The 57,671-nt window shown below is 48.6% G+C and carries 51 protein-coding genes and 1 tRNA gene (2 of these 52 cut by a window edge); 30 read left to right on the top strand and 22 right to left on the bottom strand.

The features are described 5' to 3' along the window. Positions 1-690 carry the beginning of a transketolase gene (tkt, locus tag ABF86_RS06025; protein ID WP_011634627.1) on the bottom strand. 1,329 nt of this gene lie to the left of the window's left edge, so only the first 690 of its 2,019 coding nucleotides appear in the window; its start codon is at positions 688-690; its stop codon lies off the left edge, out of view. Between the two features lie 242 nt (positions 691-932). Here tkt and ABF86_RS06020 point away from each other — a divergent pair. The 10 genes from ABF86_RS06020 to ABF86_RS05975 all read left to right on the top strand — a co-directional run bounded on the left by ABF86_RS06020 (position 933) and on the right by ABF86_RS05975 (position 12,307). Further along, positions 933-1,020 (top strand) — tRNA-Ser (locus ABF86_RS06020). A gap of 216 nt (positions 1,021-1,236) precedes the next feature. Continuing rightward, complete coding sequence (gene hpnH / locus ABF86_RS06015) at positions 1,237-2,400, top strand: adenosyl-hopene transferase HpnH (protein ID WP_011634626.1); 1,164 nt, start codon at positions 1,237-1,239, stop codon at positions 2,398-2,400. 63 nt (positions 2,401-2,463) lie between these two features. Beyond that, entirely contained in the window at positions 2,464-3,579 is a 1,116-nt protein-coding gene (locus tag ABF86_RS06010; protein WP_240142246.1) for a glycosyltransferase, read from the top strand. Beyond that, positions 3,557-4,189: an ABC transporter substrate-binding protein gene (locus ABF86_RS06005; RefSeq protein ID WP_240142245.1), complete on the top strand. Its 633-nt coding sequence runs from the start codon at positions 3,557-3,559 to the stop codon at positions 4,187-4,189. The genes ABF86_RS06010 and ABF86_RS06005 overlap by 23 nt, the downstream gene beginning before the upstream one ends. Before the next feature lie 69 nt (positions 4,190-4,258). After that, the gene (gene gyrA, locus ABF86_RS06000; RefSeq protein WP_074684767.1) at positions 4,259-6,805 is read left to right on the top strand and encodes a DNA gyrase subunit A; all 2,547 of its coding nucleotides are present in this window, start codon (positions 4,259-4,261) and stop codon (positions 6,803-6,805) included. Between the two features lie 17 nt (positions 6,806-6,822). After that, positions 6,823-7,929, top strand: a complete 1,107-nt coding sequence (gene serC / locus ABF86_RS05995; RefSeq protein ID WP_074684768.1) for a 3-phosphoserine/phosphohydroxythreonine transaminase — start codon at positions 6,823-6,825, stop codon at positions 7,927-7,929. Further along, entirely contained in the window at positions 7,922-9,139 is a 1,218-nt protein-coding gene (locus ABF86_RS05990) for a 3-phosphoglycerate dehydrogenase family protein (protein ID WP_177162454.1), read from the top strand. The genes serC and ABF86_RS05990 overlap by 8 nt, the downstream gene beginning before the upstream one ends. A 39-nt stretch (positions 9,140-9,178) precedes the next feature. Beyond that, positions 9,179-10,237 (top strand): prephenate dehydratase, encoded by a 1,059-nt coding sequence (gene pheA / locus ABF86_RS05985; protein WP_011634620.1) that lies wholly within the window; start codon positions 9,179-9,181, stop codon positions 10,235-10,237. Positions 10,238-10,258: 21 nt separating this feature from the next. Continuing rightward, positions 10,259-11,377, top strand: a complete 1,119-nt coding sequence (gene hisC / locus ABF86_RS05980) for a histidinol-phosphate transaminase (RefSeq protein ID WP_011634619.1) — start codon at positions 10,259-10,261, stop codon at positions 11,375-11,377. A 27-nt stretch (positions 11,378-11,404) separates the two neighbouring features. Further along, the gene (locus ABF86_RS05975) at positions 11,405-12,307 is read left to right on the top strand and encodes a prephenate dehydrogenase/arogenate dehydrogenase family protein (RefSeq protein WP_083341420.1); all 903 of its coding nucleotides are present in this window, start codon (positions 11,405-11,407) and stop codon (positions 12,305-12,307) included. Between the two features lie 46 nt (positions 12,308-12,353). Here the strand turns inward: ABF86_RS05975 and xerC are convergent, their stop codons facing one another. The 8 genes from xerC to greB form a co-directional block, all read right to left on the bottom strand. After that, positions 12,354-13,319: a tyrosine recombinase XerC gene (xerC, locus tag ABF86_RS05970; RefSeq protein WP_074684769.1), complete on the bottom strand. Its 966-nt coding sequence runs from the start codon at positions 13,317-13,319 to the stop codon at positions 12,354-12,356. Next, positions 13,303-14,004 carry a DUF484 family protein gene (locus ABF86_RS05965; protein WP_074684770.1) on the bottom strand — a complete coding sequence of 234 codons (702 nt, stop codon included), beginning with the start codon at positions 14,002-14,004 and terminating at the stop codon, positions 13,303-13,305. Before ABF86_RS05965 ends, xerC begins: the two co-directional genes overlap by 17 nt. Positions 14,005-14,499: 495 nt before the next feature. After that, positions 14,500-15,885, bottom strand: coding sequence for a sensor histidine kinase (locus tag ABF86_RS05960; RefSeq protein WP_011634615.1), 1,386 nt, complete (start codon positions 15,883-15,885; stop codon positions 14,500-14,502). Then, complete coding sequence (locus tag ABF86_RS05955; protein ID WP_074684771.1) at positions 15,882-16,553, bottom strand: response regulator; 672 nt, start codon at positions 16,551-16,553, stop codon at positions 15,882-15,884. Before ABF86_RS05955 ends, ABF86_RS05960 begins: the two co-directional genes overlap by 4 nt. A 42-nt stretch (positions 16,554-16,595) precedes the next feature. Continuing rightward, complete coding sequence (locus ABF86_RS05950) at positions 16,596-19,721, bottom strand: CusA/CzcA family heavy metal efflux RND transporter (protein ID WP_011634613.1); 3,126 nt, start codon at positions 19,719-19,721, stop codon at positions 16,596-16,598. 1 nt (position 19,722) lies between these two features. Beyond that, positions 19,723-20,892, bottom strand: a complete 1,170-nt coding sequence (locus ABF86_RS05945; RefSeq protein ID WP_074684773.1) for an efflux RND transporter periplasmic adaptor subunit — start codon at positions 20,890-20,892, stop codon at positions 19,723-19,725. Further along, positions 20,889-22,175, bottom strand: coding sequence for a TolC family protein (locus ABF86_RS05940; protein ID WP_074684807.1), 1,287 nt, complete (start codon positions 22,173-22,175; stop codon positions 20,889-20,891). The genes ABF86_RS05945 and ABF86_RS05940 overlap by 4 nt, the downstream gene beginning before the upstream one ends. 211 nt (positions 22,176-22,386) lie before the next feature. Then, positions 22,387-22,935: a transcription elongation factor GreB gene (greB, locus tag ABF86_RS05935; protein ID WP_011634610.1), complete on the bottom strand. Its 549-nt coding sequence runs from the start codon at positions 22,933-22,935 to the stop codon at positions 22,387-22,389. 84 nt (positions 22,936-23,019) lie between these two features. Here greB and rapZ point away from each other — a divergent pair, with 84 nt between their 5' ends. Beyond that, on the top strand, positions 23,020-23,886 hold the full coding sequence (gene rapZ / locus ABF86_RS05930; protein WP_011634609.1) for an RNase adapter RapZ: 867 nt from the start codon (positions 23,020-23,022) through the stop codon (positions 23,884-23,886). On the opposite strand, the gene recG is transcribed toward rapZ, so the two are convergent. Both recG and ABF86_RS05920 read right to left on the bottom strand, forming a co-directional pair. Further along, positions 23,871-25,928 (bottom strand): ATP-dependent DNA helicase RecG, encoded by a 2,058-nt coding sequence (gene recG, locus ABF86_RS05925; RefSeq protein WP_074684774.1) that lies wholly within the window; start codon positions 25,926-25,928, stop codon positions 23,871-23,873. The two genes, rapZ and recG, sit on opposite strands and share 16 nt — an antisense overlap. A 30-nt stretch (positions 25,929-25,958) precedes the next feature. Beyond that, a complete protein-coding gene (locus ABF86_RS05920; RefSeq protein ID WP_011634607.1) occupies positions 25,959-26,348 on the bottom strand; it encodes a RidA family protein in 390 nt (129 codons plus the stop codon). An 87-nt stretch (positions 26,349-26,435) separates the two neighbouring features. Here ABF86_RS05920 and murA point away from each other — a divergent pair, with 87 nt between their 5' ends. Next, a complete protein-coding gene (murA, locus tag ABF86_RS05915) occupies positions 26,436-27,689 on the top strand; it encodes a UDP-N-acetylglucosamine 1-carboxyvinyltransferase (protein ID WP_074684775.1) in 1,254 nt (417 codons plus the stop codon). Between the two features lie 173 nt (positions 27,690-27,862). On the opposite strand, the gene metE is transcribed toward murA, so the two are convergent. Continuing rightward, on the bottom strand, positions 27,863-30,139 hold the full coding sequence (gene metE / locus ABF86_RS05910; protein WP_074684776.1) for a 5-methyltetrahydropteroyltriglutamate--homocysteine S-methyltransferase: 2,277 nt from the start codon (positions 30,137-30,139) through the stop codon (positions 27,863-27,865). Between the two features lie 99 nt (positions 30,140-30,238). Between metE and ABF86_RS05905 the strand changes: the two genes are divergently transcribed. Further along, a complete protein-coding gene (locus ABF86_RS05905; RefSeq protein WP_011634604.1) occupies positions 30,239-31,174 on the top strand; it encodes a LysR family transcriptional regulator in 936 nt (311 codons plus the stop codon). 101 nt (positions 31,175-31,275) lie between these two features. On the opposite strand, the gene ABF86_RS05900 is transcribed toward ABF86_RS05905, so the two are convergent. After that, complete coding sequence (locus ABF86_RS05900; RefSeq protein ID WP_074684777.1) at positions 31,276-32,016, bottom strand: CADD family putative folate metabolism protein; 741 nt, start codon at positions 32,014-32,016, stop codon at positions 31,276-31,278. Positions 32,017-32,209: 193 nt separating this feature from the next. Between ABF86_RS05900 and glyA the strand changes: the two genes are divergently transcribed. The 3 genes from glyA (at position 32,210) to ABF86_RS05885 (ending at position 34,191) form a co-directional block, all read left to right on the top strand. Continuing rightward, positions 32,210-33,460: a serine hydroxymethyltransferase gene (glyA, locus tag ABF86_RS05895; protein WP_074455302.1), complete on the top strand. Its 1,251-nt coding sequence runs from the start codon at positions 32,210-32,212 to the stop codon at positions 33,458-33,460. A gap of 76 nt (positions 33,461-33,536) precedes the next feature. Beyond that, positions 33,537-34,019 carry a transcriptional regulator NrdR gene (nrdR, locus tag ABF86_RS05890; protein WP_074684778.1) on the top strand — a complete coding sequence of 161 codons (483 nt, stop codon included), beginning with the start codon at positions 33,537-33,539 and terminating at the stop codon, positions 34,017-34,019. A gap of 22 nt (positions 34,020-34,041) precedes the next feature. Beyond that, positions 34,042-34,191 carry a YbdD/YjiX family protein gene (locus ABF86_RS05885; RefSeq protein ID WP_107818316.1) on the top strand — a complete coding sequence of 50 codons (150 nt, stop codon included), beginning with the start codon at positions 34,042-34,044 and terminating at the stop codon, positions 34,189-34,191. Between the two features lie 56 nt (positions 34,192-34,247). Here ABF86_RS05885 and ABF86_RS05880 read toward each other — a convergent pair whose 3' ends face one another. Both ABF86_RS05880 and ABF86_RS05875 read right to left on the bottom strand, forming a co-directional pair. Next, on the bottom strand, positions 34,248-35,651 hold the full coding sequence (locus ABF86_RS05880; RefSeq protein ID WP_011634600.1) for a surface carbohydrate biosynthesis protein: 1,404 nt from the start codon (positions 35,649-35,651) through the stop codon (positions 34,248-34,250). A gap of 141 nt (positions 35,652-35,792) precedes the next feature. After that, positions 35,793-38,042 carry an N-acetylneuraminate synthase family protein gene (locus tag ABF86_RS05875; RefSeq protein WP_011634599.1) on the bottom strand — a complete coding sequence of 750 codons (2,250 nt, stop codon included), beginning with the start codon at positions 38,040-38,042 and terminating at the stop codon, positions 35,793-35,795. A 317-nt stretch (positions 38,043-38,359) separates the two neighbouring features. Here ABF86_RS05875 and ABF86_RS05870 point away from each other — a divergent pair, with 317 nt between their 5' ends. From ABF86_RS05870 to ABF86_RS05860, 3 genes are read left to right on the top strand one after another with little or no spacing between them, the layout of a single operon-like run. Then, the gene (locus ABF86_RS05870) at positions 38,360-39,076 is read left to right on the top strand and encodes an acylneuraminate cytidylyltransferase family protein (RefSeq protein ID WP_074684780.1); all 717 of its coding nucleotides are present in this window, start codon (positions 38,360-38,362) and stop codon (positions 39,074-39,076) included. Then, positions 39,073-40,059: a Gfo/Idh/MocA family oxidoreductase gene (locus ABF86_RS05865; RefSeq protein ID WP_074684781.1), complete on the top strand. Its 987-nt coding sequence runs from the start codon at positions 39,073-39,075 to the stop codon at positions 40,057-40,059. Before ABF86_RS05870 ends, ABF86_RS05865 begins: the two co-directional genes overlap by 4 nt. After that, positions 40,056-40,892 carry an SDR family oxidoreductase gene (locus tag ABF86_RS05860; protein ID WP_011634596.1) on the top strand — a complete coding sequence of 279 codons (837 nt, stop codon included), beginning with the start codon at positions 40,056-40,058 and terminating at the stop codon, positions 40,890-40,892. Before ABF86_RS05865 ends, ABF86_RS05860 begins: the two co-directional genes overlap by 4 nt. A 266-nt stretch (positions 40,893-41,158) precedes the next feature. On the opposite strand, the gene tyrS is transcribed toward ABF86_RS05860, so the two are convergent. Beyond that, complete coding sequence (tyrS, locus tag ABF86_RS05855; RefSeq protein ID WP_074684782.1) at positions 41,159-42,379, bottom strand: tyrosine--tRNA ligase; 1,221 nt, start codon at positions 42,377-42,379, stop codon at positions 41,159-41,161. 185 nt (positions 42,380-42,564) lie between these two features. Between tyrS and ABF86_RS05850 the strand changes: the two genes are divergently transcribed. Both ABF86_RS05850 and ABF86_RS05845 read left to right on the top strand, forming a co-directional pair. After that, positions 42,565-43,803, top strand: coding sequence for a peptidoglycan DD-metalloendopeptidase family protein (locus tag ABF86_RS05850; RefSeq protein WP_345889563.1), 1,239 nt, complete (start codon positions 42,565-42,567; stop codon positions 43,801-43,803). Between the two features lie 35 nt (positions 43,804-43,838). Then, complete coding sequence (locus ABF86_RS05845; RefSeq protein ID WP_074455306.1) at positions 43,839-44,930, top strand: anhydro-N-acetylmuramic acid kinase; 1,092 nt, start codon at positions 43,839-43,841, stop codon at positions 44,928-44,930. A gap of 8 nt (positions 44,931-44,938) precedes the next feature. Here the strand turns inward: ABF86_RS05845 and erpA are convergent, their stop codons facing one another. The 3 genes from erpA to ABF86_RS05830 form a co-directional block, all read right to left on the bottom strand. After that, positions 44,939-45,304, bottom strand: a complete 366-nt coding sequence (gene erpA / locus ABF86_RS05840; RefSeq protein WP_074684783.1) for an iron-sulfur cluster insertion protein ErpA — start codon at positions 45,302-45,304, stop codon at positions 44,939-44,941. Between the two features lie 188 nt (positions 45,305-45,492). Then, on the bottom strand, positions 45,493-45,882 hold the full coding sequence (gloA, locus tag ABF86_RS05835; RefSeq protein WP_074455307.1) for a lactoylglutathione lyase: 390 nt from the start codon (positions 45,880-45,882) through the stop codon (positions 45,493-45,495). Next, positions 45,882-46,070 (bottom strand): rubredoxin, encoded by a 189-nt coding sequence (locus tag ABF86_RS05830; protein ID WP_074684784.1) that lies wholly within the window; start codon positions 46,068-46,070, stop codon positions 45,882-45,884. Before ABF86_RS05830 ends, gloA begins: the two co-directional genes overlap by 1 nt. A gap of 52 nt (positions 46,071-46,122) precedes the next feature. On the opposite strand from ABF86_RS05830, the gene ABF86_RS05825 reads away from it, so the two are divergent. The 4 genes from ABF86_RS05825 (at position 46,123) to ABF86_RS05810 (ending at position 49,844) form a co-directional block, all read left to right on the top strand. Further along, entirely contained in the window at positions 46,123-46,965 is an 843-nt protein-coding gene (locus ABF86_RS05825) for a hydroxymethylpyrimidine/phosphomethylpyrimidine kinase (RefSeq protein ID WP_011634589.1), read from the top strand. Further along, on the top strand, positions 46,958-47,596 hold the full coding sequence (gene thiE, locus ABF86_RS05820; RefSeq protein WP_011634588.1) for a thiamine phosphate synthase: 639 nt from the start codon (positions 46,958-46,960) through the stop codon (positions 47,594-47,596). Before ABF86_RS05825 ends, thiE begins: the two co-directional genes overlap by 8 nt. Positions 47,597-47,632: 36 nt before the next feature. Further along, a complete protein-coding gene (gene hemL / locus ABF86_RS05815; protein ID WP_011634587.1) occupies positions 47,633-48,916 on the top strand; it encodes a glutamate-1-semialdehyde 2,1-aminomutase in 1,284 nt (427 codons plus the stop codon). Between the two features lie 184 nt (positions 48,917-49,100). Next, positions 49,101-49,844 (top strand): VacJ family lipoprotein, encoded by a 744-nt coding sequence (locus ABF86_RS05810; RefSeq protein WP_041353785.1) that lies wholly within the window; start codon positions 49,101-49,103, stop codon positions 49,842-49,844. Between the two features lie 71 nt (positions 49,845-49,915). Here the strand turns inward: ABF86_RS05810 and htpX are convergent, their stop codons facing one another. Further along, positions 49,916-50,794 (bottom strand): protease HtpX, encoded by an 879-nt coding sequence (htpX, locus tag ABF86_RS05805; protein ID WP_011634585.1) that lies wholly within the window; start codon positions 50,792-50,794, stop codon positions 49,916-49,918. A 316-nt stretch (positions 50,795-51,110) separates the two neighbouring features. Here htpX and ABF86_RS05800 point away from each other — a divergent pair, with 316 nt between their 5' ends. The 3 genes from ABF86_RS05800 to ABF86_RS05790 all read left to right on the top strand — a co-directional run bounded on the left by ABF86_RS05800 (position 51,111) and on the right by ABF86_RS05790 (position 53,648). Continuing rightward, a complete protein-coding gene (locus ABF86_RS05800; RefSeq protein ID WP_074455310.1) occupies positions 51,111-52,265 on the top strand; it encodes an FAD-dependent oxidoreductase in 1,155 nt (384 codons plus the stop codon). Positions 52,266-52,377: 112 nt separating this feature from the next. Further along, positions 52,378-52,680 carry a YciI family protein gene (locus ABF86_RS05795; protein ID WP_011634583.1) on the top strand — a complete coding sequence of 101 codons (303 nt, stop codon included), beginning with the start codon at positions 52,378-52,380 and terminating at the stop codon, positions 52,678-52,680. A gap of 173 nt (positions 52,681-52,853) precedes the next feature. Further along, entirely contained in the window at positions 52,854-53,648 is a 795-nt protein-coding gene (locus tag ABF86_RS05790) for a peptidyl-prolyl cis-trans isomerase (protein WP_074455311.1), read from the top strand. 33 nt (positions 53,649-53,681) lie between these two features. Here the strand turns inward: ABF86_RS05790 and alr are convergent, their stop codons facing one another. Further along, positions 53,682-54,767 (bottom strand): alanine racemase, encoded by a 1,086-nt coding sequence (alr, locus tag ABF86_RS05785; RefSeq protein ID WP_074455312.1) that lies wholly within the window; start codon positions 54,765-54,767, stop codon positions 53,682-53,684. Between the two features lie 126 nt (positions 54,768-54,893). Next, the gene (locus ABF86_RS05780) at positions 54,894-56,285 is read right to left on the bottom strand and encodes a pitrilysin family protein (protein WP_074455313.1); all 1,392 of its coding nucleotides are present in this window, start codon (positions 56,283-56,285) and stop codon (positions 54,894-54,896) included. 105 nt (positions 56,286-56,390) lie between these two features. Here ABF86_RS05780 and ftsY point away from each other — a divergent pair, with 105 nt between their 5' ends. Both ftsY and ABF86_RS05770 read left to right on the top strand, forming a co-directional pair. After that, positions 56,391-57,389: a signal recognition particle-docking protein FtsY gene (gene ftsY, locus ABF86_RS05775; protein WP_041353784.1), complete on the top strand. Its 999-nt coding sequence runs from the start codon at positions 56,391-56,393 to the stop codon at positions 57,387-57,389. A 35-nt stretch (positions 57,390-57,424) separates the two neighbouring features. After that, positions 57,425-57,671 carry the start of an ATP-binding cassette domain-containing protein gene (locus ABF86_RS05770; RefSeq protein WP_041353514.1) on the top strand. The gene runs 407 nt beyond the window's last position, so 247 of the gene's 654 nt are visible here — the first part of the coding sequence; it begins with the start codon at positions 57,425-57,427; its stop codon lies beyond the right edge, outside the window.

The raw sequence follows: 57,671 nt of genomic DNA, 5'->3' as shown, positions 1-57,671 counted from the left end.
GGGGTCGTGCCCATTAACATTTGGAACAACATGCCAGCCATAAGATTCGAAACGTTTCGGAGTGTTGTCTGTAAACCATCCTTCGACATGCCCGTCAATTGAGATGCCGTTATCATCATAAAAGCAAATTAGCTTGCCTAATTGCAGTGTTCCTGCCAGCGAACAAGCCTCATGTGAAATGCCTTCCATCAGGCAACCGTCCCCCAGAAATACATAGGTGTGATGATCCATGATCGGGAAATAAGGCCGGTTGAATTCTTCCGCCAGAATTTTTTCGGCCAGTGCCATACCGACAGCATTGGTAAGGCCTTGCCCCAGCGGCCCTGTTGTAGTTTCAACGCCTGGGGTATAACCATACTCAGGATGTCCGGGAGTTTTTGAATGAAGCTGCCGGAAATTTTTTATATCTTCAATGGACAGATCATAACCAGTGAGGTGGAGCAGCGCATATATCAGCATGGAGCCATGCCCGTTTGATAATACAAAACGATCACGGTCTGCCCACTCGGGGTTTGCCGGATTGTGGCGCATGTGGTGAATCCATAACACTTCTGCAATTTCTGCCATACCCATTGGCATGCCCGGGTGACCGGAATTGGCTTTCTGGACTGCATCCATGGCCAATGCGCGAATTGCACTGGTCAAATTATTGAATACTGGTGCACCAAAGTCGTTGAATGCTTCCTTCATTTGCTCTCGTCCTCGATTATTCAAAAACTGAAACTGCCGCCCGCAATGTGATGCACCACATGATGACCAACAAAAACCGGCAAAAGAGGCCATTATCTCTTAAGACTGGTCAGTTCACAATACAGGATGCAATTTCTCTTGGGCTTCCTGGTTGTCAGCCGGATTTTAAGATGAAGGTCGTGGTAAAATAATTAATTGGAGGGTATTATCCCGCTTCTTAATTTCTGCAGTCTGTCATCCAGGGAAGAGTGGCCGAGTGGTTGAAGGCACTGGTCTTGAAAACCAGCAACAGGAAACTGTTCGTGGGTTCGAATCCCACCTCTTCCGCCATTCATGGTTTTATGAGGATATGCTTGGGGTTGCGTTTTTTGAATGGATAAAGATGGTGTCAACGTATCCTGATCCGGCAACTCTTGGATTTTTCTTGGCGTCAGCTTGATGGAGATAATATTCTTCTATCCGGAAAGACTGGATGGTTGCACAAGATTCTTAACGGGCAAAAAATCAAGACATTGGCTGGTATAAAAAAATGGAGAAAATTTAATAATGAGTGTTCCTCTTTTGCAGCAATACCGGGTAGGCAGTTATATACTGAAACAAAAACTCCGGGGTAATAAGCGGTATCCGCTGGTGCTGATGCTTGAGCCGTTATTTCAGTGTAACCTGGCTTGTGCGGGTTGTGGCAAGATTGATTACCCGGAAGAAACGTTACGTCGTCGTCTAAGTGTGGATGAGTGTTTGCATGCCGTAGATGAATGTGGAGCGCCAGTTGTTTCCATTGCAGGGGGTGAGCCGCTTATCCACAAGGAAATGCCGCAAATTGTGCAAGGCATCATTCAACGTAAAAAATTCGTATATCTTTGCACCAATGCACTGCTATTAGACGCTCGTATGGACGACTATCAGCCTTCTCCCTATCTGACATTCTCCATTCATCTTGATGGAAACCGGGAGCGGCATGATGCGTCGGTATGTAGAGAGGGAGTGTATGACAAGGTTATTCCGGTGATTGAGCAGGCGCTTCAGCGAGGTTTTAGGGTGACTGTCAACTGCACCTTGTTTCAGAGCGAAACAGCTGAGGAAGTGGCCGCGTTTTTTGATACCGCAACAGAACTTGGTGTTGAAGGAATTAATGTATCCCCTGGGTTCAGCTATGAGCACGCACCACGGCAGGATGTGTTTCTACAAAGGTCGGTAAGCAAACGGCTGTTCCGTTCGATTTTCCAGATTGGAAAAAAGCGCAAGACCCCCTGGAGATTCAATCATTCCAGCCTGTACTTGGATTTTCTCGCCGGCAATCAAAACTACCAATGTACTCCGTGGGGAAATCCCACACGCAACTTATTTGGTTGGCAAAGGCCTTGTTACCTGCTGGTGGATGAAGGCTATGCAGCAAACTTCCGGGAATTGATGGAAGAGACCGATTGGGATCGGTATGGTGTTGGGAATAACCCTAAGTGTGCAAATTGCATGGCGCATTGCGGGTTTGAGCCTACTGCCATTAACGATACTTTTGCTCATCCTTTTAAGGCATTACGAGTCAGCATGCGCGGCCCGCGTGTAGAGGGACCCATGGCGCTGGATCCGCTGCAAACAAACAATGGATCGCAGCATGATACAAATAAACGGAAACCCTTTCCCGTGTCAGTAACTGTTGAACATAAGACCATTGCGCCGGCACCAGATCATTCGTCCGGTCCGGATAATTAATATTTTTTCCTGGCCTGAGAAAAGTCGTATTCCCGCTTATCGGAAGTCATGATTACATTGATAATGTATATGACTTTGGCAGGCGTATTTTGCTGGTGGGCTATCCTGCTGGCTCCGTGGCGGGCCTGGAGTGTTCGGGAACAGCTCGAACCTTCAATTGGTGTAGAAGTAAATCGGTTCTTCAGCGATGTCACAGTTCTGATTCCTGCACGTAACGAAGCACAGTTTATCGATCAGACTCTGAGCAAGCTTCAAGCTCAAGGTGAGGATTTGCGGATTATTGTAATTGATGATCAATCGGAAGATCGTACTGCAACCCTGGCGAAGAGACCAGGGATAGAGATTATCTCTGGTACAACCCCGCCTAAAAACTGGAGTGGAAAGTTATGGGCGTTGGATCAGGGGCTGCAGCAGGTGCGTACGCAGTATACTTTGTTGCTGGATGCAGATATCAGCTTGTCACCTGGTATTTTGGAGGCTTTGTTAAATAAGGCGCATCAGGAAAATTTATCGCTAGTGTCGTTAATGGCTGAGCTGCCAGTCAAGCGTTTCTCCGAACACCTGCTGGTGCCAGCTTTTATATTTTTCTTCAAACTGTTATATCCATTTAGGCTATCTAATAAACCAGAGTCCCGTATGGCTGCTGCTGCGGGCGGGTGCATTCTGGTCAAAACCAGTGTGCTGAAATCTATTAATGCTTTTACCAGTATTCACAATGCGCTAATTGATGACTGTACGCTGGCCGCTTTGGTTAAACAGGCCGGTTTTAAAACCTGGATCGGACTTAGTCATGCTGTTCAAAGTCATCGAGGCTATGACAGTCTCGCTGCCATCTGGAACACCGTTGCCCGTACTGCATTTACGCAACTGCATTATTCATTGTTGCTGCTGTTTCTGTGTACGTTGATCATGACCAGTATGTTCTGGTGCGCGCCATTGTCTGCGATTATTTATGCGGATAAGATTTTTGTGGCCAGCAGTGTGCTTACCTGGCTGGCCATGCTGATTGTTTATACACCCGTACTCAGATTTTATCGAAGCTCGCTACTCTGGGGTGTCGCATTGCCTGTAACTGGCACGCTATACCTGCTGATGACCTGGACATCTGCGTTCAGATACTGGCGAGGAATACGGGCTCACTGGAAAAATCGACGCTATGAAGCTTCTGAACACAACTAACAGAGTATTTAAGCTATTGGTGGTTGCCATGCTGGTGATGACTGCTGCTGGATTGCAGGCAGAGTCATCTAAAAGCGATGGTACCGAGGTGGTGATTACTCTGCAGAATGGTTTGATCCAGGCTATGCAACAGGGCCAGAAAATTGGCTATAGCGGTCGCCTGAAGCTTCTTACCCCCATCATTCAACAGACACATGATCTTGCAGCAATTATCCGTTCTGTGCTGGGCGCGCACTGGGCAAAACTCAACTCTGATCAGCAGCAGGCTATTAGCCAGGCATTTCAGGAAAACAGCATTGCGACCTACGCAGACCGGTTTAGCCAGTATGATGGCGAGCAGTTCAAAATTGTTGAACGGACACAGCTTCCGCGAGGACGGATACTGGTTCGCAGCCAACTCATTCGTACCGATGGTAATCCTGTTAATTTTGATTATGTGATGGACAAGACCAGTGAAGGCTGGCGCATTATCAATATTGTAGTTGATGGAGTTAGCGATCTGGCCTTGAAACGGGCTGAATACAACGCCGTGTTGCAAAAAAATGGTATCGCCGCCCTGATTGATATGCTGGAACAAAAAACTGCTTATATTGAGCAGAGCCATCAGTAATTCTTGCGCAGCAATTGCTTTGCCCGTATGGGTATAACCTGAATATTTCACCACTAAAGTAGTTTATACATGGAACAATTCGCAAAGGAAACATTGCCCGTCAGTCTTGAGGATGAGATGAAGCGCTCTTACCTCGATTATGCGATGAGCGTTATCGTAGGACGAGCCTTGCCTGATGTGCGTGATGGGTTGAAACCGGTACACCGGCGTGTGCTTTACGCCATGCATGAACTATCCAATGATTGGAACCGGCCATATAAAAAATCCGCACGTATCGTTGGTGATGTGATTGGTAAGTATCACCCGCATGGTGATACAGCTGTCTATGACACGATCGTGCGTATGGCACAACCTTTTTCTCTGCGTTACATGCTGATAGACGGGCAGGGTAATTTTGGCTCGATTGATGGCGATAATGCAGCAGCTATGCGCTACACCGAAATCAGAATGTCGCGCATTGCCCATGAGTTGCTGGCCGACCTGGATAAAAGTACTGTTGATTTTGGCCCCAACTATGATGGCTCCGAACAGGAGCCATTGATTCTACCGGCAAAAATACCCAACTTGCTGATTAATGGTTCATCCGGTATTGCGGTGGGTATGGCAACCAACATCCCGCCTCATAATATCAGCGAAGTGATTGATGCTTGCTTGCTGTTGCTAAGTGATCCAGATATCGATATCACTGGGTTGATGGCTTGTATTCCGGCCCCCGATTTTCCAACTGCCGGCATCATTTACGGTATATCTGGTATCAAGGATGGATACCAGACTGGAAGAGGGCGCGTCATTATGCGTGCCCGAACGCATTTTGAAGAGCTCGATAAAGGAAATCGCCACAGTATCATTATCGATGAATTACCTTATCAGGTGAACAAGGCCAATCTATTGGTACGTATCGGAGAGCTGGTAAGAGATAAAAGGATAGAGGGTATTTCAGATTTGCGCGATGAATCGGATAAATCCGGTATGCGCGTGGTCATTGAACTCAAGCGTGGAGAGGTACCTGAGGTTATCCTGAACAATCTGTACAAAGAGACGCAGATGCAGGATACATTTGGCATAAATATGGTGGCGCTGGTCGATGGACAGCCGCGTTTGCTCAATCTGAAGCAGATGCTGGATTATTTCCTACGTCATCGTCGCGAAGTTATAACACGGCGCACCGTATTTGAACTCAGGAAAGCGCGGGAACGTGGCCATTTACTGGAAGGATTGGCAGTCGCGTTATCTAACGTCGATGAGATTATTGCCTTGATCAAGGCAGCCCCGACTCCGGCTGAAGCTAAAAGAGGATTGATGGCCAGAACATGGCGGTCATCCCTGGTTGAAGAAATGCTCCGCCGTGCAATGATTGATGCAGCCGCATTTCGTCCTGAAACACTGGCAACCGGGTTCGGGATGTCAAACCAGGAATATCGCTTATCCGATGCGCAAGCCCAGGCGATTCTTGATCTCAGGTTGCAACGTCTTACCGGACTGGAGCAGGAAAAAATTGTCTCCGAGTATAAAGAGATACTGGATAAAATTCGGGACCTCCTCAATATGTTGGCAAATTCAGAACGTATCACTGCTATTATTATTGAAGAATTGACGGCTATCAAAGGGCAGTTCGGCGATCCCAGGCGCAGTGAGGTAGTGATCGATGCACAAGATTTAAGTACGGAAGATCTGATTACACCCACTGATATGGTAGTGACTCTGTCACACGCAGGCTACATTAAATCTCAGTTGCTTGACGATTACCAGGCACAGAAACGTGGAGGACGTGGTAAGCAAGCGATTACTACTCGCGAGGATGATTTCATTGATAATCTGTTTATTGCCAATACCCATGATTTTATCCTGTGTTTCTCCAGCCTCGGGCGGGTTTACTGGATAAAGGTATACAACGTGCCGCAAGGCAGCCGTACTTCCCGCGGCAGGCCCATTAATAACCTTGTCCCATTGGAACAGCATGAAAAGATCAATGCTGTTCTGCCGGTCAAGTCATTTGATGATACCCGCTACGTATTTATGGCAACTGCTGGTGGTACAGTCAAGAAAACACCGTTATCAGAGTTTTCCCGGCCACGGACCAATGGGATCATTGCGGTCGCTCTGGATGAAGGGGATTATCTGATTGGTGTTGCGCTTACCGAAGGCAAGCATGACGTCATGCTTTTTTCTGATGCAGGCAAGGCAATGCGTTTCGATGAAAATGATGTGCGCCCGACCGGACGTAATGCGCGCGGGGTCAGGGGCATGAAGCTTGGGGCAGAACAAAAAGTTATCTCTCTGCTGGTTGCAGATAGTGAAAATATGACAGTATTGACCGCAACTGAGAATGGTTATGGAAAACGCACCTCCATTACTGAATATACCCGGCATAACCGAGGTACTCAGGGTATGATCGCGATCAATACCAATAAACGTAATGGTAAAGTTGTCGCTGCGCAACTCGTTGAACCCAATGATGAAATCATGTTAATTACCACTGGAGGTGTCATGATTCGTACTCGTGTCAGTGAAATTCGTGAAATGGGCCGGGCAACTCAGGGGGTTATACTGATTAATCTGGATGCCGGCGAGAAACTTGCTGGACTGGAAAGAATCGTTGAAACGGATGAGAACTAATTCAACCCGGTGACACAATGAGGAAAATATACAATTTCAGTGCAGGACCGGCTGTTTTGCCGGAGGAAGTATTGGAACAGGCTCGCGAGGAAATGCTGGACTGGCATGGTAGTGGCATGTCGGTCATGGAGATGAGTCATCGCGGGAAAGAATTCATGTCCATAGTAGATAAAGCCGAATCCGATTTGCGTGAGTTGGCGAATATTCCCGCTAACTACAAAGTACTCTTTCTTCAGGGAGGGGCGTCCAGTCAGTTTGCCGTGGTGCCGATGAATCTGCTTGAAGGAAATACTCAAGCAGATTATGTTCATACCGGCCAATGGTCAAAAAAAGCCGCCTCTGAGGCGGGTCAATACTGCTCTGTTCATATCACTGCATCATCGGAACAAGATGGCTTCAACTCCGTTCCCCCGCTGGAACAATGGCATATTTCATCTGATACAGCCTATGTGCACTATACGCCCAACGAAACGATCGGTGGAGTTGAATTCCAGTGGACGCCTGATTTATCTGTGGCCCCTGGTGGCAATGGCAATATTCCCTTGGTCGCTGATATGTCGTCCAATTTCCTGTCGCGGCCATTTGATGTCAGTAAATTCGGGTTGATTTACGCCGGAGCACAGAAAAATGTGGGCCCGGCCGGGCTGGTGATCGTGATTATCCGAGAAGATTTGCTGGCTATTCCGCCGCTTCCCCGGACTCCCACCATGTACCGCTACAAAACGCATGCGGATCAGGCCTCAATGTACAATACACCGCCCACTTATGCCATTTACATCATGGGGCTGGTCATGGAATGGTTAAAAAAACAGGGTGGATTGGTTGCGATCGAACAGCGTAATATCGCCAAGGCTAAACTGATCTATGATCTGATTGATGCCAGTAGTTTCTACCATTGTCCGGTCAACCGATTAGATCGATCGAGGATGAATATTCCATTCACACTAAGTGATTCCAGTCTTGATGAGGTATTCCTGAAACAGGCGCAGGCACATGGATTGCTTCAGTTGAAAGGGCACCGATCAGTCGGTGGCATGCGTGCTTCAATCTATAATGCCATGCCATTGGAAGGGGTGCAGACACTGGCGACATTCATGCGGGAATTTGAGAAAAACCATGTCTGAAGATATTCATAAAATCTGCAAAGTTCTTACGCTAAACTCGATTGCTTCGGTCGGACTCAAGCGTTTACCTGCCAATATTTTTCAGATCAGTAGTGATATTTCCGATCCTGATGTGATACTGGTGCGTTCCCATAACATGCACGATATGGACATACCCGTAAGTGTGATTGCAATCGGTCGTGCCGGTGCTGGAACAAACAATATTCCCGTCAACCAGATGAGTGCACGCGGTATTCCGGTTTTTAATACACCTGGGGCTAATGCTAATGCAGTCAAGGAACTCGTGCTGGCAGGGATGTTAATGGCATCGCGTAATCTGATACCGGCTTTGCGTTTTGTTGAAGCGCTGGAAGGAGATGATCAATCCTTTCATTTGCAGGTTGAAGCAGGTAAAAAACAGTTTTCCGGACTGGAGCTGCCAGGGCGGACATTGGGTGTTATTGGCCTTGGCAAGATCGGGCGACCTGTGGCGGATGCTGCAATCAAACTCGGGATGAAGGTGTTGGGCTATGACCCGAAAATCACGATCGATTCAGCATGGAGCTTGTCTGCAGAAGTACAAAGAGCTAATCAGATTGAAGATTTGGTGCGCCGCAGCAATTTTATTTCATTACATGTGCCGCTTAATGAATCTACTCGGCATCTGATCAACGGCCCACTGATATCTCATATGCAGAAAAATACAATTCTGCTTAATTTTTCGCGTAATGCCATCGTTGATGAAGATGCTGTACTGGCTGGTATCAAGAGTGGAATTATCAAAAATTATGTTTGTGATTTTCCTGATCAGAAATTGAAGCAGCAACCAGCAGTTATCACCTTACCTCACCTGGGCGCCTCTACGCATGAAGCGGAGGAAAATTGCGCCATGATGATTGCTGACCAGATCATGGATTATATAGCTCACGGTAATATCAGTTATACCGTCAATTTTCCGGATGTTGTCATGGAGCGTGGAACTCCGTTCCGGGTTGCTGTGGCTAATGCCAATGTCCCTAATCTGCTGGGGCAAATATCAACCCGCATGGCGGATATCGGCCTAAATATTCATAATATGATCAATAAATCCCGTGGGGAAATGGCTTATACACTGGTCGATACTGACAGGGCTGTTCCGCCGGAAATCATTAATGCAATTGCCCAGATTACGGGTGTGTTAATGGTTCGTTATCTGCCTGTTTCAGTACCTTCCGAGCCTGAACGAGTGTAAAGCAGAAAATCCAGCCGCAATCTTATTAAATCCCTATTGATGACGGAACAGCTTACACAACTGCGCAATGAAATCGATGCAATCGACGATGAATTGCTCCGATTGATTAATACCCGTGCACGGCTTGCGCAACAGATTGGTCGACAGAAATCCGGCACGGCTTATCGCCCTGAGCGTGAGTCACAAATCTTTTCTCGTTTGCAGCAAGCAAATTCGGGGCCATTACGAGATGAGCATATCGTGCATTTGTTTACCGAAGTCATATCAATCTGTCGTGCACTGGAAGAGCCTTTAGTTGTTGCTTATCTTGGGCCACAGGGTACATTCTCGGAAGAAGCAGTGACCAAACGTTTTGGCAGCGCGGTTACCTCAATACCCTGCAGTTCAATTGACGATATTTTTCGCAAGGTTGAATCCGGTGCAGCTAATTACGGTGTTGTACCAGTCGAAAATTCGACTGAGGGGGCAGTCGGCAGAACAATGGACTTGTTGTTACTGACGCCCTTGAAGATATGTGGCGAACTTCAGCTGCCCATCCATCAGTGCCTGATGGCACAGCACGCCGATCTGGCTTCTATTCGAAGAGTTTATTCACATCCGCAATCATTTGCACAATGTCAGGCATGGCTCAATGAAAATCTGACTGCCGCTGATCGTATCAATGCTGCCAGCAATGCAGATGCTGCCCGTCAGGTTGCAGCAGATAGCAGCGCCGCTGCGATTGCCGGGAAGAAAGCTGCTGAAGTATTCGGACTGAAGATCTGTGCCACCAATATCGAGGATAGTCCGAATAATACGACACGATTTCTGGTGGTAGGTATGCAGGAAGTGGCGCCCTCCGGAAAAGATAAAACCTCACTGGCCATGGCCACGCATAATCGACCTGGTTCAGTCCATGAGCTTCTGGCGCCCTTTGCACAACATTGTGTCAGTATGACGCGTCTGGAATCGCGCCCTTCACGCGCCAGTCTGTGGGAATATGTTTTCTTTACGGATATTGAAGGGCATCAGGAAGATGAAAACGTAGCCAGGGCACTTCAGATGCTGCGCGACAATGCAACCTTTCTGAAGGTTTTCGGCTCTTATCCTGCAGCGTAAATTAATTAATTCCTGAATGTTATGAACCTTTTTGAACTGGCACCGGAATATATCCGGGCAATCCAACCCTATCAGCCGGGTAAACCGATATCGGAACTGGTCAGAGACCTTGGTCTGGATAAAAATGAAGTCATTAAACTGGCTTCCAACGAGAATCCATTGGGAACCAGTCCGTTGGCAAGAGAAGCGATGATTCAGGCGCTTAGTGAGTCTGCACGGTATCCAGATGGGAGTGGTTTTGAACTAAAAGTGGCTTTATCTGATCGTCTGGGTGTATCTGCCGAGCAAATCGTGCTGGGCAACGGCTCCAATGATGTACTTGAGCTTGCTTCCCGCATCTTTCTGCGGCCCGGTACAAGTGCAATTTATTCCCAGTATGCTTTTGCCATATATCCGCTCTTGGTTCAGGCAGCAGGTGCCAGAGGCATTACTGTTCCTGCCAGAAATTATGGGCACGACCTGGAAGCCATGCTGGATGCTATTACACCAGAAACACGCATCATATTTATTGCGAATCCTAATAATCCGACCGGCACCTTGTGCGATGCCAGAGATCTATTGCGTTTTATAGAACGTGTTTCGCCGGATGTACTTGTTATTCTGGATCAAGCTTATGATGAATATCTGCCAGAAGCGAACAAGACCAACAGTGTCGCATGGTTGAAAAATTTCCAGAATCTGGTTATCACGCATACTTTCTCCAAGGCTTATGGTCTGGCCAGCGTACGTGTTGGTTTTGCACTGGCGCATGCTGATATTGCCAATCTGATGAACCGTATCCGACAGCCTTTCAATGTCAACAGCATTGGTTTGGCGGCTGCTCAGGCAGCCCTCGACGATGTTGAATTTGTCAAACTTTCCTACATGACAAACCGGACCGGTATGCAGCGGATGATCGCTGGTTTGGATCGGCTGGGTGTCGGCTTTATCCCTTCTTTTGGTAATTTTGTCAGTATCCAGATTGACGGTCATCAGGCCGATACCCTGAAAATTTACAAAAGTCTGTTGCAGCAAGGGGTCATTGTGCGTCCATTGGGTAATTACGGCATGCCCAATCATTTGCGGGTGACTATCGGGATTGAGGAAGAAAATAAGAGATTCCTGTATGCGCTGGAACAAGCGTTGAAAGAATCCGACTAATCACCCACCAACCCATACACACCGATCATGGCTTCATCCAGCATTTCAAAACTGGTTATTATCGGTGTGGGATTAATTGGTGGTTCATTTGCGCAAGCGTTGCGTCGGGCCGGCCTGGTTAAACATATCACCGGAATCGGGCGCAGCCCTGAAAACATGCAGTGCGCCCTTGAGCTGGGCATCATTGACGAACAAATCGGCGATTTTGCTGCCGCACTATCTGGTGCAGATTTTGTATTACTCGCAGTTCCTGTAAAACAGGCTGCTCGTATTTTGCAGCAGATAGCGCCTTATTTAGAAGCTCGCACTATCGTCTCCGATGTTGGCAGTACCAAGCAGAGTGTGGTTGATGCTGCTCGCGCGTACTTGGGTAAACATATCAGCTATTTTATTCCTGCCCACCCGATTGCCGGAACCGAACTCAGTGGTGCGGTAGCTGCTTCCCCTGATCTTTTTCAGAATAAACCCGTGATTCTGACGCCATTACAGGAGAACGATCAACAGGCTATTGATTACGTTACCGCCCTCTGGCGGTACTGTGGGGCCCGGGTTTCATCTATGCAACCAGAACAGCATGACCAGATACTTGCTGCTATCAGCCATCTTCCGCACATGCTGGCATTTTCGTTGATGCAGCATATCCAGACCCAGAGTCTTACCTTGAGTGAGGGAAATCCACTAGAGCTTTTACGTCTCGCAGGCAGCAGCCTGAACGGTATGACTCGCATTGCTGCCAGTTCCCCGGAAATGTGGCGGGATATCTGCCTCGATAACCGTATAGCATTACTTGCACAAATTGAAGCCTATCAATTGGAGCTATCTAAACTGCGGCAAATACTGACCGATCATGACAGTGAAGCGCTAGAAAAACTGTTTTCAGAAGCACGTGTCACCCGAAGAAACTGGTCAGCTCTCGGGAATAACTCCTGATTCTTCTGTATCCGGTTCTCCCATATCCTCAAGTATCCTGCAAGATCTAATCTGTTTTTGGTTTTTTTCTGGCGCGCGGATGTGCCTGGTCGTAGATTTTTGCTAAATGCTGAAAATCCAGGTGAGTGTAGACCTGCGTACTGCGGATACTGCTATGCCCGAGCATTTCCTGAACTGCACGCAGATCGCCGCTGGATTGCAACAAATGAGAAGCAAATGAATGGCGCAGTGTGTGCGGATGTACCCGGCTATCAAGGTTTTGCAATTGGGCACGCTGATGCAGACGGTAAGCAATTGTGCGCGGGTGGATGCGACGCCCGCGCTGTGATAAAAATAATGCCGTCTCACCCGGTATCAGCCACGCATTGCGCAGCGGTAGCCAGGCCTGTAGTGCGCGTAGCGCCAGCTCGCCAACTGGCACGATACGGGTTTTATTGCCTTTACCCGTAACGCGCACTGTGCCCCCAGTGAAATCAATATCAGTTGGTTGGAGTTGTGTTAGCTCAGTCAGACGTAATCCAGATGAATAGAACAGCTCGAATATGGCGAGATCGCGTGTTGCCAGCATATCATTAGAAGAAGGGTTGAATGTCAGCAGTTGTGCGGCTTCATCTGGCGAAAGCGCATGCGGCAGTTTATGTGGAGATTTTGGCACACGCACATCCAGGCAGGGGTTCCCGTTATGGTGATGGTGACGGATCAGATAACGATAAAATCCGCGCCAAGCGGACAGCATACGTGCCAGGCTTCTGCCGGAAAGGCCGCTACTATGTAAGCGTGCGATGAAATGGCGGATATCATGCGAGTGCAACCGGGTCAGCGAAATATCAGAAATCTTGTTGTTTCCGTTTTCATGTTGAGTGATAGTACAGCGTACCAATGCTATCAGGTCGCGCCGGTAATGATGCTGTGTTTGAACAGAAAGGCTACGCGTGCTGGACAGATAAGTCAGATATTCGCCAAGCAGCGATGGTAAGGCAGGAAGATCCTGCTCGTCATGAAGTGGATTCACGCGTGGTGGCTCCAGGAGCCTGCTGTATCAGTCGCGTAATGGAACTGCTGACCATATCTCCCAGGCGTTCCAGATAAAGCGTGCCCATGTCGGGAAAAAAACGTTCTACTTCCGGGCTGGCCATCACCAACAAGCCGAAACCGGATTGCTTCTTTAATGGGATAAGAGCAAAGGATTGCAGATATTCTGCATCCATCTCAAACCATTGCCGGATTTCATCATCTATCTCTGGCCCGCAATAAGGGTGTGGCATACCTTGTGCGAGAATATGGATGTTGCTGCTGGTTTGATTGAATTCAGGAGAAGGAAGGTCTGCCTGAGTGCCCAGTTCATCGATTTGCCATAAGCGTAACACAACGTGCGGAATAGAGAAATCTTCGCACAAATGGTACTGTAGTCCGTGCAGCATTTCGGGTAATGAATCGAAACCCAGCAACGCAACTGTCAGGCGATGCATTTTCTCGCCGATAACATCGTTTTTCTCACCGACATCTACCAGTTCTTGCAGTCTGCTCTGCAAAAGCCTGTTTTTCTCACGCAACATTGCCACCTGCCGCTCATTAATCGAAATGGCGCGACCTTCGTATGGGTGCGGGAAATAGAGAGATTCCATCAAATCAGGATTCTCCTCAAAAAACTGTGGATGATCCTGCAAATATTGCACAACTTCCTCGGATGTGGTCATGGGCGCGTATATTTCATTGTTACAGGTCAAGTATCTTACCACGGCGAGGCATCAATATGTCATGCGGAGACGGCTGTCACTCGGGTGCAAGAGCACACCCGGAGAGGATTACACAAAAAGTACTCCCTCATGTTTATTGCAAAATACCATACGTCCATCCGGGATATGGCAGTTTTCCCTGGCAAGTATTCTGGTGCATTTCCTTCTGCAGTGTCTCCTGTCATAGCGAAGCTCCTATCAATTCAGCCTGCGGCAATATGTCACATTCTCAATCTTTATTTTTAAGGGCATAATCAACTTCATTATCCGTAACACCTAGTACTCAGGTTTATATTTATGCGATATGAATATAGATTTGAAGGAAAAATATGAATTTTTTCTTTCAGATTTTTCCCTGAATAAGCTGTGTGTTCTACTGGTACAAGTTGCTTCCTCCTCTACTTTGGCCTGCCTTTTACATTGTTTTCTGTAAAATGGCAGGCTTTCTTTTTTACATCACTCATTTTTCATATTGCTTGCAGGAAAGGTGAGTATAACTGTCAGGCCGCCACCGGCCGGTTCGGAGAAATTGATGGTTGCGGTATGCAGTTGTGCAATTTCCTGGACGATAGATAAGCCCAGTCCACAACCACCACTGGCCGATCCGGGAATACGATAAAAGCGTTCAAATACTTTGTCGCGCTCTGTAACTGAAATACCGGGGCCGTTATCCTCCACCGCCAGGTAGGACCGACCGAAACGAATGCCGCTGCGGACGGTGATCGTGCTACCGGAGGGACAGTAGCGCAGCGCGTTATCAATTAAATTTCCCAGGGCCTCTCGCAACATCCAGGCGATACCCTCGGTAACTGCCGGCTCAATTTCAAAACCGAGATCAATATCCTTGAGAAGGGCACGATCAATAAAGATTGATGCTGAGCTTTCAGCCAGTTCATGCAGCGCCACTGGTTGAAAGACCTGATTGGCAGAAGCTGCCGACTCGGTTTGCGCGTAAATCAACAGCTGGGTAACCAGATGCGCGATACGTTCGACTGATTCCTCAATACGCGCCAGTCGCTCTTCGTTGCGGAGATATTTTCCTTCGGCAGCCACTAGTTCGATCTGGGTTTGCAAACCAGCTAACGGCGTGCGCAACTGATGTGCTGCATCAGCCAAAAAACGTTGCTGGGCTGCGGCAGCCAGGCGCAGTGATTCAAACAGCTCATTGAGCCGGGTAAGCATTGGGCGGATTTCGCGCGGAGCATGCTCAATATCGAGTGCACGTAAATCGCGTGGTGAGCGGCTGGCAATCTGGTTTTCAATGTGTACAAGTGGTGCCAGACCACGCCGGACACCAAAGTAGATTACCAGTAATGTTGCGACAATAATCATCAGGTTGGGGAAAGCAATTGCGGCGAGTATACGGTGGCTGGCGTGGTTCCGTTCCCGCATGGTTTCAGCTACCGTAATGGTGATTTCATCACCATTGATGACAATTCGATGCGTGGTGGCACGAATTTCTTCATCCTGGTAGATATCATCGACAAATGTCGGTCGTTCGTGCAACGATCCGGGGTAGATCGGCAGGTCGGCGTCACCGGCCAGCAGTTGTTGATCGGAGCCATGGATAGCGAAAAAAATTTTATCCATTGCATCGGAACGCAGCATGGCTTCTGCTTCGGGAGTCAGACGCAATTCGGGATTTAGGCCGGTAGTCTGGACATAGGCGGTAATATCCAGTGCTGCATCGTTTAGGGAGTGATCGTAGGCAGTATTGGCTGTTTCCTGAGCCAAGCGATAATCAAACAGGATACTGCCAGTAAATACTACAATCAAAGGGAGCAATATCCAGAGCAGCAATCGTTGCCGCAACCCCGGTGGATGAGAATGACCGGATTTCATGAGAGGCTCTGATCAATACGGTAACCGATGCCGCGAACTGTGCGAATCCCAATGCCGCCAAGCGCAATCTTGGCGCGTAGCCGCGATACATGAACTTCAATGGCATTGGGCGTGATGTTCTTGTCCCAACCGGCCAGGCTTTGCAGCAGCTTGTCTTTGCTAACTACTTTGGGTGAAGCCATCAACAGAATTTCCAGGATAGTCCATTCACGCATGGTCAAGAATAGTGGCTGGCCGTGCAGCGTGGCGGTGTGGCTACCGGTATTGAGAATCAGCTGATCATGCCGTAACTCGGTACTGGCAACCGAGTGAGCGCGGCGAATCAGTGCACGGATACGCGCCGCCAGCTCTGGTAAACGGAATGGCTTGACCATATAATCATCTGCCCCCACATCCAGACCGGCAATCGTATCCTCCATGCTACCGCGCGCAGTTAGTACTAATACAGGCAGGCGCATCTGCCGGTTGCGTAGTCGTTGTACCAGCATTAATCCATCCATATCTGGCAGGCCGATATCCACTACCACCAGATCAAAATTCTCATCCCGCAGATGGATCTCCGCACTCCCGGCTGTGTTCGCCACATCGACAGTGTAGCCCGCATTGGTCAAACCCTGTTTGATACCGCTTGCCACCAGGGAATCATCCTCGACAACCAGAATACGCATTATGTCCTCCAACCCATCTCATGATACATAAACCGGATTTATTCAGGATTTCATGTGTTTTGGCCGTGCCAGCCGGTTGAACATTAGTGGCAGCAGTACCAGTGTGAAGAAGGTAGCAGAAATAATACCGCCGACAATGACCACTGCAAATGGGCGTTGGATCTCTGAACCGATACTATGGGACAGCGCCGCTGGTAGCAAACCAAGGCCTGCCATCAGAGCTGTCATTAATATTGGCCGCAGGCGCAGCACAGCACCTTCCCGCACCGCCTCAGCAAACGATCGATCTTTGTGAACCAAGCCCACGATTTCCTCAATCATGATTACCCCGTTTTGCACTGCAATACCGGAGACCGCAATAAACCCGACCGCAGCTGAAATGGATAAATGCAAGCCGGAGAGTGCCAGTCCGGTAAGGCCACCAATCAGGGTGAGTGGGGCAATTAGCAAAATGATAAGCGCTGCACGCACGGATTTAAACGCCCAGAACAGTAATACAAAGATACCAAGCAGACTGACAGGCACAATAATCATCAATCGTTTTATTGCTCGTTGCTGGTTCTCGAACTGTCCTCCCCAAGTAATTCGGTAGCCAGGGGGCAGGTGAACGTGCTCAGTTACTTTTTTCTGGGCCTCATTAATAAAGCTGCCCAGATCACGTCCCATTAAGTTTGACTTGACCGAAACGGCACGACCTCCTGCCTCGCGTGCAATGCGTGAAGCACCCTGGCGTACTTCAATGCGAGCTAATTCGCCCAGTGTCAGAAAAGCACCGGTACTGCCCGGAATTGCTATCTGCAGGTTGGCAATGTCGGTGACGGTGCGGCGATAGTCTGGAGCCAGCCGGACGTTGACGTTGAAGAGTCGCTCACCTTCATAAAAACCGGTCACTGCCGTACCACCGAACGCCATCTGGAAAAGATTGTTGATGTCCGCGATGTTGATGCCATACCGCGCCAATTTCTGCCGATCCGGGGTAACGGTCACCTCGGTCTGACCGCCGACCTTGATGGCAGCCACATCCACGGCGCCTCGAATATGGTTAAGCAGGGTGGCAATCTGCTCTGCCTTATCTTCCAGAATATCCAGATCTGGGCCAAACACCTTAACGGCAATTTCACCCTTGACGCCGGACAAGGATTCCTCGACGTTATCCTGGATTACCTGTGAGAAATTGGTAGGTAGACCCGGAATGGCCTTCAAAGCTTGTGACATGTCGGCCACCAGTTTTTCCTTCGAGCTGAATCGCCAACTGTTGCGAGGGTTGAGATCAGCCAGAATTTCCAGATTATTGGCTCCCTTTGGATCGGTACCATCATCCGGCCGGCCAACCTGGGAGACAATTGTTTTGACTTCTGGATAGGCTGCCAGCTTCACCCGTACTGCACGTTCTACTTCCTTTGATTGTTCCAAATGAATGGAAGGGGGAAGAGCGATAGTCAGCCAGATGTTTCCTTCGTCGAGCTTGGGCAGAAATTCCGTTCCGATTGCCGGTAGCAGTGCAAGTGCTGCTGCCAGTGAGATCGTTGTGATTCCGGTTATAATGCGGGGACGGGCGTCTGTCCAGTCAAGTAATCGCCGGTAGCCATTCTGCAAGCGCTCCATCCAGGCCAGGTGAGGCTCCTGAACGGGACCGCGCTGCAATAGATAGGAGAGCAGGGCAGGGACCAGTGTCAGTGTCAGGATAATGGCACCGATCAATGCGAAGGAAAGAGTGAAGGCAACCGGGGAAAAAATTTTTCCTTCCACGCGCTGAAACGTAAATATCGGTACAAAGGCCAAGATAATAATCGCCTTTGAAAACAGGATGGGTTTGCTCAAGCTGATAGCAGTTTGCCGTAAGACGCTGATACGCCATTTGGCAGCATCAGGCCCGGATCCCAGGCCTTTTTGCAGCATCATCCGCACCATTAGCGCTTCTACCAGCACGACGGCACTATCGATAATAATACCGAAATCAACTGCACCCAGCGAAATCAGGTTGGCGGATACCCCGCGTGCATTCATCATAATGAAGGCAAACAGCAGTGTCAGTGGAATGATGCAGGCAACGATCAGTGAGGTTCGCCAGTCACGTAGAAATACGACCAAGACCGTAACTACCAGCAGCGCACCGAGGAGCAGATTCTCCTCCACAGTTGCCACCGTGTGTTCAACTAGTTGGGTGCGCTCGTAGATTGGGTGTATCTGCACACCTGGCGGAAGCTTGGCTTGGCTGTTGAGTTCATCGATCCGAGCCCTGAGTGTCTGAATAATCTTGCTCGGATCGCTGCCCTTGATCATCACCACGATGCCTTCGACAATTGAGTCGCGATTCGAAACTTTGCCGTCTTTATCACGTTGGGCAAGGGAGACGATGCCAGATGGTGTATGTTCACCGACATGAACAGCTGCAACATCACCAATAGTAATGGTCTTGCCGTCATGCGCCGTGATCACAGTGGTGGTTACGTCCTCAATCGTGTGAAACAGGCCAATAGCCCTTAGTATTAATCCTTCACCGCCTCGCCGGATAATGCCACCGCCGGTATTGGCATTATTTTCACTCAATGCACGGCTCACCTGATCCAGTGTCAATCGGTACTTGCGCAATGCGTTGGGATCAACGTTGACCTGAATTTCCTTGATGGTGCCACCAAAGCCGATTACATCTGCCACACCGGGTACCCGCCGCAATTCCGGACGGATCACCCAATCCTGAATGGCCCGGACTTCATACAGTGGCAGGTTCGGCGGAGCATCGACCACGTAGCGGTAAATTTCACCAACAGCAGTGGTCAGTGGAGCTAGCTCAGGGGTGATTCCTTCCGGCAAACTTACCGTTTGTAGTTTTTCCAGTACTTGCGCACGTGCCAGACGATCTTCGGCACCGTCGGCGAATGTCATGGTGACGACTGACAGCCCGGTAATGGAAACCGAGCGCAGCTGGGTCAGTTGCGGCACGCCGCTCATTTCCCGTTCAATCGGGATAGTGACACTGCGCTCGACTTCTTCCGGTGCCTGGCCGATGACTTGCGTGATGATTTGTACCTGTACATCCTGCACATCGGGAAATGCTTCGATAGGCAGTTCGATAAAAGCATGTATGCCGGCCACCAGCAGTGCTCCCGTCATCACGAGAATAAAAAGCCGCTGTTTGATCGAAAATGAGATAAGACGACTGAGCATTTTAGTTTCCAGCAGCAAGTTCTGAAGTCAGCAGCATGGTGCCGTCGATCACGACCTCTTCTCCGACTGCTACCCCTCCATTTTCCGGTTCGAGCCAGACAGATTCAGCATCCTGGAAGGCAATGCGGATACGGCGCTGAATAAATTCACCCGCATTAGTCTCAACGAATACGGTGGGATGAACCCCACCGGTAATGACTGATTCTGCCGGTAATTGAACTACGCTATCCGCTCGTGGATCGATCAACTGGGCACGGGCAAACATTTCTGGCCGTAGCGTGCCGTCCGGATTGTCTATTTCAGCGCGCACCTGTACCCGGCGAACATTCGGATCAAGTACGGGGGCGATACGGGTAATGGTGGCAAGGAAGGATTTTTCCGGAAATGCATCGAAGTTGAGCAGTAGTGGATTGCCGCTTTGTACCCGGCTGATTAATCGTTCAGGAACATCCACCAGCACCCATAAATGCGATAGATTGGAAATGACAAATAAGGGTGCGGCCATATCCGGGCGAACTTCCAGGCCGGGGTTGGCCTGGCGATAAGCTACCGTACCGTCAATTGGTGCATATAACACCAGTTTTTCATCCTGCATCTTGCCATCCGGTACCAGATTTCTTACCCGCAACTGTGCACGCTTAGCTTCTGCGGCTGCAATTTGCCAGTCCGCACGGGCGCTTTCCACATCACGCCGGGCGATGGCTTCACCGGCCCAAAGCTCGCGCGCTCGTTTATAAGCAAGTTGTTTGTAGGTGGCATCTGCTTCTGCCTTATGAAGATCGGCGATGGCTGCCCCAAAATCAGGCGAATCTAATGTTACCAGTGGCGTACCAGCCTTAACCTGATCGCCAATCTCGACATGCAGCTGCAAGATACGGCCTGCCACAGCTGGGCTGATACGAGCAGTAAGGTTTTCTGCCAGTGCCAGCTTTGCAGCCAGTGGCTCACTGGCCGGCAGCATTGCTGAGACGGCAGGGCTGGTTTTAATGTAGGCAAGCTGAGGGGCTCCCGGCGGGAATAGCAGTTGATTCCGGGTGCGGTTTGATCCAGTATTTTCTGTCGGAGGCTGGATAACAGCTTGGCTGAAATACAAATAACCAGCAACACCTGTAATCACTATTGCCAGGGTAGCGGCAACCACTTTGATCTTGCATAATCGGAGTTTCATCATGAAGCGGGTTCCTGTTCCTTGGAGATGGTAATTTCCAGTGCTGCATCCAGAGCGGCGCTTGCTTGTGCCAGATCACTGCGGGCTTGCAGTGTATCCAGCTCGGCAGTCCGCAGAATGCGCTGCGCATCCAGAAACTCCAGCGCGCTGATCGCTCCCTTGCTGAAAGCAAGCTCTGCTGCGCTGGCAGTACGGCGGGCAGCCGGTAGTGCTTGTTCCTGCAAGGCATGCCAGCGGTCGCTGGCATGTTGTAATTCATCGACAAGCTGGTTAATTTCAGCCTGGATGCGGGCGCGAATTGCTTCCAGCTGATCTTCGGCCAGAGCAAGCTCGGCATGAGCGTGGCGGATATCGCCCTCAAAGTAGTTGCCAAGAAACAATGGAACGGAAACTTCAAGACCAAGAGAATTACGTGGTTGTGTCACATCGGCTGGTTGACGTTCATATTGGAGGCTGACAGTAACGTCGCGAGTGCGCTTTGCCTGTGCCAACCCAACGTTATGTCGAGCGGCTTCCATTCGTGCGGCAGCGGCAAGTGTATCCGGACGCTGGGAAATAGCGGTGGTGATAGTGGCTGCGTCAGGCAATCTGGCTCTTTCTGCCGGCCAGTCGCCCCGAGTGACAAGCTGTAACGCATGGTTTTCGTCAGCTAACAAAATACCCAATGCAGTGCGGGCGCGTGTAAGCGTGCTTTCTGCTGTGCGCACACCCGCTCGGGCTCGGGCAGCATCGGTTTCGAAGCGCCCCAGATCAGCACCGGATAGATCGCCTGCTTGATAGCGGCGTCGAGCCAATTCCAATATATGCTCAGACTGGCCGGCAATAATGCCGCTCAGTTCAACGTGATGCTCAGCCAGTTTAAGTTCAAACCAAGCGCTGCGTGCATTGAACCGAGTTTGCCGCAGCGTATCGTCAAAATCGAACCGAGTAGCGGTGAGTTTACTGTCTGCTTGTGCCATACGGAGCGCTCTCTTACCACCTCGTTCAAAAGTCTGATCGATACGAATTTCGCTTTCGGTTGGCGTTCTGGAGCTGAATGCAGTAGTTGGGTCAGATTTAAGGTTTAAATGACTGGCATTAACCGCAAGTGTGGGGTTGGGGAAAGCAGCTGCATTGAGTGTTTCCGCTGCCGCAGCTTCAATATTTCGTCGGGCAAAGCGGAGATCGCGGTTACGAGTCAGCGCCAACTGCTCGGCTTCTTTCAGACTGACGGTAATATCGTAGGCTTGGCTGTTACCTGGGAGTACGGCCCACAAAGCAAGGATAAATAACGCTGAACAGCGCATGACAGTCGATTTCCACATGAGGTAAATATAGACTGCTTCAACTTGCGTTTGCCTGACGAATCTCGGCAGGAAATAGAAACGAACAATGAAGCGGTATGGGGTGTCAGTGGTACGGTGTTGAAGCTCCAGGTATTATGCCGGGCGTAGTACAGACGGATCGTAAGGAAGCCGGTGTATGAATAATGGGGGATAGCTGATCAGAGAGTCTGTATCACAATATCGTATAACGGATTTTAATTACTTCCAGTTCTTCCAGGCCACCTGGTGTTTGCAAAGACACCACATCCCCCTCTCGTGCTTTCAGTAGTGCTCTGGCCAGCGGTGAAATCCAGCTGATACGGCCACAGCTGGGCTCCGCTTCATCCATACCGACAATACTGTATGTCTGCTCTTTGCCTTGTGCGTCGTATACCGTTACTGTCGCACCAAAAAATACCTGATCGCACTCGCCGCGTTGTGCCGGGTCGATGATTTCGGCATGGTCCATGCGCCTGGATAAAAACCGCAAACGGCGATCAATTTCACGCAAGCGCCGCTTGCCATAAATATAATCACCATTTTCTGAGCGATCACCGTTTGATGCTGCCCAGGATACAATCTTGACCAGCTCCGGGCGCTCCACTTTCCATAACTGATCAAATTCATCCTTCAATCGCTGATAGCCTCCCGGGGTAATATAATTCTTTACACCCTGTGGTAGTTGCGGGGTGTCATCCAGCTCTTCCTCATGGTCACTCTCTTTAGTAAAAGCCTTATTCACTATTCAATTTCCCCATCATTTTGTATAAACAAATACTGCTTTTGCAGACACTTTCAAATTAATCTGCCTGTTATACTCAAGGCCATGCAAGTCATCATTATCAGTGGATTGTCCGGTTCGGGAAAGTCAATTGCACTTAAGGCCTTGGAAGATTCAGGCTATTACTGCGTTGATAACCTTCCTGCATCGCTACTCGTTATCCTCATCAATCACCTGCAAACGCAGCATCATTCACATGTTGCCGTGGCAATTGATATGCGCAGCGGCGATAGTATTACTGTTCTACCCTGGCAGTTCAAAATGATCGATAAAAGCATTCGGACGGAATTTATTTTTCTGGATACACGTACAGATACGCTGATACAGCGCTTCTCTGAAACACGCCGCAGACATCCTTTGAGTGACAAAAATATCACATTAGAGGAAGCCATCCAGCACGAGCGTGAGGTGTTGGCGACCGTATCCGATCTTGGCCACCATATTGATACCAGCTCGTTAAGACCTAATGCGCTGCGGGCTTTTATCAGGGATTTCATCTCGGATAGCCGCGATCCATCCCAGCTAACGCTAATGTTCCAGTCATTTGGCTATAAACATGGTATTCCGCTAGATGCCGATCTGGTGTTTGATATACGCTGCCTGCCCAACCCCTTTTACGATCCGCATCTTAAAGAGTTGACTGGCCATGATCTGGAAGTCATCCGGTTTATGGAAGCCCAGCCCAATGCTGCAAAAATGCTCGGGGATATTGGCAGTTTCCTAGATACCTGGCTGCCTGTCTACATGCAGGATAATCGGGCCTACCTCACAGTCGCTATTGGCTGTACCGGGGGGCAGCACCGTTCAGTTTATTTTGCAGAAAAGCTCGCGTTACACTTCCGTGATGCTGCACGCGTCCTGGTACGTCATCGCGGCCTGGCAGAATATAACCAGTACTACGCGCGTAGATAATCTTCTCTATTTCCCAGCCAACGCTGCACGTGATGCTGTGCCTCATTTGGATAATCACGTAGTATCTCTTCCGCAACATTGCGCGCCATTTCCAGCAAATCGATATCTTCTTCCAGATCAGCAAATCGTAGCAGGGGTACGCCACTCTGACGGGTACCGAGAAATTCACCTGGCCCGCGCAACAGCAGATCCTGCCGCGCAATTTCAAATCCATCGTTATGCTCGAAAATAATCTGCAATCGTTTACGCGCCACTACGGATAATGGCCGCTGATACATCAGGATACAAATACCAGTAGCTGATCCACGACCGATCCGCCCGCGCAACTGATGCAATTGAGACAATCCCATGCGTTCAGCATGTTCAATCACCATTAGTGAGGCGTTGGGCACATCCACACCCACTTCAATCACGGTGGTGGCAACCAGTAACTGTACTGCTCCCTGGCTGAATTTCGCCATAATCGCAGATTTTTCGTCGCTACCCAGCCGGCCATGAATGAGGGCTATGCTTAGTTCAGGGAAAATCTGGCTCAATGTTTCATAGGTTTCCACTGCTGTTTTTAACTGTAATACCTCGGATTCCTCGATCAATGGGCAAACCCAGTAAGCCTGGCGGCCAGCCAGACAGGCTTCACGGATGCGTGCAATAATTTCCTCGCGCCGATTGTTGTCAATCAACCTGGTCGCAACTGGCAATCTGCCGGGAGGTAATTGATTGATAACAGAAACATCCAAATCGGCGAAGTAGCTCATTGAAAGTGTACGGGGAATTGGGGTGGCGCTCATCATCAACTGGTGCGGTAGTGAGCCTTCATCTTCCCTTTTCATGCGCAAGGCAAGCCGTTGCCCCACCCCGAATCGATGCTGTTCGTCAATAATGACCAACCCAAGCTGTTTGAATTGAACTGCCTCCTGAAACAGTGCATGGGTTCCAATAATCAGCATGGTTGCACCACTTGCCGTTTTTGCCAGCTCTTGGCTGCGCAGGCTTTTTTTCTGACTGCCGGATAACCAGCCTACTTCTATTCCGAGCGGCACCAGCCAGCCGGACAACTTCCTGAAATGCTGCTCAGCCAGAATCTCTGTCGGTGCCATGACAGCAACCTGATAGCCATTTCCAATCGCCTGCAATGCAGCCAGTGCCGCCACCACAGTTTTGCCGCTGCCTACATCACCTTGTAACAACCGCTGCATAGGGTAAGGCTGCGCAAGATCTGTGCTGATTTCAGCCACTACTTTATGTTGCGCCTCAGTCAGGCTGAATGGCAGTACTCCCAGCAATGCCTGCTGCAAATTAACCTGTTGCGACAGAGTAGGCGCCTGCTGATTGCGCCGCTGGTGATAATGACAACGTAGAGAAATTTGCTGCGCCAGTAATTCGTCAAACTTGATCCGCTGCCAGGCTGGATGGGAACGTTGCTGTAATGATTCCATGGAAATATCAGATGGCGGGCAATGCAGCAAAGATAAGCTTTCCTCAAACGCAGGGAGTGGACAGGCAGACAGGATCGTTTCCGGCAAAATTTCACGCAGAAACTGCTTTCTTCGCAACCGCTCAAAAGCTTGTGTGATCAGCCGTATAAGTGTGCGTTGTGGCAATCCGGCTGTTACCGGATAAACCGGTGTCAAGGCAGTTGCCAGTGCCATGTTGTCACGCACCACCCGGCATTTCGGGTGCACCATCTCCATTCCATGAAAACCGGTGCGCACTTCACCCAGTACACGCAGCCGGGTACCTGGTGACCAGGCGGTTATCTGGCTAGCATAAAAATTTAGGAAACGCAGATAAAGCACACCGCTATCGTCACTTACCCTGCAAACGAGCTGCCGTCGCGGACTAATCAGCACCTCCTGTTCGGTAATCACCCCTTCTATTTGTATTGTATTTCCGGGAGCCGCTTCACTGATGGATGACAACTGTGTCTCATCCTCATAGCGCAGCGGCAAGTGCAGAATCAGATCGAAATCACTGAATAGGCCAAGTTTTTCAAGTTTTTTGCGTAATGCCTTATCCAGTGAGCTGAAAGATTGGGCAGCCAATGGAGAAAATGATGTGAGTAGTACGTAGGGTTACTTATCCAGTACCGCCACGGCATCCATTTCCACCAGTGCCCCGCGCGGCAATGCTGCCACGCCGATAGCGGCGCGTGCGGGATAAGGTTGGTTGAAATGCTTGCCCATGACTTCATTAACTCTGGAAAAATTGCCCAGATCAGTCAGATAAACATTCAGTTTGACAACATCACTCAGGCTGCCGCCACTGGCAACAATGACCGCCTTGAGATTAGTAATAACTTGTTCAATCTGTGCATCAATGCCGTGTACCATTTCCATGCTGGCTGGATCAAGCCCGATCTGACCGGAAAGATAGACAGTTTCCCCACCTGTTATGCAGACAGCCTGGGAATAGGTGCCGATTGCTTGTGGGGCATCATTGGTCTGGACAACAAATTTGCTCATTCTGACTCCTCAGTTAGTACGATAAAATGCAAAGGATTACGCCCATGTGGGTGCAACAATATTTTAATTCTTGTTAAGAGTAGATTCATGCAGAAACTTGTCATTCACGGGGGGTCGAAGCTCCATGGTGAAATCAGTATTTCCGGTGCCAAAAACGCAGCTTTGCCCGTATTATGCGCATCGCTACTGACTGCTGAACCATTTGTCATACAGAATATCCCGCATCTCAGGGATGTCACTACTATGCTGGCATTGCTTGAACAGATTGGTGTGCGCATTCTAACAAATGAACCAGGCACTACAGAACTGTCTGCGGCCAATATTACCAATCCAACCGCTTCCTACGACATGGTGAAAACCATGCGTGCCGCCGTCCTCGTATTGGGTCCATTACTGGCGCGAACCGGACAGGCACATATTTCCTTGCCGGGTGGTTGCGCAATCGGCATGCGGCCGGTCGATCAGCATATCAAGGGACTGCAAGCCATGGGGGCGGAAATCAATATTGAGCAAGGTTATATCCTTGCTCAGGTGGGCCGCCTTTCAGGTGCACGTATCGCCATGGACGTTGTCACCGTTACCGGAACTGAAAACCTGATGATGGCCGCCACACTTGCTTCCGGCACGACCATTCTGGAAAATGCCGCCCGTGAACCTGAAGTGATTGATCTGGCAAATTGTCTCATCGGTATGGGAGCAAAAATAGAAGGAGCAGGCAGTGACATTATCATTATCGAAGGGGTAGATCGTTTGCATGGTGGTTCACACGTCGTCATGCCTGATCGCATTGAAACCGGGACATTCTTGACCGCAGTCGCTGCCTGTGGTGGTGACGTCACCCTGATCGGAACACGCGCAGATACACTTGACGTTGTACTGGGCAAGCTGGCAGAAGCTGGAGCAGACATTGATATAGGCGGGGATTGGATCCGATTGTGCATGCAGCAGCGGCCGCAACCGGTCAGTCTGCGCACTGCGCCCTATCCGGCCTTTCCTACCGACATGCAAGCACAATTCATGGCGTTAAACAGCATTGCCGGCGGCACCTCCATCATGACAGAAACAATTTTTGAAAATCGCTTCATGCATGTACAGGAGCTCACACGCCTGAACGCAGATATTCAGGTTGAGGGTAATACTGCGATCGTGCATGGTATTCCCCAACTTGATGGTGCCAGTGTGATGGCAACCGATCTGCGCGCCTCTGCCTGCCTCATCATCGCCGGATTGATTGCGCAAGGCGAAACCATCGTTGACCGGATCTATCATCTGGATCGTGGCTATGAACAAATCGAACAAAAACTGGCGCAAGTGGGTGCACACATCAAACGCATAAATTAGAGCATCACAGAAAGATTGCCATGCAAACTGATCCCTGTATTGGACATTGCTCGCAACTTCATCCAATCAGTTCTACCGTGGGTGAGGTGGCAGTTACACGGACAAAGCTGTCAGAAGAGGGGGGTGACAGCCTGGATTATGCCCGGCAACTGCGCGGAGGGATAGACAATAGATCAGGTTTGCAGGGCGCTGCGCAGGGATTTTGCACAATCCACCATTTTTTGCAGAGCTGTCCGGGTTTCCGGCCAGTTGCGCGTTTTCAGGCCGCAATCCGGGTTGACCCAGAGTAGCTTTGGATCAATATGGTGTGATGCCTTTTTCAGCAGCTCCAGCATTTCCGATGTATCAGGGATACGGGGAGAGTGAATGTCATATACTCCAGGGCCGATTTCATTCGGGTAGGAAAATTTTACGAATGCATCCAGCAATTCCATACGCGAACGTGAAGTCTCAATTGTGATGACATCTGCATCTAGTTCGGCGATGGCGGGCAGGATGTCATGAAATTCGGAATAACACATGTGGGTGTGGATCTGAGTTTCATCCTTTACCCCCGAGCTGGCAACGCGAAACGCCTTGACTGCCCAGTCAAGGTAATGCTGCCAGTCCTGTCTTCTGAGCGGGAGTCCTTCGCGAAAGGCCGGCTCATCAATCTGAATCATGCCGATACCGGCTTTTTCCAGATCAGTGACTTCATCACGAATTGCCAGTGCCAGTTGTAAAGCGGTATCTGCCCGTGGCTGATCATCTCGCACGAATGACCAGAACAGCATAGTGACTGGCCCGGTCAACATGCCTTTAACTGGTCTGCTGGTCTGGCTTTGGGCATAGCTGATCCAATCGACTGTCATGGCCTCAGGGCGATAGACATCACCATATAAAATGGGTGGTTTGACGCAACGGGAGCCGTAGCTTTGCACCCAGCCGTTTTCAGTGAAAGCATATCCCCACAGCTGTTCGCCGAAATATTCCACCATATCATTACGTTCGGGTTCGCCATGAACCAGCACATCCAGTCCGATTTCTTCCTGTTTGCGGATAGTCTCGCAAATTTCTTGACGCATGGCAGACAGGTATTCAAGATGACTTAGTTCATTTTTTTTGAATGCGGCGCGTACCTGGCGAATGGCGGAAGTTTGCGGGAAAGAACCAATGGTGGTGGTGGGCAACAGAGGCAGATTGAAGCGCTGCTGTTGCTGTTGTTTACGAATTGCAAAAGGATGCGTGCGCTGGCTGTCTCGTTCAGTCAGATGGTTGATTCTGTGATGAACCACCGGGTTATGGATGCGACAAGATGTCTTTCTTGATTGGTTGGCTTGATTGGAAGCAGTCAGTATCTCTTGGATTGATTCCTTACCCTGATTCAGTCCGAGCCCGAGTGTGGCGATTTCTTCCAGTTTCTGAGTAGAAAAGGCTAGCCAGTTTCTAATTTCTGGATCCAGTTTAGTTTCTAATGATAAATCCACCGGGCAATGTAGCAAGGAACAACTCGGGGCAATCCACAGATTGCCCTTAAATCGAGATACAGTTTGTGCTAAGTTTTCCAGTTTTTGTGATAGATCAGTGCGCCAGATATTGCGTCCGTCGATACAACCCAGTGACAGGATTTTGCTGGAGAAATTTCTGGTGAGGAATGATTCGAGTTGTTCCGGAGCACTGCTGAGGTCAATATGCAGGCCATCTACCGGCAAGTTCTCAAGTAATGCGAGGTGGTGATCAACCGCCCCAAAGTAAGAGGTGAGCAGCAAGCGACTGCCCGTATCATTTAGTGCACGATAGGCCTCTGTAAAACCATCTAGCCAGGGCTGCTCGAGATCAAGAGCGAGGATAGGTTCGTCAATCTGCACCCATTCCACACCCAGTGCAACAATTTGCTGCAGAATTTCGCGATAAACCGGCAGCAGGCTGGGAAGCAGATCCAATCGCTGAAAATCCGGCGTAATTTCTTTACCAAGATACAGGTAGGTCAGCGGGCCGATCAAAACAACTTTTGTATTTATCCCCAGCACTTTGGCTTCTTTAATTTCCTGGAACAGCCAGTCGGATGCCAGATGAAATCGGGTGTTGTGATCGAATTCAGGAACGATGTAGTGATAATTGGTATTGAACCACTTGGTCATTTCCATAGCTGGTTGATTAACAGTGCCACGTGCCATGGCAAAGTACAGATCAAGCGGAACCTGATCGCCGGTGTGCTCGAAGCGATGGGGAATTGCTCCCAGTAATGCGGTCATGTCGAGTATGTGATCATACAGTGAGAAATCTCCCACCGGGATCAAATCAATGCCAGATTTTTGCTGTGATAGCCAGTTGCTGGCGCGAATTTCGCGCGCAGTAGCCAATAATTGCGCAGCCTCACTTTGTCCTTTCCAGTGAGCTTCAAGTGCTTTTTTTAATTCACGTTGTGCACCGATTCTCGGGAAGCCGAGATTATGTGTCAGTATTTTCATTATATTTTCTCTGCATGATCGGAAAACCATCATTGTGTGGAATACTCTATAATGAATCAAATGAATTGTTTTACAGATAACTATGAATAATTTTCATATATGCTTGAATTACGACATCTTCGCACATTGAATGCCTTGGATGAGACTGGCAGTATTTCACTGGCAGCGCAGCGTGTGCATTTGACTCAATCTGCGGTATCGCACCAGATCAAGGCGCTGCAAGAGCACTACCAGTTGCCGATTATTCAGCGCAGTGGCCATGCAGTACAGTTGACCGATGCAGGTAAGCGTCTGGTGCAACTGGCGGGGAAGATACTTGGCGAGGTTCAGTCAGCAGAGCGGGATCTGGCAAAAATATCGCAGCAGGCGGCAGGGAGTTTGCGGATTGTGCTGGAGTGTCATACCTGTTTCGACTGGCTGATGCCGATCATGGATGATTTCCGTCAACACTGGCCGGAAGTGGAGCTTGATCTGGTTTCTGGTTTTCATAGTGATCCGGTGTCGTTGCTTCGGCAGCAGGTTGCTGACGTGGTGATCGGTTCAGAGAACAAGCCACAGCAGGGGATCATTCATTTTCCATTATTCCGTTTTGAAATCCTGGCTGTGCTGGCCCCGGGGCATGTACTCGGGAGCAAACGAGTACTTGAAGCTGCTGATTTTGCGCAGGACGTACTGATTACTTATCCGGTTCCGGAAGAGCGGATAGATTTGATCCGGCAAGTGCTGATGCCTGCGGGTGTCAGCTGGCAGCGCCGAACAACCGAATTAACCGTGGCCATTTTGCAGCTGGTGGCAAGCCGGCGGGGGATTGCTGCACTGCCGGGATGGGGAATCAAAAATTATCTGGATTACGAGTATGTGATTGCCCGGCGTATCGGTACGAGTGGACTGTGGAGTGATTTGTATCTTTCAGTGCGGGAGCAAGATGCTTCGCTGCGTTATTTACGGGATTTTCTGGAAACGATTGACCAGGTTTGTTTTGCCAGACTGGATGGAATTAAGCCATTGAGCAAAAAAGGAACGAGGAAAAACTGAGAGCAAAGCGGGAAAAATAAGGGACTCAAGAAATCGGGCAATCCCCCTTAAACTGAGGATGATTGCCCGGCGTAAACTGTTGTAATCAGGCCAATATGGGATTAATGCAACGTAACTACTGCTTTTTCCTCGCAGATGAGATTGGCACAGTAATTTTCGTGAATACCATCCAGGAATTTCCACAGAGCATCACAAGCGCGGCGTGTGGCGGCCAGTACTTCGGCCTGTTTTTCCGGAGTATCAGCAAATCTTTCAATGATTGCCCATTCTGCTTGTGAATGGAAAATATCAGCTGTCTGGTGTACCGAGAAGAACTCATAATCCTCCGGATTTTTCATGCCATAGAATTTGGCCAGGCCGTCGATCTTGACAGCGGCAATATCAGGTACCTGGGATTCAAATGCATGTAATGCGGCCAATCCTGCATAAAAAGATTCGTTTATGCAGATGTCACGAAAGGTTGAAACCAGATTTTCTGTTTCCGGCAATGCATCGGCTTTTGCCAGGCTGACATCATTCGCGCCTAATGCAAAGGCAAATGCTTTCCACAGGGCAGGGTGATTTTTTTCTCCGTGTTCTTCATCGATCAGGTTTTTGAGGACCTCTTGACGCACGCTGATATCACCACAGTTTTCTTCGTTGTGAAAATGTGGGGTGTTGAAGTGAACTGCGCTGAGGTAGGTGGGTTCAGCCAATACATTATAAAAATATTGCTCAGCGTAGTGGCGCAGCTGCTCGCGGGTCAGCTTGCCTTCGGTCCAGGCGATGTAGAACGGATGTTGCAACAGATGCTTGCTTTGAATAATGGAATCAACTTGTTGTTTGAATATGTTTATAGCCATGAAAAGCTCCTGTTCAGAGTGGAATGAAATGTGATGCGCCGCTAATCATCGCCAATTCAGTAAATGAAGTCAATTTTATGCCAGAGAATTCTGTCGTTTTTGTACGCGTGGCATAGTAATAGAATTACGAAGTTTGCGCCGCGACGCGATGATAGAATAATCATTTTCCAATAAAAATCAGAGAGTAAATACTATGTTTTCAAAGAGTATGACGATTGAGCAGGTTGATCCGGATTTATGGCGAGCGATCCAGGGGGAGGTACAGCGGCAGGAAGATCATATCGAGCTGATTGCCTCGGAAAATTATGCCAGCCCGGCTGTTTTGCAGGCACAGGGCACTGTGCTGACCAACAAGTATGCCGAAGGATATCCGGGCAAGCGGTATTACGGAGGATGCAAGCATGTAGATATCGTCGAACAGCTTGCCATTGATCGCCTGCGGGCGCTGTTTAATGCCGAATACGTTAACGTGCAGCCGCATTCCGGTTCCCAGGCAAATGCTGCGGTTTATTTGTCCGCGCTGAAGCCGGGCGATACGCTTCTGGGGATGTCACTGGCGCATGGTGGCCATTTGACGCACGGCGCACCAGTCAATATGAGTGGCAAGATATTCAATTCAATTGCTTACGGTCTGGATCCTGAAACTGAAGAGATTGATTACACAGAGCTGGAGCAGCTTGCGCATGAGCATAAACCTCGCATGATCGTTGCTGGCGCATCTTCCTATGCACGAGTAATTGACTGGCAAGCTTTCCGCAAAATTGCCGACAACGTAGGTGCCTATCTGTTTGTGGACATGGCTCATTATGCAGGGCTGATTGCTGCCGGTTATTATCCCAATCCAGTGGGAATCGCCGATTTTGTTACCAGTACCACGCACAAAACACTACGTGGCCCGCGTGGTGGCGTGATCATGGCTAAGCCTGAGCATGAAAAAGCACTCAACTCAGCAGTTTTCCCGCAGACACAGGGTGGCCCACTGATGCATGTGATCGCGGCCAAGGCTGTGGCTTTCAAGGAGGCAGCCAGCCCGGCATTCAAGGATTATCAAAAGCAGGTAATCGAGAACGCGCGTGTCATGGCAAGAGTATTACAACAGCGCGGCTTGCGGATTGTATCCGGCCATACTGATTGCCATATGTTTCTGGTGGATTTACGCGCCAAAAATCTGACCGGAAGGGAGGCGGAGACTGCATTGGAAACCGCGCACATCACCGTCAATAAAAATGCAATTCCGAATGATCCGCAAAAACCGTTTGTAACCAGCGGTGTCCGAATTGGTACGCCGGCGATTACCACACGCGGATTTAAGGAACTTGAATCCGAGCAGCTTGCAAATCTGGTGGCAGATGTGTTGGAAGCTCCGACTAATGAGGCGGTGCTGGATCAGGTTGCCAGAGAAGCACAAGCTTTGTGTGCAAAATTTCCGGTGTATGGAAATTGATTATTTTGTCTTGTGCACCAGGTTTCTGTGTCGGCTATCCGGTTCCAGTTACCTGTAATTTTGGAGGTACAGAGCAATGCGATGCCCGTTCTGCGGTGCTGAAGATACCAGCGTAGTCGATTCACGTGTCAGCGAAGAAGGTTCCAGGATCAGACGCAGGCGACAATGTACGGCCTGCGGAAAGCGCTTCACAACGTATGAAACAGTTGAGGTGCGTTTTCCACAGATTATCAAGCAGGGCGGTAATCGCGTTGAGTTCAACCGGGAAAAGCTCTACACCAGTTTTGCCCGGGCGTTACACAAGCGCCCGGTTCCGGTTGGGCAGGTAGATGCCGCAATAGAACATATTCTGCAGAAACTATTGGGAGGCGGGGCACAAGAAATTTCATCGCGCACAATTGGTGAATGGGTCATGCAAGAGCTGTACAAGCTGGATAAGGTAGCCTACATCCGCTTTGCTTCTGTGTATAGAAGTTTTGAAGATGTAGGAGATTTTCAGGAGGTAATCCGGGAGGTTCAAGCCTCTCCATCAAGCCTGGACGATGAGCCACCAGGCTAACAAATGACCAAGAGAGATTATTATGATCAATCATCAAATGAATTACATCTCTGGAAGCCGTTTGCGCAAAAGTTTGCATCTGATGATGGGCGTGCCGGAGTATAGCGTCTATGTTGAACACATAAGCAGCGTGCATCCCGAACAGACGATCATCGTAAGAGAAACTTTTTGAGAATGTCTGGACGCACGTTATAGCAGCAGGGGCAGATTCTATCGCTACTACTGATCTCAATTGTTTATTTTGAACAAATGGCGTGAATGCTGTTTTACCTTGATGGTGTCGAAACGATTCAGTAAACTGCCAAACTGTGCAATTTTCTGTTCGATTTTTTCAACCTGGATTTCAGGAAAACGGTGATCGTGGTAAGACAGCCGGTTTGGTCCGGGACGACGCATATTCAATTGAGTCAGTGTGGCTTTGAGGTTTGCGAGTGCCCATCCTGTCAGATACGTTGGAGCAGAGCTGGCCGGTGGTTGAGACTGGCCGTAACCGCTTTCTTCTAGTACATCGATGATACGTTCGCATGCGAGACGGTCGCTTTGTGCTGCCAAATAGTAATCAATGAGCGCCTTGCGTTCTTTACCTCCAGCAGTGCCCAGATCACCGTTCAAGATTCGAGACAGGGTACCCTGGAGTTCGTTGAAATTGAATGACTGGTAACTCAGCCGGGTAGGCAGGCCCTGGAAATCGTAGTCGTAATATTCATTGAAAGTCGCAAGATAGGAAATGGCTGGAACTCCCAGAGCATAGGCTTCCAGACCAGTGGTACAGCCATTGTGCACCATTGTTTTCGAAGCCAGAAGCCAGGGGATGACATTGCCTTCGTTCGTGACCTTGACACGCTGGCATTGAGCAGCAATATCGTGATAAACCCGAAAATTTTCACTCGGGTGGGGCCGTACCACGATCGTTACATCCGGGAATGTCCGTTCCAGTGCCGGGATGAGTTGCTTGAAATCTTCCAGTATGGCTTTCTTGTGATGCCACAGGCCTTCGGCGAATTCTTCACTCATGCCGATCCCGGCCTGTCCGCGCCGGGATTTTTTATCTCCACCCTTTGTCGGAACGAACAGGCCGATACCGGGAATGAAAGGATTGACATCAGTGAAATTGGTGTTGATGAGAATGAAATCACCATACAAATTACGTAGACGCTCTACCTCTGCTGCGAAATAGGCGCGTATCTCGGGCCGCAGGATATCTCCGCGCGGATTTCCAGTCAGGTGAATAGGCAGATTCTCCGGAAATTGTGGATATTGTTGAAGCAGATCGATATTTTCCTGGCCCCAGGCAAAAACATGCGAAACATTTCTGATCGTAGTGGGAGATAACCGTAGCGTGTAATAAGTGTCGGCCGGCGGGTGGACCAGTGCTTCTTCTTCCCAGGCAACGATTTCATGTCCGAGCATGCGAATTATCCTGAACATGGAATTACTCAGACTGCGCATGCTTTTTGCTAGATAGATGCCGCGCGGTAGTGACGCGATTTCAAAATGAATAAAGGCCCGCGAGCCGATGATCACCGGAAACCCGCGCTCAGCTGCTACGCATGCCAGCAGGAGTTTTGCATCCAGTTCACGCACCTGGTTTTCGACAGGAATGATAAGAGTTGAAGCAGAAAGGGAAGCCATGGTTCGGTCAGATCGGAATAGGTTGGCAGTAGGGGCTTATGGAATCAGCAGGTAATTTACCTGGGGGAATTGATCATATATCAAATATTCGGAAGCCGAGAGGAATGATTATTACCAGCTTTGAATCGGTTCTGAATCTACCTAGAAACCGGTTTTTTCCAGAAACGCCAATGCTGACCAGAACCCTTCTCCTTTATTTTTATGGCCCTGCCAGATTTCAGGTATGAACTGTATTCCGGGAGCATGTTGGTTCAACTGATCGTGCAGCAAGGCGAAATCCACATCACCATGGCCGATCTGCACTCCTTCACCATCTATTCCCTTGGCATCGACTATGTGCAGATGGATAGTATGAGGCAGAACTTTCTTGAGGAATGCGCTGAAATCCCACTGATAATAGTTGCAGGCCATCATGGAGTGTGAAACGTCGAGGCAGATATGATGGCCAGTTTTCTCGCAAAATACCGCGATCTCATCCGGATCGACAAAGAGATTATGGTGACTCTGCCCCCCAAAGTGCCAGGGAAAAGGGGGCATGGTCTGAATGGCCAGTCGAATGGAATTCAGGTCGATTTCGCCCAGCGCTTTGGCCACCCTGTCGTAAAGTTTCGTGCGTGCTTCAACTGGCAGGAAATTCTGCGGTGACCAGCCTCCGGCATTGAGTACCAGTACCGGTCTGGGTGTCGACGGAAAATACTGACGCAACTCGCTCGCTACCGCTGTTGTACGTTTCAGTTCGGTAATGGAATGTGCCCGGTAATCTTCATCGTCGTTTGCCAGATCGAGAATATGATCACCAGCGAACAATTCCGGACTGTGCACGGCATAACCGATTGGCAATGGATCAGAGAAATAGTCAGAGAGCTTCACATCCAGATCGTGGTAACTCAGATGAAACTCAATGAAATCGATTTTCATTCCTTCGGTCAGTGCCTGGTAATCGTGATAACGTGCTGGGATTCCGTAGGGACGTGAAAAGGTATAGTGTTGTTTTTTAGCTGATTGTGGCGTGATATCTGTTTCAAAGAAGAAATCCCCGGCCTTAAAATCGTGCTGTGCCACTTTGCCTGCCAGCTCATCAATGCGATTGGGTTGCAGACCCTGCCCGGGGCTTTTCACCACGATCATGCTGCGTTTGATGAGTTGTCCTTGCGAAAGATCGCAATTGATTACCAGGCTTTTAGCCAGATTTTCACGATTGATCATTTCCCCCTGGGTCAGTGCCCGTTCACCACCTTGTCCCATGGCCTCTTCAATATTGCGAATCTGTTGCACCATTTCCGTAAATTCTGCTGGTAATAAACTGACTTTATGGTCATTGCCTTCCATACCACGGTTGACAGTAAAATGTTTTTCCACGATGCGCGCTCCAAGGGCAACGGCAGCCAGAGGCACCGCAAACCCGCGTTCATGGCCCGAATAGCCGACCACCGTACCTGCCAGCTGCTTTAAATGCGGCAGGTAGTTGAGGTTTACATCCTTGAAGGGGGCAGGATAGGTCGAATTGCAGTGCAGCAAGGCAAAGGGGGCACCCAACCGGCGCAGCAGACTCACCGAGCCCTTGATCTCTGCTTCTGAACTCATGCCCGTGGAGCAGATCAGCGGTTTACCTGTTTTAGCCAGCGCTTCCAGCATTTCATAGTTGGTAAAATCGGCTGAAGCCACTTTGAAGGCTTCCAGTCCGTATTCTTCCAATACACGGACACTCACCATATCCCAAGGCGTGCACAAGGGCAGAATATCCTGCTGCCTGCAATAATCGAATATCTGACAAAGTGCATCATGGCTCAACTGGAATTTATTGAGCAGATCCAGCGTGTATTGTGATCCCAGGTCATAACCCACCTCTGCATTCCTGCCCTGATTCGAATACAATGAGGAAAGATCACGCATCTGGAATTTGACACAATCGGCCCCGGCTTCCACCGCTAGGTTTACCAGTTCTTTCGCAAGGCCGATATCCCCATTATGATTGTTACCGACTTCGGCGATGATAAATGTGGGGTTTTGGTCGGCAATCAGGAAATCCCCGATCTGGAGCCCTGTAGCTGATTTTCGTGCCAGGGCGACAAAACGCCCTTGTTCGTCGATCAGCGGGATGATGTCGCGTTTGTGATCAAAATAGTCTGCAATCTGATTCTGGGATTCGGCAACGGGCCGGGCGATGAAATTACGATTCATCACATGATCGATCGGCAGATTCAGATCAAATTCGGTCGCCTGGGTCATCCAGCGTCGCACGTCACCGTCGCTGACTGCCCCGATTAATACGCCGTTATCCTGCACAACGAAAACGATCCGGGACTGGTTATCATTGATGTGTTTCAGGGCATCGAGAATACTATCCCCGGAAAAAACCAGATAGTCCTTGATCCTTTTTTCAATACGCATGCTGCAAATCCTGTTCGGTGAAGATTATGATTGCCGGGTCTGTATGACAGGGGATATAAAGAATTATACCGATGGAGTATGTCAATACTACTTGAGGCTTATGTGGTGATTTTCTTTTGAATGTAGATCTTGAATTGTAACCATTTTATGGTTCATGTGCAGCAGGCGTACTTCAACAGTAGAATTACCAGTCATTTTTACATTTATCAGTTGGAAGGCTGGTAGCCGGTTTGTAAAATACCAACTTGTGAATCATCAGAATTTGACTTCACCCATTTATTTGTTTATTTGATACCTGATTTGATAAATTTCAGCCAATGTTAATTTATTCCCTCATCCCCGCGCGAGGCGGGTCAAAAGCTGTTCCGCATAAAAATATCCGGTTTTTATGTGGCAAGCCGCTGATTGCCCATTCAATTGAAGTTTCGCTCAGATCACCTTCTATTCAGAGAACTTTTGTCAGCACCGATTCGGAGAAGATTGCAGAAATTGCAAGAAATGCCGGAGCGGAGGTTCCTTTTTTGAGACCGGTTGATCTGGCACAGGATGATACGCGGGATCTGCCGGTATTCCTGCATTTTTTGAGCTGGCTGGAGCAGCACCATGTGCCTCTTCCTGATGCCATTTTCCAGTTTCGGCCCACTTCTCCTGCGCGCAGGGTTGAAAAAATAGAGGAAGCGGTCGGACTGCTGAAAAAACATCCAGATGCTGATTCCGTCCGTGGAGTGACCGAACCGGCGCAGAATCCTTACAAGATGTGGACCATCGGTAATGATGGTTTTATGCAGGCTCTGCTGAGTATTCCTGGTGTCCCGGAGCCTTTTAACGAACCAAGGCAGCGCTTACCCGAGGTTTACTGGCAGGTCGGTTATCTGGATCTGATACGTACCCGGACGATTCTGGAGAAGCAATCACTCACAGGTGCCCACATACTGCCATTGAAGATCGAAAGCGGGGATTCGATCGATATCGATGATGAATTCTCGTTCCAGCTCGCTGAATTTCTAATGGAGAAACGGGGGATCATCCGTTGAAGGCTCTGGTAGTCGGACTGGGCTCCATCGGAGTCAGGCATCTCAATAATCTGCATGCACTCGGGGTTCGGGAATTGGGCGCAGTGCGTACTCGCAATCTGCCACCTCCCGCACAGATCATTCCGGAAGATGTACAATTGTTTCAGAGCCTCGATCAGGCACTCAAACAAAACTTTGATCTGGTCGTGGTGGCCAATCCGACTTCATTACACCTGAAAACGCTTATCGAAGCGCTCAAGGTAGGGTGTCATGTCTATGTGGAAAAGCCTGTCGCGCACGAAAAACGGTATCTGTCCGGATTGACACGTTATGTTGATCCACGCGGATCTCGCGTACTGGTCGGCTGCCAGCTCAGGATGCATCCCGGATTACGGAAGATTGAGGCGTGGATGCGGGAAGGCAGATTGGGAAAAATCTATTCCGTACAGGTCGATCTAGGGGAATATCTGCCTGACTGGCATCCTTGGGAGGATTATCGGCAGAGTTATGCCGCACGGGCTGATCAGGGTGGAGGCGTCATACTTACACTGATCCATGAACTGGATTATTTATACTGGCTTTTCGGTAAGCCAAAACATGTCTTTGCTATTGGCGGACATCGAACCTCTTTGGAAGTGACGGCAGAAGATACCGCACTCATCTCGTTTGAAACGGAACAGGGGATCTGTGTTCAGCTTCGCATGGATTACTGGCGTAAACCACCGGTCCGGCATATGAATATCGTGGCTGAAAAAGGGATCGTTGACTGGGATTATCCTTCGCGTCTCACTACGCTGAAGCAGAATGGGCAGGTTGTGGAAGCAGTGGCTCTGGTGCCTTCCTGGGACCGGAATGAGCTTTTTCTGTCAATGATGCAAGAATTTATCGAAGGTATTCCCAGCGGATCGATTCCGCGAGTCACTTTACAGGAGGGTATGGATGTGCTGAATATAGCGCTTGCAGCCAGAAAATCTCTTCAGACCGGACGGCAGGTCAGATTATGAATCAACCTTACAAAGGTACCCCTTTCGATTTGACCGGCCGCGCGGTACTTATCAGCGGTGCAACCGGGCTTCTTGGCACGGAATTCGCGCTTGCAGCAGCTTCAGCTGGTGCGGACCTGGTACTGGGTGATCTGGATGGTGACAAGCTGAAATCATTGGAAAATGAAATAACTGCTTCATACCCGGATACACGAATCCTGGTGCGGACTCTGGATGTCACTTGTACGGATTCATGCCAGTCCATCGCGCAGTCATGTGAAAACTGGTTTGGCCGGCTCGATGCAGTGATCCACAGCGCTGCAATCGACCCAAAATTTGAGAAAGATTCTGATACTTCCCGTTTTTCAAAGTTTACTGAATTTCCTTTGGCACTTTGGCAGACGTCACTGGATGTTAATTTGACCGGTGCGTTTCAGCTGGCTCAGGCTACATGCCGCATCATGGAGAAATCCGGCAAGGGATCCATCGTTTTTCTTGGATCCAATTACGGTCTCGTTGGGCCGGATCAGCGTATCTACAAAAAGGCAGGGCAGGAGATACAGACGTATAAACCGGCAGTCTATTCGGTGTGTAAGGCAGGATTGCTGGGACTCACAAAATTTCTTGCCGCCTATTACATGTATACGTCGATTCGTATCAATCTGCTTACGCCCAGTGGTGTTTGGAACAAACATGACCCCGAGTTTATCGGTAGCTATTCGTCGCGAACCATTCTGGGACGTATGTCAGAAAAAGATGAGTATCGAGGAGCAATTATTTTTTTGCTTTCGGATGCATCCAGTTATATGACGGGTGCAAATCTGGTCATTGATGGAGGGTGGACAGCATTGTAGGTATTTCTCTGTATATCCATTTCAGTTATTTCTAGATTATCCTCCACACTACCCCGGTTTTCTTTTATTGATCCGAACCACATATATGCACAGCTAAATCTGCGATAGTTGGCATTTTGTACTTATTAATGAATTATTTGAGATGGCAGTAGAGAAATTAGTAGCACCGTTACGACCGAGTCTACATATTAATATTTTTTGGGGTGGATAAACAATGTTGTCATATAAGCTATATAGCTGGAATTGATTTTACAGAGAAGCAGATTTTATATGCCATCTTGATCGGGCAAAAGTATTATTTTTGCGAATTTCCTCTTCCCGACCTGGGCAATAACTGTCGTATTGACGGGAACAGTTTGGGTTTTGTCACTGACCTTGTTGCCATCGAACTTTACGCCACCCTGTTCAATCATACGCAGAGCTTCACTGGTACTGGCGGTTAATCCAGTCAGCTTGAGCAGTTGAGGTGCAGCCAGTTCTGTGCCTTGAACATACAGTTTTTTTTCTGGAATATCATCAGGAATGGCACCTTTTCTGAAACGAGCATCAAAATCTTCTGTAGCTTGAATGGCAGCTGTTCGGCTATGAAAGCGCGCCACAATTTCCTGTGCAAACTGCACCTTGATGTCACGCGGATTTCGGCCTGCTTCCACTTCAAGCTGCCACTGGTGTATGGTGTCCAGTGATTCAAAAGACAGTAATTCGATGTAACGCCACATCAGGGTGTCGCTGATTGACATCAGCTTGCCGAACATTTCGGTAGGCGATTCATTAATACCGACATAGTTGTTGAGCGATTTCGACATTTTCTGGATACCATCCAGCCCTTCCAAAAGTGGCATGGTCAGTATGCACTGCGGAGATTGGCCGTAGTGCTTCTGTAATTCACGCCCTACCAGCAAATTGAATTTTTGATCAGTGCCGCCTAGTTCGAGATCGGTTTTCAGCGCTACTGAATCGTAACCCTGCACAAGCGGATAAAGAAATTCATGGATGGCGATCGGCCGATTCTCGTGATAGCGCTTGCTGAAATCATCCCGTTCAAGCATGCGTGCGACGGTATAAGTGGAGGCCAGTCTGACCAGGTCAGCTGCACTGAATTTATCCATCCAGGTTGAATTGAAAACCACCTCTGTTTGCTCAGGTTTAAGTATCTTGAATACCTGAGATGTGTAGGTTTCTGCATTTTGTGCAATCTGCTCACATGTCAGCGGTGGGCGCGTGGCGTTTCTACCGCTGGGGTCGCCGATCATTCCAGTAAAGTCGCCAATCAGGAACAGAATATGGTGGCCAAGCTCCTGAAGCTGGCGCAGCTTGTTCAGCAGAACGGTATGCCCCAAGTGCAGATCCGGTGCGGTAGGATCAAAGCCGGCTTTGATCCTTAGGGGTTGATTTTTGATGAGTTTTTGTGTGAGTTCTTCCTCAATCAGCAGCTCCTGACAGCCCCGTTTGATTACTTGAAGTTGATGAATGATTGACTTAGACACGGCCAGCCAGTAAAAAATCAGTCGTCATTATATTTATGCTTTTCCGTGTTAGACTTGAAAAATTTCCAACAGACGAATAGGAGTGATGGCATTTGATTTACTACCAGTCACCTCGTAAAAGAAAAAGTATTCTAGCGCAAAAACTCACTGTTTTCGCACAAAAAAAGGTACGTTGGATCACCATCTTGTCCAGTTTTCCGTTATTCGGGATGGTTACCGCTTTTGGAATTGTCCCCGATTCCTCCTTTCAGGAAATACCCAATAAAAAAATAGTTCGTGCCTTGCCATTGCCGGAAGAGTTTGCATCTTCTGATCCTGAAATGACTTTCTGGCATCAGGAAAGTATACGTCGGGGAGATACCATTTCGGCGATTCTTGCTCGTCTTGAAATCAGTCAAAAAGACAAGAATCGCTTTCTAGATACTGTCCGGGGGAGTCGGGCGATGAGCCAGCTTAAACCGGGAGAAATCATTCATGCGGAAACCCGGCCGAACGGAGAATTGTTAGCACTGCGCTACTTTTACGGAAATGGTGAGCAGTTTCAGGTCGAAAAAATCGATGGGACATTTGAGCTGAACGAGCAGTCAGCTGAAGGTGATACGCGTGTCCTGGTGGGTTCGGGAGTGATCAGTTCATCATTGTTTGCAGCCGTTGACAAGGCTGACTTACCGAGCACAATCGCCTCCCAGATGATTGATATATTTTCCAGTAGTATTGATTTTCACCGTGATGTCCGAAAGGGCGATCGTTTTACGGTTGTTTATGAATCCGCACAGGATGAAAGCGGGAAAACACAAGTCGGGCGTGTGCTTGCGGTAGAGTTTTTCAACAAGGAGAAATCCAGGCGCGCTGTCTATTTTCGGCCACCGGGTGAGGAGGGCGGTTATTATACGCCAGAGGGAGAAAGTCTGAGCAAACCATTTCTGATGGCACCTTTAAAGTTTTCCCGGATCAGTTCCGGGTTTACTCATGCGCGCTACCATCCCATCTTGAAACGCTGGCGAGCCCACAGAGGGATTGACTATGCTGCTCCGACCGGAACACCCGTGATGGCGACAGCAAATGGTACTGTTGAGTTTAAAGGCAAGCAGAGTGGCTATGGTAATCTGATTATACTCAAGCATGATGCTCAATACAGCTCTGCATATGGCCATTTATCGGGTTTTAATAGAAAATTGCAGAAAGGAATGCGCGTCAAACAAGGCGACATTATTGGTTTTGTTGGATCGACCGGGATGGCGACCGGCCCCCACCTTCATTATGAGTTGCGGGTAAACGGGGTTCAGCGCGACCCTTCTAAAATCGTAATGCCAGCAGCACAGCCCGTCAGTAAAAAATATTATTCGGCTTTTCACAGACAAACCAGGGAACTAGCTTCCCGGCTTGATTTGCTGCGCAATACCAGCTTTGCTGCATTGAACTGATTCAGCCTGGATAGTCGTCTATAAAGTCAGGTGAAATGTATTACATCGGCATTATGTCAGGTACCAGTCTGGATGGTGTCGATGCAGTACTGGTAAATTTCTCCGGATCGTCATTTTCACTCATTGATACCTGTTATGTTCCTTACGATCCGTTTCTTCAGGCGGAATTATTAGGCCTGAATCAGAGCGGCGAAAATGAATTACATCGTGCGGCTTTATCAGGTAATCGATTATCAAGGTTATATGCAGAAACGGTGGTGTGCTTGCTTGAAAAAGCCAAGGTTGATTCCGGAGGGATTGTGGCGATCGGGTGTCATGGACAAACCATCAGACATTGTCCACAATTGGAGTATATGTATAGTATCCAGCTGGTGAACGGCGCTCTGCTGGCGGAGTTGACAGATATTACTGTTGTAACGGATTTCAGGAATCGTGATATTGCTGCCAACGGGCAGGGGGCGCCACTGGTTCCTGCATTTCATCAGCAGATGTTTTCTCACTCGGATGTTCATCGCCTAATCATTAATATTGGCGGAATTGCCAATATTACCAGCCTGCCTGTTGAAAATAGTGTAAGTGGTTTTGACTGCGGCCCCGGAAATATGTTGATGGATGCTTGGTGCCTGCAGCATACGGGCGAGCGCTATGATCAAAACGGATTATGGGCAAAGTCAGGCAAAGTGATTGACCACCTGCTGAATGATCTGTTGAGTTTTCCGTATTTCTCAATGCCGCCCCCTAAAAGTACAGGCAGGGAGACATTCGATCTTAATTGGTTGCTGTCTTATTTGACAGGCAAGGAAGCTGCACAGGATGTTCAATCCACGTTACTGCAACTGACTGTACAGACAATTGCCGACTCGATACGATCTTGCTATCCAACAGCCCGTGAACTCTATTTGTGTGGGGGAGGGGCGCATAATGAGACCCTTGTTGCTCGGCTACAGCAGGAATTACCAGATCGCGAGATCAGGAAAACCGATGTGTTAGGTATCGATGCTGATTGGGTGGAGGCGTGTGCATTTGCATGGCTAGCGCGACAATCAATTGAACGCACTCCTGGAAATCTTCCCGCCGTGACCGGCGCAACCGGTAGGCGGGTACTGGGCGCGATTTATCCTGCCTGAAAATTCTTTCAGACCGAGAATGAGGAGCCACATCCACAAGTACTGGCTGCAGCTGGATTCTTGATGACAAATTGTGCGCCCTGGGCATTTTCCTGATAATCGATTTCCGCTCCCAGCAGATATTGAACGCTCATTGAATCCACCAGGAGCCTAACTCCTTGCTTTTCTATTACAAAGTCATCTTCATTGATAATTTCATCAAATGTAAAACTGTATTGAAATCCGGAGCATCCCCCTCCGCTGACGAAAACTCTCAGTTTGAGTGCCTGGTTTGCTTCTTCTTCAATCAGTTCTTTTACCTTGCTGGCAGCGCTATCGGTAAAAAATAACGGGGGTTGAACTGTATTTGCTTCTTCATGGGTTATCGTGTTCATTTTATTCACTTATTTATGTAACTGATTATTCTGATATTAGGCGATTACTGCTGCTTTGGTGGTTCTGAAATTTATCTGTACCCTCTTTGGCAGACAGCAAACTGAGGATTATGTTCAGCATAGACTGTAAGTATCGTTTTGAATGGCTGAGCACTATGCTACAGCCAAGCTCCCCATGGCAACATCAGTTACACTGTTTTCTTTTGAATGAATTCAATCTTGTAACCATCCGGATCTTCTATGAAAGCAATCACGGTAGTTCCATGTTTCATCGGTCCAGCCTCCCGCGTGACGCGGCCTCCCAGGTTTCTGACCTTTTCACAGGCTTCGTAGGCATTGTCTACTTCGATTGCAATGTGTCCAAAACCTGTTCCGAGATCATAATGGTCGATTTCCCAATTATGCGTCAGCTCCAGAACGGTACCTTCCGCTTCACTTTGATAACCGACGAATGCCAATGTGAATTGTCCTTCTGGGTAATCCTTACGGCGCAGAATTTGCATTCCGAGGACATCGGTGTAAAACTGGATCGAACGCTCCAGATTACCTACTCTCAACATGGTATGAAGAATGCGCATTATATTTTCACCATTTCAAAATCTTCTTTTCGTGCACCACATTCCGGACAAGTCCAGTTCATGGGAATATCTTCCCAGTGGGTTCCGGCAGGAATACCATCTTGTGGCCATCCTTCTGCTTCATCGTATATAAAGCCACAAATCATGCACATATAACGGTGATAATCCTGGTTACTTTCTGTAGTCATAATAGATAAGTAGATTTGCTTAAGTTAAAATAACATTTTACGGTATTAATGCATGTCACTACCACCTCCAATTGTACTATCCTTCGCTGCCAGTGACCCAAGCGGGGGCGCCGGTATTCAGGCGGATATACTGACTCTTGCCGGAATGGGCTGTCATCCACTCACTGTACTCACAGCCGTAACTGTCCAGGATACAACCGGTGTCGAGGACATATTTGTGATGGATGCTGAATGGGTCATTGATCAGGCAAGAACCGTGTTGCAAGATATGCCGGTACAAGCATTCAAGATTGGGATGCTGGGCAGTGTTGAAATTGTCGCAGCTATTGCTGAAGTTATATCGGATTATCCGGATATTCCACTGGTGCTTGATCCAGTACTGGCTTCCAGTCGTGGCGACATGTTTGCCAATGAAGAAGTAATTTCTGCCATGCGTGAGATGTTATTTTCCCAGGCGACAATTATTACCCCTAACAGTTTTGAGGCCAGGCGTATTGCGCTTGATCACGAAGATGATCCGGAAATTCTGGGTTTGAAGCAAAGTGCAGATCAATTGTTGCAATGGGGTTGCAGTTACGTGCTTATCAAGGGGGCTCATGAAAATACACCGCAAGTGGTTAACGTACTTTACGATGTCAATGGTATCGTCCGGTCCGATGCATGGCAGCGCTTGCCTGGATCGTTTCATGGCTCAGGGTGCACCTTGTCATCCGCAATAGCGGCTTCACTTGCTCATGGTATGTCAATTACGGACAGCGTCTACGAGGCACAGGAATTTACTTGGCATACGCTCAAGGCAGGCTTCCGCCCCGGAATGGGACAATATATACCAGACAGATTTTTTTGGATGGAAAGTGATAATTTGGAAGAGGAAGCCGGCGGCTCCGATGATTGATCCTCCTATGGATCGGATTAAGGTGAGCGGCCTTTATGCAATCACGCCTGATATTGAAAATATCGATCGGCTGTGTGAGATGGCTTATCACGTATTGGCTGGCGGCGTAAGCTGGCTTCAGTACAGGAATAAAAAGGCCAACAGTCGGCTGCGATTGATGCAGGCCCTGGAAATTCATCTTCTCTGCAAGCAGTTTCAAGTTCCCCTGATTATTAATGATCATATGGATTTAGTCATGGAGATCGATGCCGAAGGTTTGCACGTGGGTGGAGAAGATACTTCTGTGGCGGCAGCTAGACACTATCTCGGTCGGAATAAAATCATTGGCGTCTCCTGCTACAATCAGCTCAGTCATGCAATTGAAGCTGAAAAGGCGGGAGCAGATTATGTTGCATTTGGTGCTTTTTATCCGTCAATGACTAAAGTTGATGCATATCAGGCGCCGATTCATCTGCTTGATGCTGCAAAAAAAACGTTGAATATTCCCATTGTGGCAATCGGCGGCATCAATCTGGACAATGCCGAGGCGCTGATTGCCCGTGGATGTGATGCCGTTGCTGTCAGTCAGGCGCTGTTCAGCGCACAAGATATCCAATCTGCTGCCCGGCATTTTTCAAAGCTATTCTGTTGAACCATCAATTTCGATAACTTTTAAGCAAATATTCCAATGACGATCACTAATCAACAATTGTTCGAGCGCTCCAGGCAATACATTCCGGGAGGCGTTAATTCACCAGTACGTGCTTTTAAATCCGTAGGAGGTACGCCTATTTTTTTTCAGCGCGGGCAGGGTGCTTGTTTCTGGGATGTGGAAGGAAAATCCTATATTGATTACGTTGGATCATGGGGGCCGCTTATTCTCGGGCATGCGCACCCCGATGTTGTCAGGGCCGTTCAGGATGCGGCAAGCCGTGGTACCTCTTTTGGTGCTCCAACGGCAGCAGAGCTGGAAATAGCCGAATTGTTATGTCGGTTGTTGCCTTCCCTGGAACTGGTACGGTTGGTAAGTTCCGGCACAGAGGCTGGAATGAGTGCCATTCGGCTCGCGCGTGGTTATACCGGCAGAAACCGGATTATCAAGTTTGAAGGTTGCTATCACGGGCACGATGATGCCTTGCTGGTTAAAGCAGGTTCAGGCGCATTGACTTTCGGCCATCCCAGTTCAGCAGGGGTTCCCGCTGAAACAGCAGGAAATACTCTGGTATTGAACTATAACGATGTTGCCGGAGTGGAAGCAACCTTCAGCAAACTGGGTTCTGAAATTGCCGCTGTGATCGTCGAACCAGTGGCGGGCAATATGAATTTGATTAAGGCAACCCCCCAGTTTCTGGAAACATTACGCACACTATGTACAAAGCATAGCAGTTTGCTGATTCTGGATGAGGTGATGACAGGTTTCCGCGTTGGACTGGAATGTGCCCAAGGGCTATATGGCATCAGGCCAGATCTAACCATTCTAGGGAAAGTAATCGGTGGGGGGTTACCCATGGCAGCGTTTGGTGGACGACGTGATGTGATGGAATGCCTTGCGCCATTGGGACCCGTGTATCAAGCAGGTACACTTTCCGGCAATCCAGTTGCAGTTGCTGCCGGGTTGGAAACTTTGCGTCAAGTACAGACGCCTGGTTTTTTTGACAAGTTGTCAATGATGACACGTAAGTTAACAGACGGCCTGACTTCTGTCGCCATAAAAAATGGCGTGGTGTTTAGTGCACAGGCAGTGGGTGGAATGTTTGGAATTTATTTCAGGAAAACACCGCCAGTAAGTTTTACAGAAATAATGGAGAGTGACCGTGATGCGTTTAACCGTTTTTTTCATACCATGCTGAAAGAGGGTATTTATTTTGCACCCTCAGCTTTCGAAGCAGGCTTCGTTTCTGCTGCGCACGGGGATGTGGAAATTGACAAAACACTGGAAGCAGCTGATCGGGTTTTCAGTCAAAAAGCGTAAGAGATACCAAAGAGTGCAATTCACGACATATAAATAAAAGATTCAATTCGTGAGGTTGGGTGCCGTTTATATTTTTCCAATCGGCTTGTTGCGATTCTTGTATTCGTGACAAAATGTCAAATTCATAATAAAGAATAATTAACGAATTATGGTTGTTTGCTCTCTTTATTTCCGAAAATTTTTCGTGATTCTGTCATTAGGCAGCGCACTGTCAGGTTGTGCTACCACGGATAACCGGCACGATCCTTTGGAATCCATGAACCGCGCAATATTTTCATTTAATGAAAAGCTTGATGAAATTGTGGTGGAGCCTGTTGCCAGGGGGTATCAGCGATTTCTACCATCTCCACTCAGAATGATTGTTGGAAACTTCTTTTCCAATCTTGATGATGTTGTCATTGTTGCGAACTCCCTGCTGCAGCTGAAATTTATGGACGCAATGGCGAGTACAACACGTGTAGTGATTAACACAACCTTTGGGATGTTGGGAGCTATTGATCTGGCCAGTGATATCACTCAGGTGAGCGATATTGACATCAATAAGCGCAATGAAGATTTTGGCCAAACATTGGGTTTTTATGGTGTTGGTAGCGGACCCTATCTTGTATTGCCGATACTAGGGCCCAGTACTGTAAGGGATGCAGTTGGGCTTGGTGTGGATAGCACGTTCATTCATCCTGCGCGAGCTATTTATACCGGCTTTGATCTGCTGACTGTGCGTATGCCTGTTGCTACTATGGAATTTATCGATAGGCGTGAGCAGTTGCTGGATCTGGATAAGACGCTGGAGGAAGCTTCGCTGGATAAGTACGAGTTTGTACGCGATGCTTATTTACAGAGGCGTGATAGCCTGATTCAAAACAACGGTACTTCATCTGCGGAAGAGTCAGTGGATTTTGATGACGAGGAAATAATCATTGATGATTGATTCAATAAGATGGTTATTTACATTTTTGCCGGGGCTGGTGTAAGGATTCACCAGCCCCGGCTGCTCTATCATCAGGCAGATTGTAATGCCTGGATGCGCTCTTCCAGAGGGGGGTGTGACATAAACAGACGCCCAATCTGGCTCTTTTGTCCAGAGATTCCAAAAGCAGCGATCTTATCTGGCAAATGAGATGGCTCATATTCCTGTTGCAATCGCCGCAGTGCGGCAACCATTTTATTTCTTCCGGAAAGCTGTGCACTCCCGGCATCTGCGCGGAATTCACGCTGACGACTGAACCACATCACAATTATCGTGGCGAGTATGCCCAGTACCAGTTGTGCGACAAGGCTGGTAACGAAATAGGCGGGGCCATGTCCTTCTTCCGTTCTGAAGACAGCGCGATCAATTACATGGCCGATGATACGGGAGAGGAAAATCACAAATGTATTCACCACGCCCTGAATCAATGCCAGCGTTACCATGTCGCCATTGGCAATATGACTGACTTCATGAGCCAGTACCGCTTCAGCCTCATCACGACTCATTTTTTGCAGCAATCCTGAGCTGACTGCTACCAACGCATTGTTTCTATTCATTCCTGTTGCGAATGCATTAATATCGGGTGAATCGTAAATGGCCACTTCAGGCATACCCACGCCAGCTGCTTTGGCCTGCCGGCGGACAGTTTCTACCAGCCAACCTTCGGTGGAATTTGAAGGAATTTCAATGACCGTGGCACCAGTCATGTGCTTGGCACTCCATTTGGACATGGCAAGCGAAATGAGCGAACCGCCAAATCCTATTACAGCCGATAAAACCAGTAGAGCATTAAAATTTAATCCACTGCCTTCAGCATCCAGTATGCGGTCAACACCGAGCAAACGCAGGGTTATACTCAGCATTACCAGTATGGCCAAGTTCGTTACAATAAAAAGAAAAATCCGTTTCATTATCCTCTTCCTTCAGGTTTATTAGTACACGTGTCTGATTTTGAATGTAATAAAAAACAATCGTTCAAAGCAAACCGATATATGGTGACATATTTCACAACATCAAGTGTCGGGATAAGGTATTTCTATGTAATGTAATCCTATATGTCGCTGGAATTTTTGGGGTTAAGGTACAATAAAAAGCCAAGGTACGTGCGGGTTGTCGCGTGGTTGCGAAATCCTGAAGGGTGGGAATGCTTGTGTGAATTCGGTTGTTCGCTGGTTTGGGCGAAAAGAAAGGAGATAAATTGATTGTGATCAAACAGGGTATATCAATATGAGTCAATTGCCTGTCGTAGTTATAGGAAGCGGGTTGGCGGGTTATACGGTTGTACGCGAGCTGCGGAGACTGGATTCTGCCGTGCCAATCACTCTCTTATCTGCCGATCATGGCGGTTTTTATTCAAAGCCTATGTTATCCAATGCTTTGGCAACAGGTAAAACACCTGATTCCATTCTGAGTGCGAGCTCAGAACAGATGTCCGGACAACTGGGTATCACAGTGCAGCCTTATACGCGCGTCGATACACTTGATGTGGCTGCGAATAATGTTTATTTCGAAAATGGTACGCAGCTGACTTATGGTCGGCTCGTATTGGCGCTGGGAGCTGATCCGATGCGCCTGCCGATACCTGGAAGCGGTGCGGATGATATGCTATCCATTAATGATCTGGATGATTACCGGAGATTTCGTGAGAACCTGGAAAATAAGCGTCATGTCGCTATACTGGGCGCCGGCTTGATTGGTTGCGAGTTTGCCAACGATCTTGTAGTAAAAGGCTATCAGGTAAGCGTCTTTGACTTGAGTCCGCAACCATTAGGTCGGTTGCTTCCTTCCGAAGCCGGACACTTTTTCCGTGAGAAATTGTCAACGGCAGGTGTTAAATTTCTGCTCGGTACAACTGTTGAGAAGATAAGCAAGGAGAATGGATATTATCATTTATATTACAAAGGAGGTGGAGTTGTTCAGGCCGATATGGTGCTGTCTGCCATTGGTTTGAAGCCACGTACTGGTTTAGCTGAGGCAGCAGGAATTCAGATCAATCGTGGAATTACGGTTGATCGTTATTTACAGTCCAGTATTCAGAATATCTATGCCTTGGGTGATTGTGCAGAAGTGGCCGGGAAAGTATTACCTTTTATTCTGCCAATTTCGCATGCTGGTCGAGCTCTGGCTGCAACAATTGCCGGTAACCAGACATTACTGCGCTACCCGGCGATGCCGGTAATGGTCAAAACACCTGCCTGCCCGGCGGTTATCTCGCCTCCCGATCCTGGGGCAGAAGGTGAGTGGAAAATTCAAACTGTTGAGAATGGCATGAAAGCTTTGTATCAGGATGAAGCTGGTAATTTACATGGTTTTGCCTTGCTGGGAACAGCAACAAATGAACGTAATGCTCTGGTTGCCCTTCTGCCGCCCGTATTGGCTTAGGAAATTATTGGTACTAATCTGTGGTAATAAAGCTTGTGTATCCAAATGATATTCAGGCCTGCCACAAAGAACCAGAACTGTATGAGATTTGTACTGACTAAGAGAAAATAACATGCTCTATTTAATATACGGTGAAGATGTTCCGGATAGCCTGGCGCAACGGGTAGTTAACCGGCCTGCACATTTGGCGCGAATCCAGGAATTACAGGAGCAGGGGAGACTGTTATTGGCAGGCCCGTGTCCGGCGATTGATAGCGTGGACCCCGGGCCGGCGGGTTTTACCGGAAGCTTGATAGTGGCAGAGTTTGCGTCACTGAATGCGGCTCAGGAATGGGCAGATGCTGATCCATACCTGGCAGCCGGTATTTATGCAAAAGTGGCCGTAAAGCCGTTCAGGAAGGTTCTGCCTGAATAAATTGGTGGTGGCCAGAGATTTTTCCAGTTTATTCAGGCCTGAATATTTTCAAAAGGAATCTGTAAAAGCTTTTCTGTTTTCAAAAAGAACTTATCCGTGTTTTGTTAAAATGTATGCTTTTTAGATTATTCAGATAAAATTTGTCAACTACTTTACTATTTAAAGGAAATTTTATGCGCTTAACCAAGTTTCTCTGTGTGCCACTTGCTGTGCTGGGATTTGTATGTACTGCGCCCTTAAGTGCCCAGGGCGGTGGTACAGTCGCCAAAGTTAACGGTATAGCGATACCACAATCACGCCTTGACCTGGTGATCAAGGCAGCAACAGCGCAAGGTCAACCCGATTCAGCTGAAATGAGAAATGCTTTGCGCGAAAATCTCATCACGGAAGAAGTACTGACACAAGAAGCAATAAAAAAGGGGCTTGACCGTAATCCGGATGTTGTCACACAGATTGATCTTGCGCGCCAGGGAATATTGATCAGGGCGTATCAGGCTGATTTTATGCGAAATAACCCGGTTAGCGATGATGAACTACGCAAGGAATATGAATCAGTAAAATCACAGATGGGTGATAAGGAATACAAAGCACGCCATATTCTTGTGGAAACAGAACAAGAAGCCAAGGATTTGGTTGCCTCTCTGAAAAAAGGCGGCGTGTTTGAGAAACTGGCTGGTGAGCGCTCCATTGATACCGGCAGCAAGAGTAATGGTGGGGAGCTGGGTTGGAGCTCGGCGGCAGTTTATGTTAAGCCCTTTTCCGATGCATTGACCAAACTGAAAAAAGGCGAAACAACCAGTCAGCCAGTACAAACTCCCTTTGGTTGGCATGTAATTCGTCTGGATGATGTGCGTACTGCTGTTCCACCCTCTTTTGACGAAGTAAAGCAAAATATGCAGCAGCGGGTATTACAGCGCAAGTTTGCAGCGGTGGTTGAGTCGTTGCGTAAAAATGCCAAAGTTGAATAATCAGGTGTTAACAAAGAATCTGTAATCTAATCATTAGCTTATACTGATGCTCGGTACTCTGGGAGAGAGTGCTGTCAGTAGCTCATAACTGATAGTTTGTGCCGATTTTGCAACTTCTTCTACCGGTAGTCCTTCTCCCCAGAGGGTTACCGGGCTTCCCACCCCGGCTTCGCTAATCCCGTTCAGATCAACAGTTAGCATATCCATTGAAATACGTCCGACTAGCCGCGTGCGCTGGCCATTAACCAGTACCGGGGTTCCGGTAGGGGCATGACGTGGATACCCATCTGCGTAACCGGCTGCAACAACTCCGATACGCATTGGCTGGTTTGCGATAAACTGCCCGCCGTAGCCTACTCTGTCTGATGGATCAAGCTGTTGTACGGCGATGATCTGGCTGGTCAGTGTCATGACAGGCCGTAACCCCAGTTCAATACCTGTTTTGTCTGGCAGGGGCGATGCTCCGTAGAGGACTATACCAGGACGTACCCAGTCCGCGTGTGTTCCGGGGTAACGTAAAATTGCTGCAGAATTAGCTAGCGTTTGGGGTGGATTATTTTCTTTTACATCGCGAAGTGCTGCAAACTGATCCAGTTGCTGATTAACTTGATCTGCTTCCAGAGCGTCATCCGCACAGGAAAAATGTGTCATCAGTGTAATGCTGGCATCTGAACGCCATTGCCTGATTCTGTTGAATACGGAACTTTCTTCTTCAGGCCTGAAACCGAGGCGATTCATGCCAGTATTGATCTTGAGGTAGATATCCGGTTTTCCTGTCTTTCTGTGCGCCAGCAGTAGCGATAGCTGCTCATGGCTGTGAATAACCGTACTGAGCTGATAATGATCGATTGCCTCAAGCTCCTCTGCCGAGAAAAATCCTTCCAGAAGTAAAACAGGTTGATTAAATCCGGCTTCTCTTAGCTGGATCGCTGCTTCCAGCTCAAGTACAGCAAATCCATCCGCTGTATTTAATGCTTGTGTGGTACGGAGCAAGCCATGGCCGTAGGCATCGGCTTTGACAACAGCCATGATGCGGGCCTGGCGAGCGTGGCTGCGGACAACAGAAAGGTTGTGTTGTAAAGCAGTACAGTCAATGAGAGCACGAATCGGGCGATACATTTGTACAATTGAGGTTAGGGAATCAAAAAAGAATCAACAGTTTACAGATGGTGCCGCCCTGGAAATAGTAATGAGCAACTGCTAGCACAGCTACCTTTCCTTTGTCTTTCGAGAAGATAGGCAAGGTTAGTGTTTTAGTTCAATGTTGCTGTTCCGGGAGGAAGAGGTTTCTGATAAAGGTTGCGGATCCAGTACGGCCACAGTCAGCGAATCATCTATCAGATATTTCTCAGCGACATTCCTGACCTGCTCTGCCGTAACTGCCTGTAGTCGTTCCAGAATAATATCTGCATCCCGGTGGGACAGTCCGATGCTTTCCAGTCTGCCAATCTGCATCGCCTGCGCAAAAGTGGAGTCAAGTTGATAAATACGACTTGCCACTACTTGTGCCTTGACGCGAGCAAGTTCTTCCTGGGTGATTCCGGACTGTATAATTTTGTCAATTTCAGTACGAATCGACTGTTCCAGTTCATCTGCTGTTCTGCCTTCACTGGGAGTCCCATCAATATAAAAAGTACCAGGGCCACGCTCAATAGCGCTATAGCCGGCATCAGCCGAGATGGCAACGCGTGTTTCACGTACCAGGGCTTTGTTAAGTCTTGCTGCGGCGTTGCCATCCAGTACTTCAGCCAGAATGGTCAGTGCGTAGGGCTCCCAGTCATTTTTGGGATCTTTGAGTACAGGAACTTTGTATCCCATGATCAGATGCGGGAGTTTTGCAGGTGCCTTTACTACCAGTCGCTTGATTCCTATTTGAGGCGGTTCAATTTGTGGCTTGCGTTCGGACAGAGATGGAATTTTACCGGCGCTGAATCTTCCGTAATATTTTTTTGCCAGTGCGAGTACGCTTTCCGGATCAACGTCACCTACCACTACCAGTACCGCATTATTGGGCGCATACCAGCGCTTATACCAATCCTGGGCATCACTTACCTGCATATGCTCCAGATCATTCATCCAGCCAATAATCGGGCGACGATAGGGATGTGCCTGAAAGGCTGTCGCCATTAGTTTTTCGTACAGTAACGCGTGTGCCTGATCATCCGTGCGCAGCCTTCTTTCTTCCATTACAACCTGTATTTCCTTGGCAAATTCTTCTTGTGTCAGCCGCAGATTGTGCATGCGGTCGGATTCAAGTTCCATTGCCATTGGCAAGTGGCGCTGGTGCAGCTGCTGATAATAAGCAGTGTAGTCACTACTGGTAAAAGCATTTTCCTTACCGCCAACGGCTGCAATTCTTCTGGAAAATTCTCCGGTAGGCACACTGTCAGTTCCCTTGAACATCATGTGTTCCAGTGCATGTGCCACGCCGGTTGTCCCGTTGACTTCATCCATACTGCCGGCCTTGTACCAGACCTGCTGAATGACCACTGGCGAACGATGATCTTCCTTGATAACCAGTTTAAGGCCATTATCAAGCAGATATTCGTGTGGATTGGCTGAAGCTGGTAGTGGCGATACCAATAATGTAACGCAAAGAAAAATAATGAGACGACTGGGGCAAAAACTGATTTTCATATTGTGCTGAAAGTTGAACTGGCCTGGGGCGGATGACTGACATTACCTCGGCAATTGGTTGATGGTATGATGTTTGTTTCCCCGAAACAGAAACAGCCTACCAGAATGTTTAGCATTTTTAAATCCAAAAAGAACTCTGACGAAAAAAATCCTGCTCGGATTGAAGTCGAGTCAGTCAGTTTCGCCGATAAGATCAGGCAGGGCCTGACACGCACACGACAGCAGTTTGGCAAGCAGTTGTCCGGGTTGTTTGGGGGCAGGAAAATCGATGAAGATCTGTATGAGGAACTTGAGACCGCTTTATTGACAGCAGATACTGGAATCCAGGCGACAAACCGGTTGCTGGAATCACTGCGTACCCGCGTTAAGCGTGATGCACTGGACGATTCAAAACAACTTAAAACAGCCTTACAGGATGCACTGACTGAACTACTGCAGCCGTTGGAGCGACCACTGGTTACAACTGGGCATAAACCCTTCGTGATCATGATTGCTGGCGTAAACGGTGTTGGTAAAACTACCACCATCGGTAAGCTTGCTCATTATTTCCAGTCACAGGGACATTCGGTGTTGCTGGCGGCTGGCGATACTTTTCGCGCGGCAGCACAGGAGCAACTTAAAATATGGGGCGAGCGCAACCAGATCACAGTTATTTCCCAGGAAAGTGATCCGGGCAAAAAAGGTGATCCGGCCGCTGTGATTTTCGATGCAGTCAATGCAGCTATTGCAAGAAAAATAGATATCGTTCTGGCCGATACCGCTGGGCGCCTAACTACCCAGCTCCATTTGATGGAAGAAATCAAGAAAATCAAGCGCGTCGTTGCCAAAGCCATACCTGATGCACCGCACGAGGTACTGCTGGTGCTGGATGCGAATACTGGTCAAAACGCTGTCAGTCAGTTAAAGGCCTTCAATGATGCTCTGGGTGTTACTGGATTGGTCATGACTAAGCTGGATGGAACTGCCAAGGGCGGAGTAATTGCTGCCATTGCTGCACAATTTGTCGATAATCCGCTCGCCCTACGTTTTATAGGGATGGGGGAAGGGCTGGATGATTTAAGGCCTTTCAATGCCCGGGAATTTGCAGAAGCACTGTTCGATTAATCCTCTGTTTTGTTTGAGTGTCTGGTATGGCTGCAATGATCAACTTCAACAATGTCAGCAAGTTTTATCCAGGAGGGTATGAGGCACTCAAAAGTATTACCCTGTCGATTAGCCAGGGAGAGCTGATTTTCTTTTCCGGGCACTCTGGTGCTGGTAAAAGTACACTTCTGAAGTTGATGGCCGCGATAGAACGTCCAACTTCCGGGAGTATTGTGGTAGGGCAGCAAAATATTGATTCACTCAGACGAAGTGCCATTCCTTACTTGCGCCGGAATATAGGAA

The organism is Nitrosomonas sp. GH22 (genome assembly GCF_009833115.1).
Taxonomy (GTDB): Bacteria; Pseudomonadota; Gammaproteobacteria; order Burkholderiales; family Nitrosomonadaceae; genus Nitrosomonas; species Nitrosomonas eutropha.
The sequence above is the reverse complement of the archived record's forward strand: the minus strand, read 5'-3'. Positions and strand labels throughout refer to the sequence as shown.

What these genes read in the sequence shown, in the direction of transcription:
- gyrA (WP_074684767.1), top strand. Translation starts at nt 4,259, where the DNA reads ATGGAACAATTCGCAAAGGAAACATTGCCCGTCAGTCTTGAGGATGAG.
- ABF86_RS05860 (WP_011634596.1), top strand. Translation starts at nt 40,056, where the DNA reads ATGAATCAACCTTACAAAGGTACCCCTTTCGATTTGACCGGCCGCGCG.
- ABF86_RS05880 (WP_011634600.1), bottom strand. Translation starts at nt 35,651, where the DNA reads ATGGCTTCCCTTTCTGCTTCAACTCTTATCATTCCTGTCGAAAACCAG.
- ABF86_RS05885 (WP_107818316.1), top strand. Translation starts at nt 34,042, where the DNA reads ATGATCAATCATCAAATGAATTACATCTCTGGAAGCCGTTTGCGCAAA.
- ABF86_RS05960 (WP_011634615.1), bottom strand. Translation starts at nt 15,885, where the DNA reads ATGAAATCCGGTCATTCTCATCCACCGGGGTTGCGGCAACGATTGCTG.
- hisC (WP_011634619.1), top strand. Translation starts at nt 10,259, where the DNA reads ATGAACCTTTTTGAACTGGCACCGGAATATATCCGGGCAATCCAACCC.
- ABF86_RS05845 (WP_074455306.1), top strand. Translation starts at nt 43,839, where the DNA reads ATGTATTACATCGGCATTATGTCAGGTACCAGTCTGGATGGTGTCGAT.
- ABF86_RS05825 (WP_011634589.1), top strand. Translation starts at nt 46,123, where the DNA reads ATGTCACTACCACCTCCAATTGTACTATCCTTCGCTGCCAGTGACCCA.
- hpnH (WP_011634626.1), top strand. Translation starts at nt 1,237, where the DNA reads ATGAGTGTTCCTCTTTTGCAGCAATACCGGGTAGGCAGTTATATACTG.
- ABF86_RS05800 (WP_074455310.1), top strand. Translation starts at nt 51,111, where the DNA reads ATGAGTCAATTGCCTGTCGTAGTTATAGGAAGCGGGTTGGCGGGTTAT.
- ftsY (WP_041353784.1), top strand. Translation starts at nt 56,391, where the DNA reads ATGTTTAGCATTTTTAAATCCAAAAAGAACTCTGACGAAAAAAATCCT.
- ABF86_RS05920 (WP_011634607.1), bottom strand. Translation starts at nt 26,348, where the DNA reads ATGAGCAAATTTGTTGTCCAGACCAATGATGCCCCACAAGCAATCGGC.
- htpX (WP_011634585.1), bottom strand. Translation starts at nt 50,794, where the DNA reads ATGAAACGGATTTTTCTTTTTATTGTAACGAACTTGGCCATACTGGTA.
- ABF86_RS06005 (WP_240142245.1), top strand. Translation starts at nt 3,557, where the DNA reads ATGAAGCTTCTGAACACAACTAACAGAGTATTTAAGCTATTGGTGGTT.
- ABF86_RS05945 (WP_074684773.1), bottom strand. Translation starts at nt 20,892, where the DNA reads ATGATGAAACTCCGATTATGCAAGATCAAAGTGGTTGCCGCTACCCTG.
- ABF86_RS05965 (WP_074684770.1), bottom strand. Translation starts at nt 14,004, where the DNA reads ATGACCACATCCGAGGAAGTTGTGCAATATTTGCAGGATCATCCACAG.
- ABF86_RS05870 (WP_074684780.1), top strand. Translation starts at nt 38,360, where the DNA reads ATGTTAATTTATTCCCTCATCCCCGCGCGAGGCGGGTCAAAAGCTGTT.
- ABF86_RS06010 (WP_240142246.1), top strand. Translation starts at nt 2,464, where the DNA reads ATGTATATGACTTTGGCAGGCGTATTTTGCTGGTGGGCTATCCTGCTG.
- ABF86_RS05780 (WP_074455313.1), bottom strand. Translation starts at nt 56,285, where the DNA reads ATGAAAATCAGTTTTTGCCCCAGTCGTCTCATTATTTTTCTTTGCGTT.
- erpA (WP_074684783.1), bottom strand. Translation starts at nt 45,304, where the DNA reads ATGAACACGATAACCCATGAAGAAGCAAATACAGTTCAACCCCCGTTA.
- glyA (WP_074455302.1), top strand. Translation starts at nt 32,210, where the DNA reads ATGTTTTCAAAGAGTATGACGATTGAGCAGGTTGATCCGGATTTATGG.
- ABF86_RS05790 (WP_074455311.1), top strand. Translation starts at nt 52,854, where the DNA reads ATGCGCTTAACCAAGTTTCTCTGTGTGCCACTTGCTGTGCTGGGATTT.
- ABF86_RS05795 (WP_011634583.1), top strand. Translation starts at nt 52,378, where the DNA reads ATGCTCTATTTAATATACGGTGAAGATGTTCCGGATAGCCTGGCGCAA.
- hemL (WP_011634587.1), top strand. Translation starts at nt 47,633, where the DNA reads ATGACGATCACTAATCAACAATTGTTCGAGCGCTCCAGGCAATACATT.
- rapZ (WP_011634609.1), top strand. Translation starts at nt 23,020, where the DNA reads ATGCAAGTCATCATTATCAGTGGATTGTCCGGTTCGGGAAAGTCAATT.
- ABF86_RS05940 (WP_074684807.1), bottom strand. Translation starts at nt 22,175, where the DNA reads ATGCGCTGTTCAGCGTTATTTATCCTTGCTTTGTGGGCCGTACTCCCA.
- ABF86_RS05975 (WP_083341420.1), top strand. Translation starts at nt 11,405, where the DNA reads ATGGCTTCATCCAGCATTTCAAAACTGGTTATTATCGGTGTGGGATTA.
- nrdR (WP_074684778.1), top strand. Translation starts at nt 33,537, where the DNA reads ATGCGATGCCCGTTCTGCGGTGCTGAAGATACCAGCGTAGTCGATTCA.
- murA (WP_074684775.1), top strand. Translation starts at nt 26,436, where the DNA reads ATGCAGAAACTTGTCATTCACGGGGGGTCGAAGCTCCATGGTGAAATC.
- ABF86_RS05955 (WP_074684771.1), bottom strand. Translation starts at nt 16,553, where the DNA reads ATGCGTATTCTGGTTGTCGAGGATGATTCCCTGGTGGCAAGCGGTATC.
- pheA (WP_011634620.1), top strand. Translation starts at nt 9,179, where the DNA reads ATGACGGAACAGCTTACACAACTGCGCAATGAAATCGATGCAATCGAC.
- ABF86_RS05990 (WP_177162454.1), top strand. Translation starts at nt 7,922, where the DNA reads ATGTCTGAAGATATTCATAAAATCTGCAAAGTTCTTACGCTAAACTCG.
- ABF86_RS05900 (WP_074684777.1), bottom strand. Translation starts at nt 32,016, where the DNA reads ATGGCTATAAACATATTCAAACAACAAGTTGATTCCATTATTCAAAGC.
- ABF86_RS05875 (WP_011634599.1), bottom strand. Translation starts at nt 38,042, where the DNA reads ATGCGTATTGAAAAAAGGATCAAGGACTATCTGGTTTTTTCCGGGGAT.
- alr (WP_074455312.1), bottom strand. Translation starts at nt 54,767, where the DNA reads ATGTATCGCCCGATTCGTGCTCTCATTGACTGTACTGCTTTACAACAC.
- gloA (WP_074455307.1), bottom strand. Translation starts at nt 45,882, where the DNA reads ATGCGCATTCTTCATACCATGTTGAGAGTAGGTAATCTGGAGCGTTCG.
- metE (WP_074684776.1), bottom strand. Translation starts at nt 30,139, where the DNA reads ATGAAAATACTGACACATAATCTCGGCTTCCCGAGAATCGGTGCACAA.
- serC (WP_074684768.1), top strand. Translation starts at nt 6,823, where the DNA reads ATGAGGAAAATATACAATTTCAGTGCAGGACCGGCTGTTTTGCCGGAG.
- ABF86_RS05830 (WP_074684784.1), bottom strand. Translation starts at nt 46,070, where the DNA reads ATGACTACAGAAAGTAACCAGGATTATCACCGTTATATGTGCATGATT.
- thiE (WP_011634588.1), top strand. Translation starts at nt 46,958, where the DNA reads ATGATTGATCCTCCTATGGATCGGATTAAGGTGAGCGGCCTTTATGCA.
- ABF86_RS05950 (WP_011634613.1), bottom strand. Translation starts at nt 19,721, where the DNA reads ATGCTCAGTCGTCTTATCTCATTTTCGATCAAACAGCGGCTTTTTATT.
- ABF86_RS05905 (WP_011634604.1), top strand. Translation starts at nt 30,239, where the DNA reads ATGCTTGAATTACGACATCTTCGCACATTGAATGCCTTGGATGAGACT.